This window comes from Burkholderia sp. 9777_1386 (genome assembly GCF_015712265.1).
Classification (GTDB): Bacteria; Pseudomonadota; Gammaproteobacteria; order Burkholderiales; family Burkholderiaceae; genus Burkholderia; species Burkholderia cenocepacia.
Genome location: NZ_JACCQB010000021.1, coordinates 56,189 through 105,136 on the forward strand (window position 1 = coordinate 56,189; position 48,948 = coordinate 105,136).

A 48,948-nucleotide genomic window follows, 5' to 3' on the forward strand; every position below is an offset into this window, starting at 1 on the left:
GCTGTCGACCCGACGCCCGAATCGCTGACCGCCGCGCGCTACGTGCGTACGCTGCTGAGCCCCGGCATGCGATTGCGCATCATTTGCGCGATCGACAATCCGCGCCTCGTGTTGCCCGACATTCCGCGCATCGATGCGCTGCTGACGTCCGCGCGCGAGGACATGACGCGCGAAGCGCACGCCACCTGCGAGCGGATCGCGGCGCTGTTCGCCGACAACGGCATCGACGTCGAACAGACGGTCGTCGATACGTCGGTCACCGGCGGCTCGGTGGCGGACGCACTGGTGAACGATACGTCGACGTGGCATGCGGACGTGCTGGTGATCGGCGCGAATCCGCATCACGGGCTGTTGCGGCTCGTCGAAGGCGCGATGTCGGACACGCTGACGAAACGCGCGCGCTGCGCGCTGCTGATCGTGCCGGGCACCTATGCGCGGCCGTCGGACGGCGCGCTGCAGCGGCTGATGTTCGCGGTCGACGGCAGCGAACCGTCGCTGCACGCGGTGCGCGTCGGGCTCGGCTTCGCGGCGCCGACGACGTTGCTGTATGCGGCGTACGTGATCGATCGCGCGGTTCGTCTGACCGATGTCGTGCCGGTGCGCGCGCTCGAGGATGCGTACCGCGCGGAGGGCGAGGATGCGCTCGCGAAGATCGGCCCGCTGTTCCATGCGACCGGCAATCCGACCAAGCGCGGCATCGTCGAAACGCGCCCGACCAGCGACGACGTGGCCCATGCGCTGATGCGCGATGCCGTGCACTGGCGCGCGGAGTTGCTGGTGGTCGGCACGCATGGCCGTCGCGGCATCGCCGCCTGGCTGATCGGCAGCGTCGCGCGGCGCGTCGCGCATCTCGCGCAGGTGCCCGTGTTGCTGGTGCGTGGCGCGGACTGAATCGCGCGTCATCGCGACCGAAGCGGGTTTGGATTGACCTGCATCAGAAACGCGACGCACATCGCGTGAGACAGTGATGGAACATCCGGAGACGCGGCGGGTTGGTCGTGCAGTCGCGACGGCAACCGCGCCGGTATGCGAGTGACGATCACCGTCGCACGCGCCGCCGTCACATCATTTTCGGGAGCCGCGCCACGTGTTCGTCCGGCGCGTCATCCGACCGGGAACTCTCTGGCACGAGGGTAGGCAACCGACGGTTGCCTTGGAGGACGGGCGGGGTGCAAGTCACCCCGTCCGCTTTCCGCCTGGCCCCGTCGAATTCACTTTCCCGCAGGAATGGTTTTGAACGCGGCCGCGTCGAGCGGCGCGTCATCGCGCGGTCGCTTCGGCACGGACCACGGCGAACCTGGAAGCCTGCACGGCAGCGCGCGGGCATGGCAGTCGCCTCGTGCCGTGCGTCGGTGACGCGCTCAGATCAGAGGATACGAAGAACCGATCGCAGGTCGTGCCGGCGGCCCGCGCCGCGCCGTACCCGCGAATGCGGATGAGCGACACGGAGCGGCGCGCATGCGCTGCACGTGCGGCTGCGCAGACGATTCGCATGCGGCCAGCCCGGGCGCGCCTTGCGACGCGGCTCGGACACGGCCGGCGCGTCGGCTTCGGTTCGCGCGCTGAGCGCCGCGGCGAACCGCTGCAACGCGAGAACCGACCCCACGACGCTCTGATACTTTTCGCGGCCGATCTGCCCGTCGAGCGTGACGAGCAACCCGGCCTCGCGGGCGAGCGCGAGCAGGGTGTCGAGATCGTCGGACGGACGGTTGCCGGCCGACGCGGCCCGGGCGGGCAGGGCGCGCGCGTTGCCCGACGCGCGCCGCTGGCCGTCCCGGCCCGGCAAGTTGCGATGTGCCATGATTGGTCTCCTGCGCGGAACCCCGCGTGCCGGCTCGATGGCCAGCTGAGCGATGTTCCGGTATGAACGCCTGGTTCATGTGATCAGTATCGTGCGGCGACGGTGCGCTGCCAAGCGGCGCGCGCTGAAGTCGCTGTCAGGAAATTGCGCGACGCGTATCGGAATCCGCTGACACGCGCGGCAGTCGACCGGCCGGGCCGGCAGGTTCGTTCGACGAATGGACGGCACACGCGGGGCGCCGCTTGACGCATGATTTCGGCCGGTCTAAGTTCGCGTCTGCATCGGCGTCGCGCGTGCGTTTCACCTGCCGCCCGTCGTCAGTGCCGCGCCCCGGGGTGGCGTGGCAGGGCTTCCAGTCTCGTTCGCGGGCCACGTGCACCGCGAACCCCGCGCGGGGTCGGTTCGGAAACGGATCGGCGCGGCGGCACGCAACGTGCCGTTGATCGCGCGCAAACACGTGCCGGCGCATCGTACGCCGCGTATCTGTCTAGTCTTTAAGCTTCCGGTACCGTCATCTTTTCGTTCCTCGTCCGTCAGGAGTCCGTCGATGTCCAAGGACAATTTGCTCGATTCACTCAAGGAAGCCGCCGAACAGCGTGCGATCGGCGCGGATCAGCTGCGCGCGATGCTCGACGACGAAGTGCGCGCGCTGTCGTCCGGTGCGCGCGTGCACGACTACATCCACGTGTTCGCGATCCGCAACCTGCGCGAGCGGATGCGCCAGAAGGACGAGTTCGACCGCGACACCCGCGCCGACGCGGCGCCCGCGGACGCCGGTCCGCGCCCGAGCCATCGGCTGTAACGCGCGGCGGCCGGGCGCCGTACCGGCATGCCGCATGCCCGTCGGCGCCGGCCATCCTGACGATCCGCCGACAGTCGCCGGCGGCTTTCGTCATACGTTTCACTGAATTGTCACAACGACCTCAAGTAAGCGGCGCGATTGCCGTTTACCCGGTGAATTCGTCCACCGGGCGTTCGCGCTCCCTTACCGAGTCGTTGCCATGTTCTCGTCCATTCGCGCCCGCATTCTCGCCGCGTGCGTCGCCATCGTCGTATTCGCGCTCGTCGCCACGACCCTGATCAACTATTTCATCGCACGCTCGTACAACGACGACGCGATCGACCGCAACCTGACCTCCGTCGCCAGCGGTCACGTGGTCGGGATCGCCGACTGGGTCGCGACCCGCAGCCGGATGATCGCGTCGCTGCAGGATGCCGCGCTGACCCCCGATCCGCTGCCGGTGTTCAAGCAGATGGCCGCGGCCGGCGGCTTCACCAACGTCTACGCCGGCTACGCCGACAAGGCGTTCCACTTCTCCGATCCGACCGGCATCCCGCCCGACTACGACCCGACCGGCCGCCCGTGGTACAAGCAGGCCGCGCAGGCCGGCAAGCCGGTCGTCACGCCGCCGTACGTCGATGCCGGCACCGGCAACCTCGTCGTCACGTTCGCGGTGCCGATCCTGCGCGACGGCGCGCTGAAGGGCGTCGTCGCCGCGGACGTGTCGATGGACAGCGTGATCGCCAACGTCAAGTCGATCCGCCCGACGCCGGCGAGCTTCGGGATGCTGATCGACAGCAGCGGCCACGTGGTCGCGCACCCGGACGCGAAGCTCACGCTGAAGCCGGTCGCCGACGTCTCGCCCGAACTCGGCTCGCTGGGCGTGGCGTCGATCGCGGCGGCGAATGCGCCGGTCGAGGTCGGCGTCGGCGGCGACGCGAAGCTGGTGCGCGCGAAACCGGTGCCGGGCACCGACTGGTACGCGCTGGTGCTGCTCGACAAGACCGAAGCGACGGCCGGGATGCGTTCGCTGCTGACCGCGTCGCTGATCACGCTGATCGTGATCGTCGGCGTGGCGTCGCTGATCATCGGCGCGATCACCGCGACCGCGTTCCGCCGCCTGTCGCAGGTGCGCCAGGCGATGGCCGCGATCGGCTCGGGCGCCGGCGACCTGACGCAGCGCCTGCCGGCCGACGGCCGCGACGAAGTCGCCGACATCGCGCGCTCGTTCAACAGCTTCGTCGACAAGCTGAACCACGTGATGCGCCAGATCCGCGACGCCAGCGAATCGGTGCGCACGGCCGCGAACGAGATCGCGGCGGGCAACCAGGACCTGTCGTCGCGGACCGAATCGGCGGCGGCAAGCCTCGAGCAAACCGCCGCGTCGATGGAAGAGATCACCGCGACCGTCGGTCAGTCGGCGGCGGCCGCGAGCCAGGCCGACGAACGCGCGGCGGCCGCGTCGCGGATCGCGTCGCACGGCGGCGTGGTCGTGTCGGACGTGGTCGCGACGATGGGGAAGATCGAGGAGGCGTCGGGCCGGATCGGCGACATCATCGGCGTGATCGACGGGATCGCGTTCCAGACCAACATCCTCGCGCTGAACGCGGCCGTCGAAGCGGCCCGCGCGGGCGAACAGGGCCGCGGCTTCGCGGTCGTCGCACAGGAAGTGCGCAGCCTCGCGCAACGCAGCGCGCAAGCCGCGCGCGAAGTGAAGGTGCTGGTCGAATCGACGGTCGCGAGCGTGTCGGCCGGGTCCGGCCAGGTACGCCAGGCCGGCGACACGATGCGCGAGATCGTGTCCAACGTGTCGAACGTGACGACCATCATCTCCGAGATCACGCACGCGGCGAACGAGCAGACGCGCGGCATCCAGGAAGTGAACCGCGCGGTCACGCAGCTCGACGAAATGGTGCAGCAGAACGCGGCGCTCGTCGAACAGTCGACCGCGGCGGCGACCGCGCTGCAGTCGCAGGCGAACGCGCTGGCGACGACGGTCGGCCAGTTCAAGGTCGCCTGACGCAGCGGCGGCTCGCGGGCCGCGCCGCTCACGAACCGTCCTGGTCGCGCATCAGCGCGAGCCGGTTGTAGAGCGTCTTCAGGCTGATGCCGAGGGCCTTGGCCGCGCGCGGCTTGTTGCCGTCGAAGTGACGCAGCGTCGCCGCAATGAAGTGTTGCTGCGCGTGGTGCAGCGTCGCGCCGAGCGGCAGCGCCATCGCGCCTTCCGACGTGCTGTCGACGGCCGGCACCGGCTGCTTCGGCAGCGCGACCTCGATGCCTTCGTCCGACAGGATGTACGCGCGCTCGATCGTGTTGTGCAGCTCGCGCACGTTGCCGGGCCACGAATACGCGCGCAACGCGGCGATCGCCGCGTCGGTCAGCCGCTTGTGCGAGCGATGCCGCGCGTTCAGCGTGTCGACGAATTCCTGCGCGATCGTCTCGACGTCGCCGTCGCGCTGGCGCAGCGGCGGCACGTAGATCGCGAACGCGGCGAGCCGGTAGAACAGGTCCTCGCGCAGCCGGCCGTCGCGCACGGCGTCGGCCGGATTGTGGCGGGTGGCCGACACGAACCGCACGTCGAGCGGAATCGATTCGGTGCCGCCCACCCGCACGATCGTGTTCGACTCGATCGCCCGCAGCAGCTTCACCTGCAGCGCCGCGGGCATCTCCGCGATCTCGTCGAGCAGCAGCGTGCCGCCGCGCGCGGCTTCGAAGAACCCTTCACGCTGCGTGACCGCGCCGGTAAAGCTGCCTTTCTCGTGCCCGAACAATTGCGCCTCGGCCAGGTCAGGCGGAATCGCGCCGCAGTTCATCGGCACGAACGGGCCGTCGCGCCGGGCGCTCAGATCGTGCAGCCGGCGCGCGACGATATCCTTGCCGACCCCGCTTTCGCCGGCAATCATCACGCTCGCGCGGGTCGGCGCGATTTTCTCGATACGGCCGAGCAGCGTGCGCATCGCGGCGGACCGGCCGGACAGCCGGCGGTCGTCTGCGCGCTGCTTCGTCCGGTTGGCGGATTCACCCATAGGCGTTCGCGGGCCGTTTTGAAAAACGGCATCACGCATCCCGTTGATTGCAATATTTATCATCGACAGCAAAACGACCACGAAGGTGCCGCTGAATAGGAATTTCCAATGCGGGCGAGCGGAACGAAAGGAATCGCCCATCGGCTTTCCGCGCATTCGGCGCGCGACGCTCCATCCGGTCGCTACCGGCGCTTTTTTACAGGAAGTCGATGAAAAAAGTGGCCGGCCGCACGGTGCGCCCGCGCGCGCCGTGCGATCGGCGACGACCTGATCGGCCGCGGCCCCGTGCGGGTGCACGGTCCGCCTGCCGTTGCCGCGAACCCGACTGCCTGCCCCGGCCAGGCACGCCGTTTGCTGACGCGTTCACGCTCGCCCGGCGCGTTCGACGGCATGCCGGATGGCCGACTGGCGGCATGCCCCGCACGACGGCAGCCGGTGCGATGCAAGGATGCAATGAGGACTCTGACCCGTGAGGTGTTGCGGCAGGGTGCATGGGTCGTGCTGGCCGTCGGGCTGGCGTCCGCGCTGCAGGCGTGGGCGATTCGGGCTGTCGGCCAGCACGCGCCCTTTGCGCCGCTGCCTTTCTACGCAGGCGTGGCGGCTGCCGCATGGCTGACGTCGTTCGCCGGCGGACTCGTCGCGACCGCCGCGAGCGTCGGCGTGATCGGCGCATTGTGGTGGCGCGACGCGCCGCTGGCGACGCTGCTGGCGCAAGCCGGCGCGTTCGTCGCGATCAGTTTCGTCGAATGCGTGCTGGTGACGGCCGTGAAGCCGCTGCTCGCGAACGATCGTCTGCGCGAGATCGATGACGACGACGGCGGCTCGTACCCGCCGCACCTCGAGCCGTCGTCCGTCGCGGCTGCGCCCGACGACGGGCTGCTGCGCCGCGTGGTCGACGCGTCGCCCGATGCCATCGTCGGGACCGACGCCGCGCGCCGGATCACCAGCTGGAATCCGGCCGCGGCAAGCATCTTCGGCATCGATACGGCCCAGGCGAACGGACGGGACATCGTCACGATGATCGCGCCGCGCTGGTTGCGCCGGCATCCGGTGCCCGCATCGTTCGCGGACCTGCGCGCGCCGGTCGGGCCGCTCGACGTACTGTGCGTGCGCCCTGACGGCGGCCGTTTTCGCGCTACGTTCGCCGCGTCGCCGATCGTCGACGCGCAGGGCAACTGCACGGGCCTGTCATTGACGCTGCGCGAAGCGGGCGAACGCCGCCGCGACGAACGCCACCACCTTCGTTCGTTGCGCGGCGCCCGCGACGCGCGCGTACAGGCCGACGCGTCGAACCGGCTGAAGGACGAGCTGCTGGCGACGGTGTCGCACGAACTGCGCACGCCGCTGAACGTGATCTACGGCTGGGTCGAGGTACTGCGCAATGCCGACGGGCCGGGTTTCGTGCAGCAGGCGGTCGCCGCGATCGATCGCAGCGCACGGTCGTTGTCGCACATGGTCGCCGACCTGCTCGACGCATCGTCGCTCGCGACCGGCCGGCTGCGCCTCGAGCGCGTGCCGGTCGATCTCGTGCGGATCGTGCGCGACGCGGCGCGTGAACTCGACGCGACCGCGCAGGCGAACGGGCTCGTGCTGTCGACGGAATACGCGATGCCCGCCTGCGTGATTCCGGCGGACGGCGAACGCCTGCGTCAGGTCCTGTCCAACCTGCTGTCGAATGCGATCAAGTTCACGCCGCCGGGCGGCCGCATCAACGTTTCGCTGACGCGCGCGGGCGAACGCGTGCGGCTGTCGGTCTCCGACACCGGACAAGGCATTGCACCGGAACGCCTGCCGCATCTGTTCGAGACGTTCAGCCGGCCGGAAGGCGCGTTCACGTCGCCCAAGCGCGGCCTCGGGCTCGGCCTGTCGATCGTGCGCAATATCGCGCAGCTGCACGGCGGCGAGGTCGTCGCGACGAGCGCGGGCGCCGGGCGCGGAACGACCGTCACGGTGACGCTGCCGGCCGGCTGGGACGCCGACGATCCGGTGGGGCAGACGTCGCGCGCGCGAGGCGCTCCCGATACGGTCGCGCTCGACGGCCAGCGCGTGCTGGTGGTCGACGACGACGCAACGTCGCGGACCAGCCTCGCGGCGGCGCTCAAGACGATGGGCGCACAGGTATCGACCGCGCGTTCGGGGCACGACGCGCTCGCGGCGGTGGAGCGGCAGCAGCCGAGCGTCGTGCTGTCGGATCTCGCGATGCCGGACGGCGACGGCTACTGGCTGCTCGACCAGATCCGGCATTTGCCGAACGGCGGCGGGCATCTGCCGGTCGTGGCGGTGACCGCGCACGCCGGCACGGCCGACCGGCGCCGCGTGATGGCCGCCGGGTTCGATGCGTATCTGTGCAAGCCGGTCGACATGCCGACGCTCGCGAGCGTGATCGTCGACGTCGTACCGGACGACGCCGGCGACGGGAAGCCGCGCGACCGATAGCGGCGCGCACGCGGCCCGGCGGGCCGGCCCCCTGGCCACTCGGCCGCATACGAAAAGGAGACGCGATGGACGCAACGGAAAGCATGCGGCGCGACGGCGGCTGCCGCCGGCCTGCACGCAGCCGACGCAGGACGCCGGTCGTGCCGATCGCGAGCATACTGATGCTGTCGTGTGCATGGATCGCGACACCCCGCCACGCAGCCGCCGAGGAGGGCACGCGTGCGAAGCTCGCGAGCCAGGCGTCGGCCGTCGGGGGCCAGATCCGCGATGCGACGCTCGCGTCCCGCGTCCGGGCCGCGCTCGTCGCCGAACGCGGGCTGGCTTCCGCGGACATCGACGTGCAGGTTCACGATCGCGTGGTCGAACTGACGGGCAACGTGCCCGACGAGCGGCAACGCGCGACCGCGATCCGCGTCGCGCACGACGTCGACGGCGTGAGCGGCGTGCGCGACAAGCTGCAGATCCGCCGGAAGTAACGTGATGCGCGGGCCAGCGCCGGGCCGACCGGGCGTCGCACGTCCGCGGCCCTGCGCGTCACCGGGCAGGAGGTTCGACATGGACACCATCATCGCGGGCCGTTTCTCGCGGCTCGAACAGGCGGAACGCTGCGCGGAACAGTTGCGCGGCCACGCCATGCATCGGGACGACGTGAAGGTCTTCTTTCTCAATCCGCCCGGACAGCACGCGCTGTTCTGGCTCGGCGGCGACGTCTATGCGGACTCCGCCGCGCGGCCGGGCGGCCTCGGCGCGCTGGAAGGCGTGGCCATCGGTGCGATCGTCGGGCTCGCCGGGGCCGCGCTGCTCTATCTGGTCGGGCTTCATTCGCCGCTCGCGTGGATCGGCGTGCCGCTCGTCGGCGGCTATGTCGGCGCGTTGTGCGGCGCGCTCGGCCGGATGCGCGGCGATGCGCCGGAGGGGCATGGCGCGCTCAAGCAATGCGAGAACGGCGTCGTGCTGGCCGCGCACGTGACGCGGCGCACGATCACGTTCGCCGAGCGGACGATGCTCGCGGCCGGCGCGCTGTCGGTCGAGCGTACCGAGGGCGCGTGGCACAACGGCGCGTGGACCGATTTCTTCACGTCGGCCCATCGTCCCGCGTGACGGCAAACCGGGCGGCCGGCCCGCTCCGTCGCCCGACACGGAGGCCCGGATGACGACAATCCACCGAATGAAACCCGGCACGCGGCGGCCGATGGCCATCGTGCTGGCGGCCGCCGTCAGTATCCTGGCGTCCGCGCTGTCGCACGCGCAGGCGCGGCCCGCGTCATCCGCGCAGGTCGCGCCCGGCGTCATCCGCCCCGGCCCGACCGCCGACGAGGCTGGCCTGACCCAACGACCGATCGGTATCGATGCCGAATTCGTCGACAAGGCGGGCATGATCGGCAAGGTGGAACGGCAGGCCGGCCAGCTCGCGCTCGACCGCTCGTCGAACGCGGACGTGAAGGCGTTCGCCCGCAAGATGGTCGACGATCACGCGCGTATCGCGGACGAATTGCGGCATATCGGTGCGCAAAAGGGCGTGCCGGTGCAGACGCGCATGCTCGTCGATCCAGAGGTAACGGCATTGCGGGCGAAGGACGGGCGCGCGTTCGATGCTGCGTACGTGGCGCTGGCCGGGCCCCGCGCGCACGAAGCGGCGGTCCGGCTTTACGAAACCGAAGCGAAAGAGGGCCGCGACCCGCAGCTTCGCGCATTCGCGGCCCGCACGCTGCCGATGCTGAACGCGCACCTAAGCGCCGCGCGGCAACTCGCGAAGACGGTGGCCGCCGCGCAGTGATCGGCTTTCCGGCGGGCAGGTGTCAGTGCTGCCGCGTGCCGTCCTCGGGGCCGCCCGGCGACGCCTCGTACGGCGGCGAATCGAGCGCCGTTTCGCCTTCCTCGATCAGCCAGTACGGCGAGCGGCCGTAGTACGCATGCAGTGCTTCGGCCCATTCGGGGTCCGCCATCGCGGGCCACCGGCTCTTGTCGAAACCGGGCGCCTCGCGCACACGTTCGGTGTTGACCGGCAGCACGAAACACTCGCGCTCGGCATCGAGGACGAGCGCGTTCCACGGCACCGCGAGCAGCTTGTCGCCGAACCCGAGCAGGCCGCCCGACGACACGACCGCATACGCGACCCGCCCGGCGCGCACGTCGAGCATGATGTGGGTGAGCTTGCCGACGTCGTCGCCGTCCATCGTCAGCACGCGATCGCCTTCGAACGTGCGGGCGGCCATCACGTCGGGCCCCGGCCCGCCGGCGGCCGTGCGCGGACGGGTGCCGACGATGCGCGCGGGGTCGCGCGACGGTTTGTCCGTTGTCATCGAAAACCTCCTGGTCGTAGCGGCAACCCGGTGCGCATGCGAATTCGCTCCGCGGGCAATGCGCCGGGAGAACGGGCCGCGAGGTGATGAGGGACGCCGATCAACGGCGGCGCGGCAGCGATACGTCCTCGAGCGTATTGGCCAGCTCGTCGCGCGCCGGACCGCCGGCGCGCGTCGCGATGTCGCCGAGCGACACCATGCCGACCAGCTTCAGGCTGCGGTCGAGCACCGGCAACCGGTGCAACTGCACGTCGGCCATCCGCTGCTGGACGTCGCCGACGCCATCGTCCTCGACGCACCACTGCACGGGTCGGGACGCGACCGCCTGCACCGGCGTATCGGGCGAATGACCGTGCGACAGCGCCCGCACCGCGAGGTCGCGGTCGGTCACGATCGCGACGAGTTCGGTGCCGTCGCACACGGGCAGCACGCCGATATCGAAGCGCTGCATCAATTCGGCCGCATGGCGGATCGTGTCGGTCGGCGCGACGCACACTACGTCGCGCGACATGATCTCGTTGACGCGATACATGAACGCCTCCTTCGTGATCGGAACGATACGGGAGCAGGCCGCGTGCCGCGCGCGCGGCGCGCACGCCGGGCCTGGGCGGCCGGGCGACGGAGAAATTTGCCACCGCGCTTGTACATCTTCCACGGCGGCGCCGCGGCCGGTCGGTGCGGGACGTCAGTGACCGATACCCGTCACCGTGACGATTGCCAGCACCACCGCGCTTTCGATCGCGGCGAGCGCCGCGACGCCGGCCGCGCCGCTGATTTCATGCCATCTGCGTTCAAGGACTTTCATCGGATCGCTCCTGATTTCGCCGGCGCGCCGCTGCTGCCATGCACCGCGCGCCGGGTGCCGCCGTCAGCCGTGATCGCGGGGCGGGGAAGGGACGTGCGGCGCGCGACGTTCGTGCTCGCCGGACGGCTTGGCGGGGTCGATACGCGTCGCACCGCCGACGGCGGGCGGATCGCTGGCCGGGAACGTCTCCTCGAGCCCTTCGTCGATGCGCTCCTCCGTCTTGTCTTCGGACGGCGGGCGCGACGTGGCGAGCCGGAGCAGTCCGGCAGCCGGTGACACGGCGTCGCGGCGGCCGGGGGCGTGAACGGTCATGGTCAACCTCCTTGTCGATGAGAAGGCGCAAGCGCCGTACCCGCGGTGTCCGCGGCACGGCGCTTGCAAGCCGGCGAGGGCCGGGCATGCGGATACGACGCGCACGCGTCCGGCATGGACGAGAGGACATCGTGATGAATGCAGCCAGGGAAAGGATACGTTACGACGCGAACGTCTGCGGCGGCGACTTCGGCCACGTGCGCGAACGCTTCGCGACGTGGAAACGCGAATCGCTGGTCTATCGGCCGGAGCGCCGCATGTTCGACGGCAAGGACGAGGTACGCGCACTGAACGACACCGTCTACGACGGCCCGGAGCGCGCGCAGCAGGCGCTCATCGCGCGATGCGAGCCGTCCGATCCGTTCGCGCTCGCCGTGCAACTGAGCGCCGAGGGGCGCACGATGTGGCTCGTCATGGCGGCTTACGACGAATGACCGATGAACCAAACGCCCGATGGCCGCGGCGCGAGAGCAGGCACGGTGCTTGCGCGCTCGCCTCGCCATCGAGATGCGCGCGCCGTCGCGCGGGAGTGACATGAACACGCCATCCATGCTGCATCGCCCCGAACCGACGACACCCGACGTCGATCCGGATCCGCCACCGCCCGGACACGACGACCCGGTCGATCCGCCCGTGCCCGACGGGCTGCCGCAGGGCGATCCGCCGTCGAACCCGCCGCCGATGCGGATGCCGGGCGGAGGCCATGCGCCGCGAGCGGCCGCGCGAACCTTGAAAAGGAGGACCGACATGGACATTCACGTGCAATCGCCAGACAAGCGCGCGATCGCTCAGGTACTGGGCCGCTATTTCGAATCGCGTTCGCTGCACTATCACATCGAGGAACTGCCGGGCGGCGTGCTGCAGATCGGCTTTCGCGCCAGCGGCCGCCCGGTCGCCGTCACCGTTTCGTTCGACGATGCCGCGTATGACACCTACACGCACTGGGACGCGAGCCAGAAGCAACTCGCGCTCGGCCGGCTCGCCGACGGCTTCTCGCGGATGATGTCGACGCGCAGTCCGGCCGCGCTCGCCGGCGACTATCACGTCGAGCGTTTCTGATTCCGCAATCATTCGCCGGCTCGTGCCGGATTTCGGCAAAGTGCCCGTGCACAACGGGCGCTTTGCGTCTGCGCGCGTGTCGCGTAGGATGTCCGTTAATTCAGCGCACGCTACGTTCGCGCGGCAGGCCGCCGGCTGTTGCGGCCGATGAAGCGCGACGCGCTTTCCTTCAGGTTCGTTTCGCGCAACCGACGGAGACCGCCTTGACCCCTGTTGCTCGCCTGTTGCTGTCCCCCGGCGCACGCCGGTTCGTATCCGGCCTGTTGGCCTTCGCCGCGCTCGCCGCCGCCGGCACCCGCGACGCGTCGGCCCAGACGCCTTCGCCGCTCGGCGAATGGCAGTACACGGCGGGCGTACCGCTCCAGAAACTCTTCGATCCGAATATCCCCACCTGGCAAGTGAGCGTCGGCGCCGCGATGACGCTGCAGCCGCGCTATGCGGGCTCCGACCGCTATCGCGTGATGGGCGGCCCGAACTTCGACATCCGCTATCGCGACCTGTTCTTCCTGTCGACCGGCGAGGGGCTCGGCGCGAACGTGTTGCGCGGGCCGAACTGGCGCGTGAGCCTGTCGGTCGGCTATGACCTCGGACGCCGTTCGGCCGATGATCTCGGCCACCTGAACGGTCTCGACAACATCAACGCGGCGCCCGTGATGAAGCTCGCGGCCGACTACGTGGTGTCGAAGGATTTCCCGCTCGTGCTGCGCGCGGACGTCCGGCGCAGCATCGGCGGGTCGAACGGCTGGACCGGCGATTTCTCCGCGTACATGCCGATGCCGGGCAGCAACGAACACTTCTTCTGGTTCGCGGGGCCGACCGTGACGTTCGCCGATTCCCGCTACATGAACAGCTGGTTCGGCGTGAACCCGGGCGCGGCCGCGCGCTCGGGGTTGCCGACCTATTCGTCGGGGGCGGGGATCAAGTCGGCCGGCCTCGGCGTGACGATGGTGTGGTTCGTGAACAAGCACTGGTTCGTGACGATGGACGGCGCGATCGAGCAGCTCGTCGGCCGCGCGGCGCGCAGCCCGATCACGCAGCAGTCGACCAACGGCGTGTTCGACATGTCGGTGAATTACCAGTTCTGACCCGTGGCGGGCAGCGAAAGGGCGATGCCGCATGCGGCATCGTCCGTCACATTTGATATGATTGCGACCTGTACAAATGTACAGTGATCGATCCCCGTGACGCCTGCCTCGCCCACGCCCCCGGCGTTTTACTACCTGACCAATTTCGAACGCGCGCTGACCTGGCTCGGCGAGCGTTACGACGACCTGTTCGATGCGCACGAGCACGCGTTCGTCCGGCAGTTCGCGACGCTGCCGCAGGCGTCGCGCGCGCTGCTCGTGCGGATGCTGATGCGCAACGGGTCCGATTTCCGCGCGAGCAAGCTCGTGTACGACGAGATCGGCTGCCCGCTCGACGCCGCTGCGCCGCTCGTCGCGCTCGGCTGGGTCGATCCGGCGCCGGCGCTCACGCTCGACGAACTGTTCGCGCTGTCGACCAAGGCCGATCTGCTGCGCATCTTTCCGTCGCTCGCCGCGCATGCGGGCGAGCGCAAGTCCGACTGGCTCGACCGGCTGCGGCCCGCGCACGACGTCGCGCAACCGCTCGACGCGTGGTGCGCGCAGTGCGACGACCGCGTGCTGCGCGTGACGGTCGGCGCGCTGTGCGACCGGCTGCGGCTGATGTTCTTCGGCAATCTGCATCAGGACTGGAGTGAATTCGTGCTCGCCGATCTCGGCGTGTTCCAGTACGAAAGCGTGCCGATCGCGCCGTCGTCGCGCGCGTTCCAGCAGCGCGGCGACGTCGACGCGTATCTCGCGCTGCAGATGTGCCGCGACGCGCTCGACGCGTGGCCCGACGATCTGCCGTTCGACGACCTGATCCGCGCGCTGGACGCAGTCGACTGCGCGCAACCGTGGCTCGCGACGCGCCGCGCGAAGCTGCTGTTCGCGCTCGGCCAGGCGTGCGAACGCCGTGCCGACTGGGACGCCGCGCTCGACGCGTACACGCGCAGCGCGTGGCCCGGCAGCCGGCACCGGCGCATCCGCGTGCTCGAACGCTGCGGGCGCGACGACGACGCGCTTGCGCTGGCGCTCGACGCGCGCGGCGGCTTCGAGAGTGACGAGGAGCGGCAGCGCGTCGAGCGCATGCTGCCGCGCCTGCAGCGTCGCGCCGGCCAGCGTGTCGAACGCGCGGCCGCTGCGGCCGACGTGCCGCGCGAGACGCTCGTGCTCGCGCGTCCCGACGCGTTCGTCAGCGTCGAGTTCGCGGTGCGCGACCACCTCGCGCAGCCGGCGTCGCCGGTCCACTACGTCGAAAACACGCTGATCAATTCGCTGTTCGGGCTGCTGTGCTGGGAGCCCGTGTTCGCGGCCGTGCCCGGCGCGTTCTTTCACCCGTTCCAGCGCGGCCCGGCCGACCTGCATGCGCCCGATTTCGCCGTGCGCCGCGCGGCGGCCTTCGATGCCTGCTTCGCGCAGCTCGATTCGGGCGCGTACCGCGACACGATCCGCCGGCATTTCGCGACGAAGGCCGGGCTGCAATCGCCGTTCGTGTTCTGGGGCGTGCTGACGGACGCACTGCTCGACGAAGCGCTCGCCTGCCTGCCGCCCGAACACCTGCGGCTGTGGTTCACGCGCCTGCTCGCGGATATCCGCAGCAACCGGTCCGGCTTGCCCGATCTCGTCCGCTTCTGGCCCGCCGAACGCCGCTACGAGCTGATCGAGGTGAAGGGCCCGGGCGACCGGCTGCAGGACAACCAGACGCGCTGGCTCGCGTACTGCATCGCCCACCGCATGCCGGTGCGCGTGGTCGACGTCGAGTGGGCCGGCGAGGGCGTTGCGCACGCCGAGGCGGCGGGGTTGTCCGCATGAGCTACGTCGTCGCGGTGCGGGCGATGTGCGAGTTCACCGCGCGGCGCGGCGATCTCGACCTGCGCTTCACGCCCGCGCCGACCGCGCTCGAAGGCATTGCCGGGCACGGCACGGTCACGTCGAAGCGCGGCGCGCGCTACGAAACCGAAATCGCGCTGACCGGCACGTGGGGCACGCTCACCGTGCGCGGCCGCGCGGACGGCTACGATCCCGTGGCGAACCGGCTCGAGGAAATCAAGACCTATCGCGGCAGCCTCGACGCGATGCCGGCCAACCATCGCGCGCTGCACTGGGCGCAGGCGAAGGTCTATGCGCACCTGATGTGCGTCGCGCGCGATCTCGCGGAAATCGACGTCGCGCTCGTGTATTTCGACATCGTGTCCGAGCGCGAGACCGTGCTGACGGAAACGCTCGATGCCGCCACGCTCGCGACGTTCTTCGCCGAGCAGTGCGCGTGCTTCGTCGGCTGGGCCGAACGCGAGACGGCCCATCGCGCCGCGCGCGACGCGGCGCTGCGTGCGCTCGCGTTTCCGCACGGACAGTTCCGCAGCGGCCAGCGCGAACTGGCGGTGGCCGTCTATCGCGCGGCACGCGACGAGCAGTGCCTGATGGCGCAAGCGCCGACCGGCATCGGCAAGACGCTCGGCACCGTGTTCCCGCTGCTGAAGGCATGCGGCGAGGGCGAGCTCGACCACGTGTTTTTCCTGACCGCGAAAACACCCGGCCGCGCGCTCGCGCTCGAAGCGGCAACGACGCTCGGCGCCAGCACGTCCGCGCTGCCGCTGCGCGTGCTGGAACTCGTCGCGCGCGACAAGGCGTGCGAGCATCCGGACAACGCGTGTCACGGCGAATCGTGCCCCCTCGCGAAAGGCTTCTACGACCGGCTGCCGGCCGCGCGCGATGCGGCGATCGAGGCCGGACTGCTCGATCGCGATACGGTGCGCACCGCGGCGCTCGCGCACGACGTCTGTCCGTACTACCTGGCGCAGGAACTCGCGCGCTGGTCGGACATGGTGATCGGCGACTACAACTACTACTACGACGGCAGCGCGATGCTGCACACGCTCGCGCAGCAGAACCAGTGGCGCGTCGGCGTGCTCGTCGACGAAGCGCACAACCTGCTCGATCGCGCCCGCAAGATGTACAGCGCGTCGCTCGATCCGTTCGCGTTCGCGGCCGCGCGGGAAGCCGCGCCCGCCGCGTTGCGCAAGGCGTTCGACCGGCTCGCCCGCGCGTGGGGCACGCTCAATCGTGCGCAGGCCGAGCGCTATGCGGCCTATCCCGACGTGCCGGGCCCGATCGTGTCGGCCGTGCAGAACCTCGTCGCGGCGATCGGCGAACACCTGACCGACGCGCCGCGCGCGAACGGCGACGCGCTGCTGCGCTTTCACTTCGAAGCAATCCAGTTCGGCGTGCTGGCCGAAGCGTTCGACAGCGCGTCGATCTTCGACGCGACGCTGCACGGCGAACCGATGCCGCGCCAGCCCGTGCTCGACGGCGTCGCGGCGGCCGGCCGCCGGCGCCGCGTCCAGTCGACGCTGTGCGTGCGCAACGTGATCCCGGCCGGTTTCCTGGCGCCGCGCTACGCCGCCGCGCGCGCGACCGTGCTGTTCTCCGGCACGCTGAGCCCGTTCCATTTCTACCGCGACACGCTGGGGCTGCCCGGCGATACGGGCTGGCTCGACGTCGATGGGCCGTTCCGCGCCGAGCAACTGACGGTGCGCGTGGCGAGCCACGTGTCGACCCGCTGGCGCGACCGCGATCGCTCGCTCGAACCGATCGCCGACCTGATCGCCGCGCAATATGCGACGCGCCCCGGCAACTATCTCGGCTTCCTGAGCAGCTTCGATTACCTCGGGCGCGTGGTCGCGCTGATGCAGACGCGCCATCCGGACGTCCCCGTGTGGGCGCAGGCGCCCGGCATGGCCGAAAGCGAGCGCGATGCGTTTCTCGCGCGCTTCGACGCGGGCGGACGCGGCGTCGGTTTCGCGGTGCTGGGCGGGGCGTTCTCGGAAGGCGTCGACCTGGTCGGCGAGCGGCTGATCGGCGCGTTCATCGCGACGCTCGGGCTGCCGCAGGTCAACGACGTCAACGAGCAGATGCGGCGCGCGATGGACGCGCGCTTCGGCAACGGCTACGACTACATGTACCTGTATCCGGGGCTGCAGAAGGTCGTGCAGGCGGCCGGGCGCGTGATCCGCACCGAGCACGACGAGGGCGTCGTGCATCTGATCGACGACCGTTACCGGCGACGCGAAGTGCGCAATCTGCTGCCGCGGTGGTGGCGGATCGGGTGACGGCGTTGCCGGTCGTCGCTACAGCACGTTGAGCATCGCGAGCGCGGCTTCCTGAAGGTGCGGCAGCACGCGCCGCACGGCCGCGTCGGTCGTTTCCGCGCCGATCGGCATGTTGGTGCTCAGCGCGGCGACGACTTCGCCGTGACGGTTCTTCAGCGGCACCGCGATGCCGCGCACGCCCACCTGCAATTGCTGCTCGATCGCCGCGTAGCCGGCGTCGCGCGCCTGGTCGACCTGTTCGAGCAACCGCGCCTTGTTGGTGATCGTGTGCGGCGTGAACGGCGGCAGCTCGGTCTCGTCGAGCCACGCGCGCACGGCTTCGCGATCGGGATGATGGGCGAGCAGCACGACACCGGGCGACGTCAACGGCGCCGGCACGCGCGCGCCGAGCACGAAGCCGGTCGTCATCACGCGCGACACGCCGTTGCGGGCGATGAACACGAGTTCCCAGCCGTCGAGCACGCTGACGTACGCCGATTCGTTCAGCGACGCGCTCAGCTGCTGCAGATAAGGCTGGACCGTGCGCGGCAGCCGCGCCGAATCGAAGTACGACCAGCCGACCCGAAGCACGCGCGGCGTAAGGCCGTACAGCTTGCCGTCGGTGTACACGTAGCCGAGCGATTCGAGCGTCAGCAGGTAGCGCCGCGCGGCCGTGCGCGTGAGGCCGGTGCGGGCGGCGGCCTGCGTGGGCGTCATGCGCGCGTGCTGGCTGTCGAAGGCCTCCAGGATCATCAGGCCTTTTTCGAGGCCGGCAATCCAGTCGCGTCGGTCGAGGTCGGGCTTTTTCGTCATGGGCGGCGCGCGGGGAGATGCGCGGTGTTCGCGCAGGAGTGGTCGATTATCGCGCGAGTGGTCGGGTAACGGGAAATCGGTCGATCCACCATCCTTGTCCGCTGGATAGCGGCAGATATAGAGTCGACGACATCTATTCAAGGAGGTCGTATGCGGGTTGCGAAGTGGGGGAATAGTCTGGCCGTGCGCCTTCCGGCCGGTCTGGTCGATGAGTGGGGGCTGCGTGAAGGCGACGAAGTCGAAATCGTCGTTTACCGTGCAGGTGCTTTGGCTGAGAGCCGCAACGCGAGCCCGAAGCAATTCTCCTGCCGTTGAGGCGTTTCAGAGGCAAGCTGCCAGGCGATTTCAGGTTCAGGCGGAACGACGCAAACGAGTCGGATTGAGTCGACTCATTCAAGCGCCGGGACGCAGCCGCGGCGCGGTCCAGCTTACTTGTGTTCGTGGCGGAGCGAGGCAATGCGCCATCGCGCGTCGATCACGCACCACTGCTCGACGAAATCGAAGCGGGAATCGATTGCCTGGTTGATTCGTACCGTCCCGATGCCCGTTATCGTCGCCCGTTGTCCGCGCGTAACGATTTGCATGGTTTCGTCCCGATATGCGATACCCGATCTGTTCGATGCACGTTCGGCCGCTACGACGCGCATTCGCGCAAGAAATTGCGCTTTCGTGCGAATGTGAGCTTCGTGCAGGACGAAGAAGTTCGGGCTTGCGACGAAATCGAGCTGTTCGACATCGGCGTGACGATACGCGTCGATCCAGACGTCGCGCATCTGCGCCAGGGTGAATCGGGGTTCCATAGGCGGTGCATTGTCCTGCTGGAGCGCGGGTGCGCGGTTTTTTGGCGCTATCCGCCGGGGTCAGGAAGGCAGCCTATGGCCGGGCTCATGCTTGGGCAATTGGACAGGTCTGAATCTGGTTGTGCCGTGAGCGGGAAAATGCCGGCAGGGCGCGGGAGTAGACGCCCCGATGACGCATTGTCGGGCTGGCGCTGACTGCGGGAAAGAGGCGTGAAGCAGCACGCAGTGTGCTGCCGTAAACAGATGGCAACCGATGGCAGAACGCTGCGCGGCCGCGCATGGAAGCGGCCGATACGGCATGAAAAGCCGAGGAACCGGATGCGACGCGACTATTCCGCGCGCCGCATCCGTCATGCCCTTACTCGCTGCTCGTCCACTCGACGTTCGCGCCCACCGAACGCAGGTTCTCGACGAAATGCGGATGCGCGCGGCGGATCGGCAGCGCGTTCATGATTTCCGAGCGACCTTCGATGCTCGCGGCCACCATCAGCAGCGCGATCGCGACGCGAATGATGTACGGGCTCTCGACACGCGCCGGCGTCAGTTGCAGCCCGCCGAACGTGATCAGCCGGTGCGGATCGGACAACAGCACGTGCGCGCCGAACTTCGACAGTTCGCCGGACCAGCCGAGCGCGCCGTCGTAGACCTTGTTCCAGAACATCGCACTGCCTTCCGCGCGCACGCCGAGCGCGATGAAGATCGGCAGCAGGTCGACCGGCAGGTACGGCCACGGCGCGGCTTCGACCTTGGTCAGGATGTTCTGCGTGAACGGCCGGCGCACGCGCAGCGGGCCGTCGCGTTCCGCGCGGGACCAGCCGTCGCGGTGCGTGACGGTGACGCCGAACTTCGCGAACGTGCGGTCGATCAGCGGGAAATGCTCGGGCGACGAGTTGCGCACCGTGATGTCGCCGCCCGTGATTGCGCCGAGCGCGAGGAACGTCGCGATCTCGTGGAAATCCTCGGCGAAGCGGAACTCGCCGCCGCCGAGCTTGCCGCCGCCCGTCACGCAGAGCCGCGACGTGCCGATGCCTTCGATCGCGACGCCGATCATCGCGAGGAACTGGCAGAACTCCTGCACGTGCGGTTCGGACGCCGCGTTCATCAGCGTCGACGTGCCGCTGGCGGCCGTCGCGCACAGCGCGAAGTTCTCGGTGGTCGTCACCGATGCGTAGTCGAGCCAGTGATCGTTGGCCGTCAGCGGGCCGTCGGTACGGACGATCAGCGAATCGGGCGTGCGCTCGATGTGCGCCCCGAATCGCTCGAACACCTCGACGTGCGGATCGATCTCGCGCACGCCGAGCGTGCAGCCCTTCACGTCGTTTTCGAGCCGCGCGACGCCGAAGCGCGCGAGCAGCGGCGGAATCAGCATGATCGACGAACGCATCGCCTCGGGCAGCCGGTGGACCGCCGGATCGAACTTCGTGTCGCGATGGTGGAGTTCGAGCAGACCCGTCGTGAAATCGACCGACACGTCGCTGCCGAGCGTGCGGAAGATGTCGAGGATCTTGCGCACGTCGGTGATGTCCGGCACGCCGACGAGACGCAGCGGCTGATCGGTCAACAGGGTGGCGCACAGAATCGGCAGGACGGCGTTCTTGTTCGCGGACGGCTTGATGTCCCCGCGCAGCGGAGTGCCGCCGTGGACGATGAGATTCGACATGATATGGGGGCGTATCGGTGACTGACGTAGGCCCATATGATGCCATTGGTCGGCACGCGGCGTGGAATGTTCAGAGGGGAAAAGGGGGAATCGGCGCGCTTAACTGACAGTGTTTGACGTCGCGCCCGAGATACGGCAGGCCGAATGCCGTCCGGCCCGACGCAATGGCCGGCCGCGCGTCGGGCCGGCCATCCGCTCACACCGTCATTGCGCCGCCCGCATCCGCGCCGCGACCACCAGCGAGATCAGGCAGCCGACCGCGAGATAGCCGGCGACGAGGTGCCACGAACCGCCGGCCACGCTGACGAGGCCGACCGCGATGAACGGCGTGAACCCGCCGCCGACGACGCTCGCGAACTGGTAGCCGACGCCCGCGCCGCTGTAGCGGTATTCGGCGCCGAACAGCTCGGTAAACAGCGGCTGCTGGACGCTCACGACCATGTCGTGCGCCGCGTTCGCCAGCAGGATCGAGAAGATGACGATCCATGCGATCGACCGCGCTTCCAGTGCGACGAAGAACGGTACCGCCGACGCAAGACCGATCAGCGCGCCGATCAGGTAGATGCGGCGCAGGCCGTAGCGGTCGGCGAGCCACGCGAAGCACGGGATCGTCACGCAGCTCACCGCGCCGACCAGCAGGCCGATGTTCAGGAACAGGTCGCGCGACATGCCGAGGTTCGTCGTCGAATAGCTGAGCGCGAACGCGGTGACGATATACATCGTGAACAGTTCGGCGAGCCGCAGCGCGACGATCAGCAGGAACGCCTTCGGGTGGCGCGTCAGCGCTTCCAGCACCGGCAGGCGCAGCTTGCGGTTGCCATGCTCGACCTTCTCGACGAACTCCTGCGATTCGTCCATGTTCTTGCGCACCCACAGCCCGATCAGCACCAGCACGATGCTGAACACGAACGGCAGGCGCCAGCCCCACGACTTGAACGCGGCCTCGCCGAGCGTATGGCTCAGGATCGAGACGATGCCGGTGGCCAGCACGAGCCCGACGCCGTAGCCGACCTGCACGCCGCTGCTGTAGAACGCCTTCTTTTGCTTCGGCGCGCTCTCGACGGCCATCAGCGCCGCGCCGCCCCATTCGCCGCCGACGGCGAACCCCTGGATCGCGCGCATCAGCACCAGCAGCACGGGCGCCCACCAGCCGATCGTCGAGAACGCCGGCAGCAGGCCGATCGCGACCGTCGACAGCCCCATCAGCATCACGGTCAGCACGAGCATCCGCTTGCGGCCGAGCCGGTCGCCGTAGTGGCCGAACACGATGCCGCCGAGCGGCCGGAACAGGAAGCCGACGCCGAAGGTGGCGAACGCCGCGAGCGTGCCCATCGTCGGACTGACTTTCGGGAAGAACTCCGAATTGAACACCAGCGCGGCGACGATCCCGTACAGCAGGAAGTCGTACCAGTCGACGACGGCGCCGACGAAGCTGCCGATCGCGGCCTTGCGGGCCTGGCTGCGCGCACGGGCGCCGGCCGCGGCGTCGAGGGTGTCGAAGGTGGGGGTCATGGCAATGTCTCCTGGCACGGCGCATCGTGGAATCGTGGCGGCGCCGCGTCCGATGCTGCATTGAAGTCGAAGGGTGAACGGAGAATAGGGCGCGCGCCACACGGCGGCAATTGGCCAAACGGGCAATGTGCGCGATTATCGTTCAAGTCCGTGCGATTATCGAACGCTTTCCGGGTTTGCACTAGGCGGCGCAACGATATCCCGTTCGGCCGGGGTGTGCCGCCGTGAACGATCTGGTTAAAATCTGCAGCATCGACAACTCGCCCGTTCGGGGCGGATGCGCCGCCGTCACCTCGGCCGCGCATGCCGCACGCGACAGGCACGAATCCCCATCGACCGCATGCCCCCGGAGACTGGAATGCCCGGCACTTCCCACCCATTGTCCAGCGATACGCCGCCCGTCGCCGATCCGGCCGCCAATCCGCTCGGGATGGCCGGCCTCGAATTCGTCGAATTCGCGGCGCCCGTGCCGGAAGCGCTCGCGCAACGCTTCGAGCAATTCGGGTTCAAGGCGATCGCGCGGCACGTCAGCAAGAACGTCACGCTGTACCGGCAAGGGCAGATGCATTTCCTGATCAATGCCGAGCCCGATTCGTTCGCCGCGCGCTATGCGGAGGAGTACGGAATGGGCGTCTGCGCGATCGGGTTGCGCGTGGCGAACGCCCGGCGTGCGTTCGAGCGCGCGATCCAGCTCGGCGCATGGGCGTTCGAAGGCGAAAAGGTCGGGGTCGGCGAGCTGAAGATCCCGGCGATCCAGGGGATCGGCGATTCGCACCTGTATTTCGTCGACCGCTGGCGCGGGCGGGACGGCCAGCGCGGCGGCGTCGGCGACATCTCGATCTTCGACATCGATTTCCGGCCGATCGACATCGCGACCGCGCATACCGATCTCGATTGCGCGGGCGTCGGCCTGCAGCAGGTCGATCACTTCACGCAAACCGTCGGCGCGGGCCGCATGCAGGAGTGGCTGGATTTCTACCACGACCTGCTGCACTTTCGCGAGATCCATCAGATCGACGCGCACTGGCATGTGTCGGAGGAATCGCGCGTGATGGTGTCGCCGTGCGGCGCGGTGCGGATTCCGGTCTACGAGGAAGGCACGCGCCGCACCGAGCTGATGCATGCGTACCTGCCCGATCATCCGGGCGAGGGCGTGCAGCACGTCGCGCTGGCCACCGACGACATCCTGTCGTGCGTCGATGCGCTGCGTGCGAACGGCGTCGAGTTCATCGAGCCGCCCGCGCGCTATTACGACGACGTCGACGCGCGGCTGCCGGCGCATGGCGTCGACCTCGACGCGCTGCGCCGCCGCGCGGTGCTGGTCGATGGCGAGATCGGCAGCGACGGTGTGCCGAGGCTGTTCTTCCAGACCTTCGTCAAGCGCCGCCCCGGCGAGATCTTCTTCGAGATCGTGCAGCGCAAGGGGCACCACGGGTTCGGCGAGGGCAACCTCGCGGCGCTTGCCCGCGCGCGCGACGCCGGCTGAACGATCAGGCGCCGGCGGCCGGCACGCGGTTCGGCGCGGGGTCGTTCGGCTCGCGCAGCACGCATGCGGTGCCACCGGGCGTGTACATCGACACCACACAGCGGTTGCACGACGTACAGCCCGACTGCGCGAGCCGGCCGTCGCGCAGCCCGTTTACGAAACCCGGCTCGAACACGAGCGCCCGTGCCAGCGCGACCGCGTCGAACCCTTCGCGCATCGCCCGCGCGACGTTGTCGCGCGAGCGCACGCCGCCGAGGTAGGCAAGCGGCATCCGGACGGCCGCGCGCACCTGCTTCGAATGCTCCAGGAAATACATCTCCCGGAACGCGCCCATCTTCGGCTCGGTGAGTGTCTGCAGCGCCATCGCGGCCCGCACGATCGCATTGTCGGCATTCGCGCGCGCATCGCCCGGCAGCGGGCTGCCGAACAACTGCCATACCGATTCGACGTTCATCCCGCCGCTCAGCACGAGCAGGTGCGCGCCTTCGGCTTCGAGCCGCCGCGCGATCTCGCACGCGTCGTCGGCCGTGCCGCCGCCACGCACGCCTTCCGTCACGCCGATCTTGCAGACCACGGCGAGATCGCGGCCCACCGCGTCGAGCACGCGGCGCAGCACGTCGACCGGAAAGGCCGCCCGACGCGCGGCGTCGCCGCCATACGCGTCGCGGCGGCGGTTGTACAGCGGCGACAGGAACTGGCTCAGCAGATAGCCGTGCCCCATGTGAATCTCGACCGCATCGAAGCCGGCGTCGCGCGCATGCCGCGCCGCCTGCGCGAACTCGTCGGCGATCGCCGACATCTGCTCGCGCGTCATCGCCTGCTTCAGGAAGCGGCCGCTCATCACGCCGACCTTGTTGAAGCCGCCCGACGCGCTCAATGGCCGTTTCGTCGACAGCGACGGCAGGAACGTGAAGCAGCCGCCGTGCGTGATCTGCGCGGAGGCCGCCGCGCCGTGACGGTGGACGGCATCGGTCAGCACGCGGAATTGCCGGACCGTCGGTGCGTCGAGCCGGGCCTGGTCGACGAACGTGCGACCGTCGTCGCTGATCGCGCAGTATGCGACGGTCGTCAACGCGGCGCCGCCCTCGGCGATGCGCTCGTGAAAGCGGACAAGCGCTCGCGACGGCACGCCGTTCGGCGTCATCCCTTCGTTGGTGGCGGACTTGATCAGGCGGTTGCGCAGCGTCAACGGGCCGATCTGCAGCGGGCTGAACGCGGTGGTGAGGTCAGCTGATTCCATGGGGCGGACGAAAGGATGGGCACGGCGACCATTGTGCGGCGGCGGGACGGGCGCGCATCGTCCGCGTGGATGAGCCGCGGTGCCGCGCGGCGGCCCGCCGCGATCCCGTCGAGCACGCACGGTGGCTGGCAGGCATCGACGAAACACCCCTCCACGGCACCGAACGGCAGCGTGCCGCGCCCCGGCTACCCGCGCCGACCCTCACGCCGCCCGCAATGAATTCGCCGGCATCGCCCGCGCGCCTTCCGGATCGTCGTCGCCGAGCGGAATGAACGCCATGATCTCCAGGTCGTGCCCCGACAACGCCGGCAGCCGGAACGGGCTCGACAGCACGTTCAGCCGCCGCACGCCGACGTCGCGCAGGATCTGCGACCCGATTCCCGTCACGCGTCCGTCGCGGCGCGCCGTACCGGCCGGCATCCGCGGCGCGTCGCCACGCAGGTCGCAATCGAGCAGCACCGCCACGCCGCAGCCGGCCGCATCGATGCGCTGCAGCGCGGCGTGCAGCGGCCACGAATGCGCGGAGGGCTCCGCGTCGAGCAGGTCGAGCAGCGAATGGCATTCGTGCACGCGCGCCAGCACGGGCGTCGCCGGATCGGGTTCGCCCCGCACGAGCGCCAGATGCGGCGCGTCGTGCACGGCGTCGCGATACTCGATCGCACGGAACCGTCCCCACGGCGTATGCAGCGGTCGCTCGCCGACGCGTTCGACGAGCGACTCATGCTCGCGGCGGTAATGGATCAGGTCGGCGATCGTGCCGATCTTCAGCCCGTGATGCGCGGCGAACGCCTTCAGCTCCGGCAGCCGCGCCATCGTGCCGTCGTCGTTCATCACCTCGCAGATCACCGACGCGGGCGTGAGCCCGGCCAGCGCCGCGAGATCGCAACCGGCCTCGGTGTGCCCGGCGCGCACGAGCACGCCGCCCGGCCGCGCGGCGATCGGAAACACGTGGCCGGGCTGCACGAGATCGTCGGGGCGTGCGCCCGAACGCACGGCCACGCGGATCGTATGTGCGCGATCGGCGGCCGAAATGCCGGTCGTCACGCCTTCGGCCGCCTCGATGCTGACGGTGAACGCGGTGCCGAACGGCGCGCCGTTGTGGTCGGCCATCGGCGGCAACCGCAGTTGCGCGCAGCGTTCGGCGGTCAGCGTCAGGCAGATCAGCCCGCGCCCGAAGCGCGCCATGAAATTGATCGCGTCGGGTGTCACGTGATCGGCGGCGATCACCAGGTCGCCTTCGTTCTCGCGATCCTCTTCATCGACGAGCAGGACCATGCGGCCCGCGCGCAGCTCGTCGACGATCTCCAGCGTGCCGGCGAGCGTCATGACGCCTCCGTCGCGTCGAAGGCGCGGCGCAGCGCGTCGGCGCCGAACGTCAGCACGCGCTCGGCCGCGTCGACCGCGCCGAGCATGCTCGCGAAACCGTGCAACTGGCCCGGCCAGCGCACGAGCGTCACCGGCGTGCCGGCCCGCGCGAGACGCAGCGCATACGCTTCGGCCTCGTCGCGCAGCGGATCGAATTCGGCGCTGACGATCGTCGCCGGCGCGACGCCCGCGACATCCGGCGCAGCGAGCGGGCTCGCGAGCGGCGACGCGCGATCGGCGCCGTCGTCGAAGTAGTGGCCCTTGAACCAGCGCATCATGTCGGCCGTCAGGAAATAGCCGCTGCCGAGCGATTCGTACGACGGATGCTCGGTCGCGCAATCGACGACCGGATACAGCAGCAACTGGTGCGCGATGGCGATGCCCGAGCCGCGCAACTGCAGCGCGGCGACCGCCGCGAGATTGCCGCCCGCGCTGTCGCCGGCGACCGCCACCGCGCCGGCGCGGGCGCCGAGATCGCGTGCACTGGCCGCCGCCCAGCGCACGGCGTCGCACGCATCGTGCGCGGCGGCCGGGAAGCGCGCCTCGGGCGCGAGCCGGTAGTCGACCGACAGCACGAGCGTGCGCGCCCGATGCGCGAGGCTGCGGCACAGGTTCGCGTGCGAGTCGATGCCGCACGACACGAAGCCGCCGCCGTGGAAAAACACGGTCAGCGGCAACGGCCCGTCGACGGCGGGCCGATACAGCCGCGCCGGCAATCGACGGCCCGCTGCCGGGATTTGCCAGTCCGCTTCGGCGGCGACGGCATCGCCGGGCGCGAACGCGCCGCCGGCGGCGAGGCTCGCGCGGTACGCGGGAACGGTGAGCTGCGCGAAATCGATCGCGGGGGCGTGGGCGAATGCGGCGAGCAGCGCCTGCGCCTGAGGGTCGAGCGGCATGGGAACTCCTGTCTGAATCGGATGCGGTCTGAATCAGGTAAACCCGTGTCGCGGTTTTCCCTGAGTCCGCGCCGGACGCTTGCCGGCACGGCCTGACGGGCATTCCAGCGCAGCGGGCAGGGCGCCACATCATCCGATCGGACGATGGTTTGCCCGCCCGGATGGCCAATTCTCGCCATTCAGTGAATCTCCCGATGACGCCGGAATTTAGACGCGTCTTAAATCATGGCGGCGCGGCTCGGTCGCACCGCAAACATGTCGTATGGAGGATGGAGCGTGCTGATGGAGACGAGATGGGCTCCGCAAGAGAGCCAGGCAACCAGTGACGAGGCCGACATCGGCGTCGCGGATTTCAGCGAGCTGATGGCGCGCATCTACCAGGGTCCGCTGGAGACGCCGCCGTGGGCCGGCGCGCTCGAGCTCGTCCGTCGCTGGCTGCACGCGAACTACGTGACGCTGATCCTGCGCGCGGCCGCGAGCGATCGCCGCGCGCCGCTGTCCGTGCACGCGTCGGAATTCGGCCCGGTCGTTCCGGGCGACGGCGAGGCGTCGTACAACAACTACTACTATTCGCTCGACCCGTTCGTCGGCCTGCCGGCCGATCGCGTCGTCACGGTCGACGACGTGTTCGGCGACACGGGCTGGCTGTCGAGCGAGCTGTACAAGCAGTTCCTGAAGCCGCAGGACGTGCGCTATATCCTCGGCGCGGACCTGCGCACGCCGTCGGGCGTCGAGTGCCGGTTCCGCGTGTGCCGCAACCATGCGTCGAAGCAGTTCTCCGCGCGCGACAAGGCGGTCTGCGCGCTGCTGCTGCCGCACCTGAAGCGCGCGGTGGAACTGCATTCGCGGCTCGATTCGGCGGAGGTCGAGCGCTCGATCTACGCGAACGCGATCGACCGCATGCAGGTCGGCACGATCGCGCTCGACGAGAACGGCACGATCATCGACATGAACAGCGTCGCCGACGAGATCCTCAAGCAGAACAACGGGCTGACGATCGCGCGCGGCACGATCGAGGCGACCGACGCGCAGGAGAACCGCACGCTGAAGCGGCTGATCCGCCACGCGGTGATGGGGCATCACGGCACAGCCGCGGCAACCGTCGAGGCGATGCCGATCACGCGCAGCTTCGACAAGCCGCGCCTCGGGCTGCTGGTGCGCACGGTGCTGCTGTCCGACTGGTCGGAGGACAACCGGCGACGGCCGGCCGTCACGCTGTTCCTGCGCGATCCCGATCGCAAGCCGCAGGGCGCGCAGGAAATCATCCGCAAGCTGTTCGACCTGACGCCGGCCGAGACATCGCTCGCGCTGCTGCTCACCAACGGGCTGACGCTCGAGGAAGCCGCGGACGAATCGGGAATCAGCAAGAACACCGCGCGTACGCACCTGCGCGCGATTTTCTCGAAGACGGGCGTCACGCGTCAGGCGACGCTGGTGCGGATTCTGCTCGGGAGTGTCGTGCCGCTCGGGTGAATGGTGTAGTCGATGCCGACCGAGCGGCAACGGATGCGTTCGCCCGGCAATACATCGGCATCGATCGATACGTCACCGGCGTCGCGACGATGGCGACTTGACGCAAAAGAGGCTCGCACCGCGCGAGCCTCTTTTGCGTCCCGTGCCGTCGCTCATGCGTATCGATTGGGCGACGGGTCGTGCGGCTACCCGAGTTCACGACCCGCGCGTCGAGCGATTCGCCCAATCGGCCCATGCCGGCCATTGCGCGCAGCCGCGCCGGATGAAGGCGACGCCGGTGCGGATCACGAGCGCGCCGATCGCGAGCGCGGCCAGGTCGTCCAGACGGCCGAAGCCAATCAGCGCCGCACTCATCGCGAGCGCCGCGAGCAACGACGACAGCGCATCGGTCCGCACGTGCCAGCCGCTCGCCTCGAGCAGCGCGGAACCGGTCTCGCGCGCCTTGCGCAGCATCCAGCAGGACAGCACGGCCTTGCCCGCGAGCGTGACCGCAACCAGCGCGAGCGCGGTCGCGCCCGGCTGCACGACCGGCGGCGTATCGAACCGGGTCAGCGCATGCCAGATCATTTGCGCGCCGGTGATGGCCAGCAACGCGCCGAGGCCCGCGAGCGCGAGCGGCTCGTAGGTCGGGCGACGCTGCGGCGGCAGGCGCGCGTCGAGCCGGCAGGCGACGAGGATCAGCGCATCGGCCGCAAGGTCGATCGCCGCATGCGCGACGTCCGCGAGCAGCCCCGACGAATGCGCGGACCATGCCGCCGCCGTCTCGACGGCGAGCAGCAGCAGGTTGATCGCGAGGCTGACGGCGAGGGCGCGAGACGTGGCTGCGTAGACGTGGGGCGTGGCGCGCGACGGGCGCTGCATGGCGGATCGCTTGTCGGAATCGGGGACGGCTTCGAACGTTACCGGCCTACGGTGGCACGCGAATGACAAGACGAAACGAGGGCGCGGCGCGAGGATTCGGCGCATGGCGATCCGCTGACCGGTCACCCGTCGCGCTCACCGCTTTCGATTGCGCTGAAAAAATTACAGCGCGCGTTCATTTGGTAGCGGATTCGCTGGCATCGGATGACGCTGCCGCGCCGTCGCCGCAGGCCGCCCGATGGAGCGCCGAAGCGCGATGAGCGACGCGGCCGGCTTGCGAGCAGGATCGCGGTTTGCTTTCGCGACAGCCCGGCAGGTTCGCCCGGACCGCGTATCCGAGGTTTTCCCGGCCGCCACCGGCAGCTGCCGGGCGACGAAATTCACCGCCCACTCCCGTGAGCGCCTCAATGCACGACAGCCAGCACCTTCACCCACCCGACACGATGCGTGAGTCCAGCACGATCGTCGTCGGTCGCGTCGTTCATCCGGGACGGGAAAGGCAATTCGATCGCTGGGCGCGCGAGATCGACGCGGCGGCGCGGCGTTACCCGGGGCACCTCGGAAACGTTCGCCTGAGCGATTCCAGCGGCATCAACTACCTGATTTATCGGTTCGACTCGCCGGCGCACCTGCATGCGTGGGAGGCCTCCGCGGAGCGACGAAAGCTGGTGGCGAAGGGCGACACGATATCGGACGAGCATCGCGATGCCGCGGTCGGCATGGATGCGTGGTTCGCGATCGCCGGCAAGCCCGCTACACCGAAGTGGAAAACGTTTCTCGTGACGTGGCTGGCCGTTTATCCGGCCCTGCTGTCGATCACGTACCTACTGAACGCGCTCCTGCCAGCGTCGGAGCGTCCTGTCCAACTCGCGCTCAGCTCCGCGCTGCTGACCGCATCGCTGACCTGGATCATCATGCCGCTCCTCACGAGGCAACTTCGGCCATGGCTGCTCCGGGGCGTGAAGCAGGTCGACAGGCTGGGCGACCGACACAGCAACGGATGACGACCCATGCAGAACGAACGATCCGAACAATCGATGCCAGGGATGCCGGCGCCGGGCCTGCCGGCCGGTTTCGAGCGGCGCTTCAGCCGACGCTACGCGCAGCTCGACGACGTCCGACTCCATTACGTGACCGGCGGCCCGAACGACGGCGAGATGGTGGTCCTGCTGCACGGCTGGCCGCAAACCTGGTACACGTGGCGTCACGTGATGCCGGCACTCGCCGAAGACGGGTATCGGGTCGTCGCGGTCGATTACCGCGGCGCGGGCGAATCCGACAAGCCGCTCGGCGGCTACGACAAGGCGTCGATGGCGGGCGACATCCGCGCCCTCGTTCACCAGCTCGGCGCGACGCGCATCCACCTCGTCGGCCGCGACATCGGCGTGATGGTGGCCTATGCGTACGCCGCGCAATGGCCGACCGAGATCGTGAAACTTGCGATGCTCGACGTTCCGGTGCCGGGCACGCGTATCTGGGACGAAGCGAAGGCCAGCGCCGATCCGCAGATCTGGCATTTCGGACTGCATCAGCAGCGCGATATCGCGGAAATGCTGATTGCGGGCAAGGAGCGCGCGTACATCCTCGATTTCTACAAGAAGCGAACCCACGTCGCGCTGTCGAACGACGATATCGCCGTCTACGCCGACGCTTACGCGGCGCCGGGCGCGCTACGCGCCGGGTTCGAACTCTATCGCGCGTTTCCGCAGGACGAGACGCGGTTCAAGGCGTTCATGAAGCACAAGCTCCCGATGCCGGTGCTGGCGCTCGCGGGCGACAAGAGCAACGGCGCCAAGGAACTCGACATGGCGAGGGAGCTGGCGCTGGACGTTCGCGGAGCCGTTGCGCCGAATACGGGCCATTGGCTGCCGGACGAGAATCCGGCCTTCCTGACACGCCAGTTGCTCGATTTCCTCAGGGAAGCCGCGTCGGGCCGTTAAAGGCCCGCGCCGTGATGCGTCGCGCTTCGGGCCGCCCTCGCGCGCGGTGGTTGGGTCGGTCGCGCATGGTGCGCCGGGTCCGGTGCGACAGCGCGGCTTCGCCGGCAAGCGCCGCGGCGCGCAACACGGCGCGGCCGTAACCCGAGTCCGACGCATCGTCCGGAATCACGTCGAATTCCGCGTCGGGCCGGATTCCGCGTGCTTCGTATGACACGCCGGCTGCATCGCGCGTCACATGATTCGCGATGCCCATCATCCAGCCGTTCGGCAACCCTTTGCCGAAGCCGCCGGACAGCGCACCCTGCGTGGTCTGGCCGGCCTGGATCGCGTGCGGCAGCGTGCGCATCATCAGCGTCAGGTATTCGCCGGCGCTGACGGTCACGTCGCTCGTCAGCACGACGACGGGCTTCGCATAGCGCACGGCGCCGCCCGGTTCGACATGGAATCGCTGCGGCGCGATGCCGGCCGCCTGCGGGAGCGCACGCGTATAGGCGAGCCGCTTGCGGTCGGCGAAGCGCGCGGCGATGTCGTGCGCGATCTGCGCCGCGCCGCCCTGGTTGAACGCGAGGTCGAGCACGAGCGCATGCGTCTGCCCGAGCCGCTGGAGCACGACATCGAGCGTGGCGGCGAGCCGGGCACGGTCCTGCTCGATGTCGGCGATCGGGCCGCCCGCAAAGCCGCCCATCCGGTCGATCGCGAGATAGCCAATATTGCCGTCGAGCACGCCCCAGACCAGGCTGCCGTCGAATTCGATGCCGCGCGCATCGGCGCGCAGGAGGCCGAGCCGCGCCTGCGTTTGCCGCGCGTGCCACACGCCGAGCCAGGCCGGAAACGACGTAGCGGGCGCCTCTTGCATCCACGCATGCCGCAACCGGCGGAAGGTCTGCTGCGGTGCGTTTTCGTCGCGCCAGCCGAGCGTGAACGAATCGTTTTCGTCGCTGATGCTGGTATGCGCATCGACCGGTGCGCCGAGCAGCGCATCGAGCACGGGCCCGAGCGCCGCGTCGCTGCCGGCGGCGGCGGCCTGCGGGCGCAGTCGCGCGATACGCGCCGCCCAGTCGATGCCGTAGTTGGCCGCGAACGAATGGAAGTCGAGCAGCAGGGCGGCGACCGCGTCATACGTCGCGAGCGGCGACGGCGCGCCGTTGCCCGTCATGCGACACGCGTCGGGCAGCGCAGCCAGCGGGCGCGCATGCAGCTGCATGCCGTCCGGCGAGTCGGTGAAGACCATGCCGCCGCGCCAGCGTGCATACATCCCGATCAGGCCGGCGACGGCCGCCGTGCTCGCGTTGTACGCGGGATCGCGCCAGCACAGGTTGCCGGTGCGCGTCGTGTTGTAGATGACCGCGCCGTGCGGCCCGATCTCGGCGATCGCGCCGGTGCCGGCAAGCGTCCAGATACCGTGTGTCTGCGGCACGAACGCGCCGTCCTGCCACGCGGCGCGCAGCATCTCGGGCGGCGCGGACGGCAGCCCGCCCGGCACGACGGGCTCGTTGCCGTCGCCGCCGCAGCCGGGCAGCCAGCCGGAGATACCGAGGCTCCATATCAGGGTGGCGAAGGCACGCATCGTCACGCCCCGGCGCCCGGGCAGCGATACACGCTGCCGGTCAGCGTGACGCCGGTCTGCCGCAGGTAGCCGCCGTCGGTACCGTCGAAACTGCCGCTTTGCACGCCGCGCTGCGTGAGCAGCACCACGACGTTGCCGCCGAGCGCGGCCGCGCGGGTCTTCAGGTCGTTGCGCGCCCCGGTCTCGAGCGTCGCATCGGGGATGAAGCCGCCGATCAGGAAGTTGCCGCGGCTGCCGGTCACGTCGCCGAGGTGGCGGCAGGTGCCGCCGGGGTCGCTCGTGACGATGCGCACGTCGCGCCCCGCGGCGGAAGGTTCGAGCGGCGCGCATGCCGCCAGCGCGACAGGAAGGCACAACAGCCAGGCAGGTCTCATGTTTTCGCCGTAACGAATGCGCGGAATCGCGCGACAGCGCCACTTTAGGGACGCCGGCCGCGCCGCGCATCGGGCGAAGGTCGCGCGCTGGCGACGGAAAGGATCCGACGAAAGTCGTAGATACGGGGAAGCGCGGTCGACGCGCGGCCGGCACTGGCCGCTCGGCGACGTCAGGTTTTCGGCGCCATCAATCCTTCGCGCCACGCGAGCGCGACGGCCTGCGTGCGGTCGGACAGATGCAGTTTCGACATCACGTTGCCGAGATGCGTCTTGACCGTCTTTTCCGTGATGCCGAGCGTCGCGGCGATGCGCGCGTTGCTGCCGCCCTCGGCCAGGCAGCGCAGCACTTCGAGCTCGCGCGCGGTCAATGCGGCGAACGGGTTGCGCGGCGGCTTGCGCAACGCACCGATCATGCGCTGCGCGATGCCGGGGTGCAGCGTCGGTTCGCCGTGGACGGCCGCATGGATCGCCTGCAGCAAACGCTCGCCGCGCATCGATTTCAGCAGGAACGAATCGGCGCCGGCGTCGATCGCGGCCAGTGCCAGCGCATCGTCGTCGGACGACGTCAGCACCATGATGTGCGTGTCGCCGCTCGCCGCCCGAATCGCACGAATCACCGCCGGCACGCCGGCGTGGCCCATGCCGGGCATCATCAGGTCGAGCAACAGCACGTCGGGACGATGCACGCGTACCTGCTCGACCGTGGACGCGCCGTCGTCCGTTTCCGCGACGATCTCGAACGACGCATCGAGCCGCAACAGGCCACGGATGCCTTCGCGCACGACCGCGTGATCGTCGGCAACGAGGATGGTGGTCATGTGGTCTCCATCGGATTGAAATGGACGGTCACGCGCGTGCCGTCCGCGCCCGACACGATGTCGAGCCTGCCGCCGGGCAGCGCGTCCGCGCGCCAGCGCAAATTGCCGAGCCCCATGCCGACGGGCACGGCGGCCGGGTCGAAACCGGCGCCGTCGTCGCGCACGCTCCATCGCCAGTGTGCCGGCGGACGGGCGGCCGATGCGTGACCCGCGTCGCCCGGTTCGCACGCGATGTCGATGCGGCGACAGCCGCTATGGCGCAGCGCATTCGCGACCGCCTCGTGCGTGATCATCAGCAACTCGTGCGCGGCCGCCGGATCGGCATCGAGCGTGCGCGCCGCGGCATCCGGCAGGTCGAGCGACCACGCGATGCCCGAGCCGGCCAGCAAGTCGCGCACCGCGTGCGAAACGGCCGCACGCAGGCCGTCCTCGGCAATCGCGGGCAGGCTGAAGCCGGTCACCACGTTGTCGAGATCCTGCTGCAGGTGATCGGCCAGACGCCGCGCCGCGCCGACGGTCGGCAACAGGTCGGGGTGACGCTGCGCCTCGTATTCCAGCTCGGTCAGCTTGAGGCCGAGCACGAAGCTGCGCTGCTTCGCGGTGTCGTGCAGGTCGCGGGCGATGCGCGTGCGCTCGACCGATACCGCGAGCGCCTTCTGCATGCCGAACGCCCGCGCGAGCGCATCGGCCATCCGGTTGAAATGCGCGGCCAGCGCGCCGAGTTCGTCGCGCGACGCATCGGCGATCCGCGCCGACAAGTCGCCGGCCGCCCAGCGGTCGGCCGCCGCCGTCATCCGCCGCACGCGCCGCACCAGCAACCAGACGAGCAAGCCCGCGAAGCTCGCGCCCATCGCACCGAGATACAGCACGGTGCGGATCAGGTCGTAGGCCGAGGCGTCGTCCGCGATCTCGTAGTGGAGTTGCCAGCCCGGCCAGTAATGGACGCCGATCCGCGCGATCGCGCCGCCGGCCAGCGCGATGCGCGTGACGATGGCCCAGTCGCCGTCACGATGCAGCATCGTGTCGGGCGCCGCCGGGTCGGCCGGTGTCGCCGCGAACGCATCGGACAGCAGCGGCGACGCGACCGGCGACGTTTCGCATCCCGCGCCATCCGGCTGCGCGATGCGCACCTGCAACCGGCCGGCGCCGAAGAAGCCCATCATCGGCGCGAAATCCATCACGTCGCGCGCGCCGATTCGTGCGATCTGCCAGAACATCGCGTCGGCCGCGGCGCGGCAGGCGACCGGGTCGCGCAAGTCGACGGCGCCGGTCGCGGCGGCCAGTGCAGGGCGATCGAGATTGCCGAGAAAACGGCGAATGTCGCTTTCCGCATGCGTGCGCCACAACACGCTCGTCAGCACCGACGACAGCACCATCGCGACGAACCCCACGACGATGAACGTCGGTACGAGCTTGACGAACAAGCCGCGAAAGCCGATCCGGAATGTGCGCAACGCGGGCTCCTCGTTCTTCTGTCTTTTACCGTTGCCCCGGCAAAGCAGGGCGGCCAGCCTTCAATCGCGCCATGTTGACGTTTTTTCGAGGCGGTTGCAGCGGCGTTTTTGCCGGGCAACCACGTTGGGGTGAAGGCGAGGCCGCCAACAGCTTCCGCGATGGCACATGCGAGGCCATGAACCATCGCACTCGACATTATAGAAATAATGTCAAAACTCAATTGGCGAATGATTGGATATATAACGGTTTACGTTATATTATTTATCAAGTTCCCGACGAAACTCCGCCATGTCCGATCTCGCCGCCGACGAACCCCGCCTGACCGCCGAAATCGAGCGCCTCAAGGCCGACTTCCCGAAAACCCGCGAGCTGTATCGCGAAGCCTGCGCGTTGCTGTTCTTCCGCTTCGGCATCACGCCGACGGCGAACCGCCTGTACCAGCTCGTCCGCAAGGGCAGCATGAGCACGCCGACGGCCGTCCTGGCCGAGTTCTGGGCCGAGCTGCGGGAAAAGAGCCGCGTGCGCATCGAGCACCCGGACCTGCCGGCCGATCTGCAGGCCGCGGCAGGCGAACTGGTCGCGGCGCTGTGGAACCGGTCGAGTACCGACGCGGCCGCCGCACTCGACTCGCTGCGCGCGGAAGTCGAAGCCCAGCGGGCCGCGGCGCAAGCGGAAGTCGCGACGTTGCAGGCCGAACTGGCCCGCACCGAAACCGCGCTGGAGCAACGCACGACCGCGCTGCTGGCCGCGCAGGTCCGCATTCAGGAACTGGAGCAGGCGAGGGCGGCGGACGATGCATCGCGGCAAGCGCTGCAAGCGGATATCGAACGCCTGACAGCCGACAACGCGGAGGCCGATCGCGCACTCGCCGAAGCCCGCGCGGATTTCACCACCCAGCTCGACCGGTTGCGCGACGACGCGGGCCGCGCCGAGGCGCGCCTGCGCGCATCGGAGAAGCGGGCCCTTCAGGAAATCGATCGCGAGCGGCTCACGGCCGCACGATTGCAAAAGGAACTCGACGCAGCGACATCGCGCGCGGAACAGCGCGATGCGCAGCAGCGGAAGGACATGGCCGCGCTACAGGCGCAACTCGGCGACGCGTTGCATCGCTGCGGCGTGCTTCAGGGGCAGCTCGACGGCGCCCTGGCGACCGATGCGGCGCGCAGCAACGAGCTCGACGCGCTGAGGCGCGAGATGGCGGCGCTCGTGCGCCGGCCGCCGTTGCGCGGCGTCAAGGCCGTCCCGGCCGCCGAACGGAGCGAGCGGCGGGCACGCATGAGAAAGCGCGCCGACGAAGCGCCGCGCTGACTGCAGGGCCGATCGGCGCCGCATGCGCGAAGCGACGTGGCGCGAGCGGCCGGCCCGACCGACCGCCGGCCGCTGCGCCCCGCTCAACTCCCCACATACCGCGACGGCAGCGGCGGCGCGTCCGCCGGAATCGTCACGAGCGACGTGTTCAGCCAGCCTTGCGGCGTGCCGTTCGACTGCGCATACGCGCCGACGTACGGCATCATCCGCGTCGTCTGATAGACCTGCGGCGTCCAGCCGGCGGGCGCGAGGAAGATCGACGTCGCGCGCTTCTCGCTGTACGCGGATGCGCCGTACGTCGAGATGTTCCACAACGTCTGCTGATACGTCGCGTAGTCGGCGTTGTGACGCGAGCCGCCGGCCTGCCAGCCTTCGAGCTGGATGAACGTGTTGTACGTGCCGGCGCCTGCGAGCAGGTTGTTCACCGTGCGCCCGTACAGAAACGACAGGATCAGCCCGCAATTCGCCGGCGCGAAATCGTTGCCGACGCTCAGGTAATAGCGGCCCGTCGTGTTCACGACCGATGCGTAGTGCGAATTGCCGATATCCGTCGACGTCGCCAGCCCGCTCGCCCCCATGAAACTGTCGAAGGCCTGCATCGTGACGCCCGCCGGCAGGTCGCTGGTCGCGCTGATCGCGACGAGGTGCGAACCGGCCGCCAGCAGCGTCAGGAACGCGGACAGCGTGGCCGCGTTCCAGTTGCCTTGCGCGTCGACGAACGGGAACGCGCGATAGCCGGTCAGCGAGAAAACCGCCGGGTCGGAGCCGGCCTGCCACGCGATCTGCGGCACCCACATCGTCAGCGGGCCCGCGTTCGACGCGCTCGACACGTACTGCTTCAGCGCATCGATCAATTGCGCATCGGCGCCGGGCAGCACGGTGTACGACGCGCCGTCCTGCCAGCGTCGCACCCATTGCGCGACGAAGCCCGCGAGCTGGCCGCCGGTGAAGTCGGCGGGCGGCACGTAGCCGAGCGAGCCCGTGCCCTGATACGCGGACCGGATCGCCGCGGCCGTGCGCACGTTGCTGCCGAACATGCTGTTCGCGAAATCCTGGCAGTTGTTGGCCGGCGGCGTCGCGAGTTGCGCGAGCGGGACGACCCATGCGCCGTTCGCGGTCGCGACGCCGCGATACAGGTTGAGATTCGCGACCGAGTCGTGGCCGGGAAACGTCGCGGCGTCGGCGCCCGACACGTAGCCGGCCGACGGCGTGACGCTGACGGTGGTCGGCTGCGACCCGAACGGATGCGTGTACGCGATCGCGAACGATGCATCGCCGCCGGCGAGGCTGAACGATCCCGTGCAATCGCCCCAGCTGTTCGACGCGCTGACGGCGGTCGATTGCCCGGTCGCGATCAAACTCTGCGACGCCTGCGGCGTCGAGCCGCTCTGGCTCGCCGCATTGCCGAACGCGAGCGTGGTCGACGGAATCGCGTTGACGACGTTGATCGTGATCGAGCGATCGGCGATGCCGTAGCTGCGGGCGGACGTATCGGCGGCGCCGGTGGCGGCGAACGACGACGCGGCGGCCGGGCTGCCGTCGCCGCCACAGGCAGCCAGCGAGCCGACGAGCGGCGACAGGGTCAGCGCGGCGCCACGCTGAATGAAGCGCCGGCGGTTCGGCGCGGTCGGGCGGACGGGTTTCGAAGCGGTCATGGGGCGTTCCTGGTCACGGGTTCGAGAGGCGGTAACGGTCCGGCGCATTGCACACGTGTGCAATGCCGGCTGCGTCCTCGCGGTCGCCGGCACATGCGCCGCGCGTATTTATGCGGGAGATCGATGAAATGCCTGCGACGAAACCGAGTCGCCGATGTGACGCGCCGCGCGCGGACGGCCCGGGCGGGTGAGGGGGGCGCCGGCCAGGCATTGGGTGCGCGACGGGGATCGGGTAAAGTGCCGCTCAACATGCCGGTTCGACGTTACTAGACGACCGGTCTAATCGTTGCTACCATACGCCATCATGAATGCATCTTCAGGCGCCGAAGTCCGCCAGCACATCCTGAACATCGCGAAGCCGATCATGCTCCACAAGGGGTTTTCGGCGGTCGGTCTGAACGAGATTCTCGCCGCGGCGGGCATCCCGAAGGGCTCGTTCTACCATTACTTCGGCTCGAAAGAGGCATTCGGCGAAGCGCTGCTCGAATCGTATTTCGAAGGCTATCTCGCGCATCTCGACAACCTGCTCAAGCACCAGGCCGGCACGGGCGCCGAGCGCCTGATGACGTACTGGGGCAACTGGCTGCACACGCAATGCGCGGACGATCCGGAAGGCAAGTGCCTCGCGGTGAAGCTCGGCGCGGAAGTGTCGGATCTGTCGGAAGCGATGCGCGCGGTATTGCGGCGCGGCACCAGCCAGATCATCGAGCGGCTCGCGGGCGGCATCGAAGGCGGGCTCGCCGACGGGTCGCTGAGCGGCGTCGACGATCCGTCGTACACGGCCGCGATCCTGTACGAGCTGTGGCTGGGCGCGACGCTGCTGGAAAAGATTCACCGCAACCGCAAACCGCTCGAAAGGGCGATGGCCGAAACGCGGCGCATGCTGAACCTGCCGCCGGCCGCGCACGACGGAGCGCAGTCGTAATCCGGGCGCGCCTGGGCGCGCCTTGTTTTTGCCCTGATTCTAGACGACTGGTCTACTCAATCCTTCATGACGAACGCTTCACGCTGCGTTACGCTGTCCCGATCGTTCCCACCGCCTGCCTGCGAGCGCACCGGCCCGACCGCCGATGCCGCCACGGGCGTGCACTTCCTGCTGGTCCATCCCTGATCCGATCGTGCCCACGAAGCACGTTCATTCCTGTTGACGGAGGCTCACATGCCGCAAAGCAAGACCGCAAACCGCCAGATCATCCTGAATTCGCGCCCGGTCGGCGCACCGACGCCGGACAACTTCCGCGCCGAAACGAGTGACGTGCCGGTGCCCGGCCCCGGTCAGGTGCTGCTGCGCACCGTCTGGTTGTCGCTCGACCCGTACATGCGCGGCCGGATGAGCGACGCGCCGTCGTATGCGCCGCCGGCCGAACTGGGCCAGCCGATGGTCGGCGGCACGGTCAGCCGCGTGGTGTCGTCGAACCTGCCGGCGTTTCGCGAAGGCGATCTGGTCGTCGCCGGAGCCGGCTGGCAGGACTACGCGCTGTCCGACGGACGCGACCTGATCCCGCTCGGCCGCGACTTCGCGCATCCGTCGTACGCGCTCGGCGTGCTCGGCATGCCGGGCTTCACCGCGTACACGGGGCTGCTGAAGATCGGCGAACCGAAGGCCGGCGAAACCGTGGTCGTCGCGGCCGCGAGCGGCGCGGTCGGCGCCGTGGTCGGCCAGATCGCGAAGCTGAAGGGTTGCCGCGTGGTCGGCGTCGCGGGCGGCGCCGACAAGTGCGCGTACGTGACCGGCACGCTCGGCTTCGACGCATGCGTCGACCACCACGATCCGGCGTTTGCCGCGAAGCTGAAGGACGCGTGCCCGAACGGCATCGACGTCTATTTCGAGAACGTTGGCGGCGCGGTGTTCGATGCGGTGTGGCCGTTGCTGAACGACCATGCGCGCGTGCCCGTCTGCGGGATCATCGCGCATTACAACGACGCGGCCTACGACGACAAGGCGCTGTCGACCGGCCGTGATCGGGTGCCGGCGCTGATGGGGGCGATCCTGCGCAAGCGCATCCGCGTGCAGGGTTTCATCATCCTCGATCACTATGCGAGCGGCTATGCGCCGTTCCTGAAGGACATGAGCGAATGGGTCGCGCAGGGCAAGGTGAAGACGCTCGAGGACGTCGTCCCCGATCTCGCCGACGCGCCGCAAGCGCTGATCGGCTTGCTCGCCGGCAAGAATTTCGGCAAGGTCGTCGTGCGTGTGGGCCCGGACGAGCTGGCCTGATCCCTCCGCTCGACCACCTACCACCGTTGCACGCTGGCGTCGCTCGACGCCGGCTTGTGGCATGCTCGTTTCCGTTTGCAAAGGAGTGAAAAAATGGCGCTTCACGTGATTGCTTCGCTGTTCCTGAAACCCGAACACGCGCAGGCCGCCGAGGCCGAGCTGCGCAGCATGGTCGCCAAGACGCGCACCGAACCGGGCAACCGGCGCTACGACCTGTTCCGCGAACAGGACGGTTCGCCGAACCTGCATCTGTACGAGATCTACGACGATCAGGCGGCATTCGACGCACACCTCGCGAGCCCGTATTTCGGCGAATTCCGCACGAAGTCGGCCGACTGGTTCACCGCACCGCCGGTCATCAAGGTGCTGTCGGGCATCGACGTGGCCGAGTAACGACGCAGCACGCAACACCACCGCCGCGGCCCGCCCGCACCCGGACCGCGCGGCACCCGTTGCGCACGACGCAACGGCGATGACGACGACCACACGGCGCAGCGCGCCTCGTTCGCGCCGCTTCCCCAATACAACGGCCCCGGAGGCTGAATGATCACCCTCAACATCAACGGCGAAAACCGCTCGGTCGACGCCCCCGACGACATGCCCTTGCTCTGGGTGCTGCGCGACGTCGTCGGCCTCACCGGCACCAAGTTCGGCTGCGGGATCGCGCAATGCGGCGCGTGTACCGTGCATCTCGACGGTGTCGCCGCGCGTTCGTGCGTGCTGCCGGTCGCCGCGGTCGCGGGCCGCAAGATCACGACGATCGAAGCCGTCGGCGCGACACCGGCCGGCCACAAGGTCCAGCAGGCCTGGCGCGAGCTCGACGTCGTCCAGTGCGGCTACTGCCAGTCGGGGCAGGTGATGGCCGCTACCGCGCTGATCGCATCGAACCCGAACCCGAGCGACGCCGACATCGACGCGGCCATGGCCGGCAACATCTGCCGCTGCGGCACGTACAACCGGATTCGCGCCGCGGTCAAGCAAGCCGCGAAGGAGGCCTGACATGTCGCGAGGACTCCTCGAAGCAGGCCGGGCCGGCGCGGGCGTGTCGCGCCGCGGGTTTCTGAAACTCGGCATGTCGCTCGGTGCCGCGGCCGGCGGCGGCTTGCTGCTCGGCTTCAGCCTGCCGGCCGCGGGCGACGATGCACGCCGTTCGGTGATCGGCGGCGACGCGGCCGAACCCGCGGCGCCCGGCGTGTTCGCGCCGAACGCCTTCGTGCAGATCGACCGCGCCGGCAAGGTCACGCTGGTGATGCCGAAGGTCGAGATGGGGCAGGGCGTCTACACGGCGCTGCCGATGCTGATCGCGGAAGAACTCGAAGTGCCGCTGTCGAGCGTGACGCTCGATCATGCGCCGCCGAACGAGAAACTGTTCCTCGATCCGTTGCTCGGCGGCCAGCTCACCGGCGGCTCGACGTCGGTGCGCTACGCGTGGGAACCGATGCGCCGCGCGGGCGCCACCGCGCGCACGCTGCTGGTCACGGCCGCCGCGAAACAATGGAACGTCGATCCCGCCACTTGCCGCGCGGCGAACGGCGAGGTGCAGCATCCGCCGAGCGGCCGGCGCGCATCGTACGGCCAGCTGGCCGACGCCGCGGCGAAGCTGCCGGTGCCGAAGGACGTCGCGCTGAAGCAGCCGGCGGATTTCAAGCTGATCGGCACGCCCGCGAAGCGCCTCGATTCGCCGGAGAAAGTCGACGGCACCGCGCAGTTCGGGCTCGACGTGCGCCTGCCCGGCATGCTGTATGCGGTGATCGTGAACAGCCCGGTGTTCGGCGGCACGGTCGCGAGCGTCGACGACACGGCCGCGAGGAAGATCCCCGGCGTGCGCCAGGTCGTGCGCGTCGACAACGCGGTCGCGGTGGTCGGCGATCACACGTGGGCCGCGAAGCGCGGTGCGGCGGCGCTCGTCGTGAAGTGGAACGAAGGCGCGGGCGCGAAGGTGTCGACGAAGGATCTGTTCGCGGATCTCGCGCAGGCGGCGGCGAACGGCAAGGGCGCGGTCGCACGCAAGGAGGGTGACGTCGGCAAGGCGTTCGCGAACGCGAAGACGCGCGTCGACGCCGTCTACGAACAGCCGCTGCTCGCCCACGCGACGATGGAGCCCGTGAACTGCACGGTGCACGTGCGCGGCGACGGCTGCGAGATCTGGGTCGGCACGCAGGTGCCGACCCGCGCACGCGACACGGCGCAGCAACTGACCGGGCTGCCGCCGGACAAGATCGTCGTGCACAACCACCTGCTCGGCGGCGGGTTCGGCCGACGGCTCGAAACCGACATGGTCGGCCAGGCCGTGAAGGTCGGCAAACAGGTCAACGCGCCGGTGAAGGTGATCTGGACGCGCGAGGAAGACGTGCAGCACGACATGTACCGGCCGTGCTACTACGACAAGATCTCCGCCGGCCTCGACGCGAACGGCAAGCCGGTCGCGTGGCAGCACCGGATCGTCGGCTCGTCGATCATGGCGCGCTTCGCGCCGCCCGCGTTCAAGGACGGCGTCGATCCCGACGCGGTCGAGGTTGCGGCCGAACTGCCGTACGACCTGCCGAACCAGCTCGTCGACTACGTGCGCCAGGAGCCGCGCCACGTGCCCACCGCGTTCTGGCGCGGCGTCGGGCCGACGCGCGGCACGTTCGTCGTCGAGAGCTTCATCGACGAACTGGCCGCGCAGACCAAGACCGACCCGGTGCAATACCGCCGCGCGTTGCTCGACAAGACGCCGCGCGCCCGCAACGTGCTCGACGTCGCGACGAAGGCGGCCGGCTGGGGCGCGCCGCTGCCGAAGGGGCAAGGGCGCGGCGTCTCGGTGATGCACGCGTTCGGCAGCTTCTTCTCGATCGTCATCGACGTCGCGGTGGACGGCGGCGAGGTGCAGGTCAAGCGCGCCGTGTGCGCGGTCGATTGCGGGATGTTCGTCAATCCGAACACGATCGAGGCGCAGGTGCAGGGCGGCATCATCTTCGGGATCACGGGCGCGCTGTACGGCGAGATCACGATCGAGGACGGCCGCGTCGTGCAGACCAACTTCACCGACTACCGGATGATGCGCATCAACGAGGTGCCACCAATCGAAGTCCATCTGGTGAAGAGCGGCGAAGCGCCGGGCGGAATCGGCGAGCCGGGCACGGCCGCGACCGCGGCGGCGCTGTCGAACGCGATCTTCGCGGCCACCGGCACGCGGCTGCGCAAGCTGCCGGTCGGCAACCAGCTGAAAACGGCCTGAGGGGAGGGGAACATCATGCGACATCTCACCCTGAACCTGAACACGCTCCGCGCGTCGTTGCTCGCGCTGTCCGCACTGGTGGGGGGCACGGCCGCGCATGCCGCGCAGCCGGCGCCCGCCGACAGCGCACTCGTCGCGCGCGGCGCGTATCTCGCGAAAGCCGGCGACTGCGTCGCGTGCCATACCGCGCCGCGCGGCACGCCGTTCGCGGGCGGCCTGAAGATGGTCACGCCGATGGGCGCGATCTACACGACCAACATCACGCCCGACCCGGAGACAGGTATCGGCGGCTATACCGAAGCGGATTTCGCCGGCGCGTTGCGCAAGGGCGTCGCGAAGGACGGTCACAACCTGTACCCGGCGATGCCGTACCCGTCGTACGCGAAGCTGAAGGACGACGACGTGAAGGCGCTGTATGCGTACTTCATGCACGGCGTCGAACCGGTGAAGCAGGCGAACCGGCCGTCCGACATCCCGTGGCCGCTCAACATGCGCTGGCCGCTCGCGTTGTGGAACGCGGTGTTCCTCGACACGACGCCGTACGCGGACAAGCCGGCCAAGGACGCGATGTGGAACCGCGGCGCGTATCTCGTGCAGGGGCTCGGGCACTGCGGGTCGTGCCACACGCCGCGCGGTGTCGGCTTCCAGGAGAAGGCGCTCGACGAAAGCGGCGCGGCGTTCCTGTCCGGCGCGTCGATCGACAACTGGTTCGCGTCGAACCTGACCGGCGAGCACAACACCGGGCTCGGCCGCTGGAACGAGGCCGACGTCGCGCAGTTCCTGAAGACCGGCGCGAACCAGCACGCGACCGCGTTCGGCTCGATGGTGAGCGTGATCAACCACAGCACGCAGGAACTGACCGACGACGATCTGGCTTCCATCTCGCGCTACCTGAAATCGCTGCCGGCGGCAGGCGGCACGGGCGCGCCGCCGTACCGCTATGATCCGAAGGCGACGCAGGTCGCGCTGGGCCGGCCGGCAGCCGATCCGGGCGCGAAGGTGTATAACGCTTACTGCCTGCATTGCCACGGGGCGGACGGGCGCGGCTATGCACCGTTGCTCGCGCCGCTCGCCGGCAATCCGAACGTGCTCGAGGCCGATGCATCGTCGCTGATCAACGTGACGCTGAACGGCAGCGACACGCTCGTGATCGGTGGCGTGCCGTCCGCGTATCCGATGCCGGCGTTCTCGAACCAGTTGAACGACCAGCAGGTCGCCGACGTGCTGACGTTCATGCGCGCCGGCTGGAACAACGGCGCGCCGGCCGTGCAGGCGGCGGACGTCGCGAAACTCCGCAAGGCGACGGCGGCCGCGCACTGAGCGCGGCGCGCCGCGAAACGAGGGCAGGCCGGCGTGCCTGCCGTCGATGCCGCCGGGTGCGTGCCTGCCCCGGCGGCTCGGCTTTTTCTGTCAACCGGCGCGTGGCCGTTCGCGGCAGCGCGCGTTTTATCGACGCAATGTAGGGGTGTCTGGATGGCTAACGTGACTTATACGGATACGCAACTGCTGATCGACGGTGAGTGGGTCGACGCCGCGAGCGGCAAGACGATCGACGTCGTGAACCCGGCGACCGGCAAGCCGATCGGCAAGGTGGCCCACGCGGGCATCGCCGATCTCGACCGCGCGCTCGCCGCCGCGCAGCGCGGCTTCGAGGCATGGCGCAAGGTGCCCGCGCACGAGCGCGCGGCGACGATGCGCAAGGCGGCCGCGCTGGTGCGCGAACGCGCGGACACGATTGCACAGCTGATGACGCAGGAGCAGGGCAAGCCGCTCACCGAAGCACGCGTCGAAGTGCTGTCGGCGGCCGACATCATCGAATGGTTCGCGGACGAAGGCCGCCGCGTGTACGGCCGGATCGTGCCGCCGCGCAACCTCGGCGCGCAGCAGACGGTCGTGAAGGAGCCGGTCGGCCCGGTCGCGGCGTTCACGCCGTGGAATTTCCCGGTCAACCAGGTCGTGCGCAAGCTGAGCGCCGCGCTCGCGACCGGCTGTTCGTTCCTCGTGAAGGCGCCGGAAGAAACCCCGGCATCGCCGGCCGCGCTGCTGCGCGCGTTCGTCGATGCGGGCGTGCCGGCGGGCGTGATCGGCCTCGTGTACGGCGATCCGGCTGAAATCTCGTCGTACCTGATTCCGCACCCGGTGATCCGCAAGGTCACGTTCACGGGTTCGACGCCGGTCGGCAAGCAACTGGCCGCGCTCGCGGGCCAGCACATGAAGCGCGCGACGATGGAACTGGGCGGCCATGCGCCGGTGATCGTCGCCGAGGACGCGGACGTCGCGCTCGCGGTGAAGGCCGCCGGCGGGGCGAAGTTCCGTAACGCCGGGCAGGTGTGCATTTCGCCGACGCGCTTCCTCGTGCACAACAGCATCCGCGACGAATTCACGCGCGCGCTGGTCAAGCACGCCGAAGGTCTGAAGGTCGGCAACGGCCTCGAGGAAGGCACGACGCTCGGCGCGCTCGCGAACCCGCGGCGCCTGACCGCGATGGCGTCGGTCGTCGACAACGCGCGCAAGGTCGGCGCGAGCATCGAAACCGGCGGCGAGCGGATCGGCGCGGAAGGCAACTTCTTCGCACCGACCGTGATCGCGAACGTGCCGCTCGAAGCGGACGTGTTCAACAACGAGCCGTTCGGCCCCGTTGCGGCGATTCGCGGTTTCGACAAGCTGGAGGAGGCGATCGCCGAGGCGAACCGTCTGCCGTTCGGCCTGGCCGGCTACGCGTTCACGCGTTCGTTCGCGAACGTGCATCTGCTCACGCAGCGCCTCGAAGTCGGGATGCTGTGGATCAACCAGCCGGCGACGCCGTGGCCGGAAATGCCGTTCGGCGGCGTGAAGGATTCCGGCTACGGGTCGGAAGGCGGGCCGGAAGCGCTGGAGCCGTATCTCGTCACGAAGTCGGTGACGGTGATGGCCGTCTGACGGTCGGTTGAGTGTGGGCGCGCCGTGATGCGTGCGGCGCGCCCGCTTTGCGGATGTCTCGATGCCAGTTGGTCGCCGTTCATGGGCGACGGTCGGCGCCTCGATGCCGGTCCAGCGTGGGCGGGGCCGGCTCGATGATCGCCCGGACTGGCGACGGCGCGCCGACGCGCCGGGTGCCGTCGCTTTCAATCGCAGGTCTCAAGCGTCAATCGTTTTTCGCTCGTCAAGCGTTATCGGACTCGACGGACGGTGCTTCTTGGCGTACGCGCGTGCCGCTATACGATCGACCTTCCGGTGATATTTGGCTTTCAGCCGTTGTACGAGCGTGCGGGCGTCTGAGCGATCGAGGATCGTGGTCGGCGCGCCGGTGTCCTGGACGAATTGCGGCTCAGTGACAAACATCCGCTGCTCGTGTTCCCAATTGCGATCGAACGCGATATCGATGGCGTGCAAAATCCTGGACGTGTAATCGAGCATGGCTTCGGCTGCTTCGCGCGTGATCATGTAGCACTGCAAACCGACCGGGCTTTCCATCCACATCAGCTTTGTACCGCTCGACAGGTGTGCGTATTCGGTTTGCTCGCGCCTGTTGAGCCACATCAATCGCACCATGTCCCAGTGCTCGCGCGTGGCGTACAGTTCTTCGGTCGCGGATTTGAAGCCATCCAGTAACGCCACGTCGTCCTCCATGATGCAGCACGCGTTGCTCCCCGACTCCACAAGTTGTCGCCAGACAGCGCGATGACTGAGATAGCAACCGAGCTCGCCCGGTGATAGCAGCCAGCCGTAACGGCGAAGGCGGGCGCCGGTGTCGTACCCGGGGATACCGTGACCGCAGCCTTTGAGTTCGAAGGCGTCGAAGAAGCGCGCATTGATATTTTGTTTCGCGAATTCCTCAACCATTCCTGCGCGGCGATCGTGTGCGCGCGCGAGTGAAATGCAGACGTATGACAGACCCCGTGTCATGCGAAATAACCCCGTAATAATTGAAAGAGTTTGGTCGGAAGATATCACACGCGTTACAACGCCCGAACTTCCTGCGTCGGCAGTTCAAATATCGACTGAATGGTTCGGCGGTATCTGCGGGTGGATCGATGCAGGTCCAGGGCGGCCCAGAATGCCATGCGCGCGGTAGAGCCAGCGCGAGCGCGCCACTTGGCGAGCACGGTCGCGAACGTGTCCATGAACACCGACTCATGGCAGCATTTCATCGAGCGGAACGTCCAGCGCGGATGTTCGCGCGTAGCAGCGACGGCGGGTTGACGCGCGTGCAGGCTGCCGCCGATTCATGGGCTGTGCTGTGCGCTTCGAGCGCCAGCAGGCGCAGGACTTCGAGGCGATGCCGCGGAATCGGCGAGCGGCCGGCGACGTAGTTCCGCACGGTGCGAATGCAGCAGCGGAGTGTTTGGGCGCTTCGAGCGATAGACAGGCCATCGGTGAGCGCGAGCAAATCGGCTTGCGCGCCGTGACGGCAGGCGGCGGCATTCATAGGCGTTGCGGGCGGTGAACTACCGGTTTTCGCTAGCGACTCAATTTTACATAACGTGAATTATCGACAAATTGGGGTGTAGTAGCTTTTTAGAAATGTCGTGTTCTAGCCATTTAGAAATGTCGCATTTGGACCTCGGTAAGCTTGCCGGTTCCCCGTCAGATCATGGAGCCGACGATGCACCGAACAGCTCTGGTGACATTG

The 48,948-nt window shown here is 68.9% G+C and carries 44 protein-coding genes and 1 pseudogene (1 of these 45 running past the window's edge); 25 read left to right on the forward strand and 20 right to left on the reverse strand.

Annotation, left to right across the window (positions count from 1 at the left end; translation table 11 throughout):
- On the forward strand, positions 1-891 hold the 3' portion of the coding sequence (locus H0X91_RS17705; RefSeq protein ID WP_006485822.1) for a universal stress protein. The gene continues 45 nt to the left of window position 1, outside the view; the window shows 891 of its 936 coding nt (coding positions 46-936); its start codon lies off the left edge, out of view; the stop codon is at positions 889-891.
- Between the two features lie 475 nt (positions 892-1,366).
- Here the strand turns inward: H0X91_RS17705 and H0X91_RS17710 are convergent, their stop codons facing one another.
- Positions 1,367-1,801, reverse strand: a complete 435-nt coding sequence (locus H0X91_RS17710) for a hypothetical protein (protein WP_006492218.1) — start codon at positions 1,799-1,801, stop codon at positions 1,367-1,369.
- A 547-nt stretch (positions 1,802-2,348) separates the two neighbouring features.
- On the opposite strand from H0X91_RS17710, the gene H0X91_RS17715 reads away from it, so the two are divergent.
- Together H0X91_RS17715 and H0X91_RS17720 are read left to right on the forward strand one after the other, a co-directional pair.
- The gene (locus tag H0X91_RS17715; protein ID WP_058903109.1) at positions 2,349-2,603 is read left to right on the forward strand and encodes a DUF3562 domain-containing protein; all 255 of its coding nucleotides are present in this window, start codon (positions 2,349-2,351) and stop codon (positions 2,601-2,603) included.
- A gap of 199 nt (positions 2,604-2,802) precedes the next feature.
- Positions 2,803-4,602 carry a methyl-accepting chemotaxis protein gene (locus H0X91_RS17720; protein ID WP_006491225.1) on the forward strand — a complete coding sequence of 600 codons (1,800 nt, stop codon included), beginning with the start codon at positions 2,803-2,805 and terminating at the stop codon, positions 4,600-4,602.
- Positions 4,603-4,630: 28 nt separating this feature from the next.
- Here the strand turns inward: H0X91_RS17720 and H0X91_RS17725 are convergent, their stop codons facing one another.
- Positions 4,631-5,671 carry a sigma-54 interaction domain-containing protein gene (locus H0X91_RS17725; protein ID WP_034203347.1) on the reverse strand — a complete coding sequence of 347 codons (1,041 nt, stop codon included), beginning with the start codon at positions 5,669-5,671 and terminating at the stop codon, positions 4,631-4,633.
- Between the two features lie 390 nt (positions 5,672-6,061).
- Here H0X91_RS17725 and H0X91_RS17730 point away from each other — a divergent pair, with 390 nt between their 5' ends.
- From H0X91_RS17730 to H0X91_RS17745, 4 genes are all read left to right on the forward strand, one after another.
- Positions 6,062-8,044 carry a hybrid sensor histidine kinase/response regulator gene (locus H0X91_RS17730; protein ID WP_062885512.1) on the forward strand — a complete coding sequence of 661 codons (1,983 nt, stop codon included), beginning with the start codon at positions 6,062-6,064 and terminating at the stop codon, positions 8,042-8,044.
- Positions 8,045-8,109: 65 nt separating this feature from the next.
- Positions 8,110-8,520, forward strand: a complete 411-nt coding sequence (locus H0X91_RS17735) for a BON domain-containing protein (RefSeq protein ID WP_034202354.1) — start codon at positions 8,110-8,112, stop codon at positions 8,518-8,520.
- Between the two features lie 79 nt (positions 8,521-8,599).
- Positions 8,600-9,145: a hypothetical protein gene (locus H0X91_RS17740; protein WP_058903111.1), complete on the forward strand. Its 546-nt coding sequence runs from the start codon at positions 8,600-8,602 to the stop codon at positions 9,143-9,145.
- A 49-nt stretch (positions 9,146-9,194) separates the two neighbouring features.
- Positions 9,195-9,821 carry a DUF4142 domain-containing protein gene (locus tag H0X91_RS17745; RefSeq protein WP_058903112.1) on the forward strand — a complete coding sequence of 209 codons (627 nt, stop codon included), beginning with the start codon at positions 9,195-9,197 and terminating at the stop codon, positions 9,819-9,821.
- Positions 9,822-9,843: 22 nt separating this feature from the next.
- On the opposite strand, the gene H0X91_RS17750 is transcribed toward H0X91_RS17745, so the two are convergent.
- The 3 genes from H0X91_RS17750 to H0X91_RS17760 form a co-directional block, all read right to left on the reverse strand.
- Positions 9,844-10,347, reverse strand: coding sequence for a PRC-barrel domain-containing protein (locus H0X91_RS17750; protein WP_058903113.1), 504 nt, complete (start codon positions 10,345-10,347; stop codon positions 9,844-9,846).
- A gap of 100 nt (positions 10,348-10,447) precedes the next feature.
- Positions 10,448-10,879 (reverse strand): CBS domain-containing protein, encoded by a 432-nt coding sequence (locus H0X91_RS17755; RefSeq protein WP_006491217.1) that lies wholly within the window; start codon positions 10,877-10,879, stop codon positions 10,448-10,450.
- Between the two features lie 336 nt (positions 10,880-11,215).
- Positions 11,216-11,464: a hypothetical protein gene (locus H0X91_RS17760; protein WP_006491222.1), complete on the reverse strand. Its 249-nt coding sequence runs from the start codon at positions 11,462-11,464 to the stop codon at positions 11,216-11,218.
- Between the two features lie 134 nt (positions 11,465-11,598).
- On the opposite strand from H0X91_RS17760, the gene H0X91_RS17765 reads away from it, so the two are divergent.
- The 5 genes from H0X91_RS17765 to H0X91_RS17785 all read left to right on the forward strand — a co-directional run bounded on the left by H0X91_RS17765 (position 11,599) and on the right by H0X91_RS17785 (position 17,696).
- Positions 11,599-11,898 carry a hypothetical protein gene (locus H0X91_RS17765; protein WP_012493330.1) on the forward strand — a complete coding sequence of 100 codons (300 nt, stop codon included), beginning with the start codon at positions 11,599-11,601 and terminating at the stop codon, positions 11,896-11,898.
- 313 nt (positions 11,899-12,211) lie between these two features.
- Entirely contained in the window at positions 12,212-12,523 is a 312-nt protein-coding gene (locus H0X91_RS17770) for a hypothetical protein (protein WP_006479035.1), read from the forward strand.
- A gap of 203 nt (positions 12,524-12,726) precedes the next feature.
- Positions 12,727-13,608 (forward strand): MipA/OmpV family protein, encoded by an 882-nt coding sequence (locus tag H0X91_RS17775; RefSeq protein ID WP_058903114.1) that lies wholly within the window; start codon positions 12,727-12,729, stop codon positions 13,606-13,608.
- A 96-nt stretch (positions 13,609-13,704) separates the two neighbouring features.
- On the forward strand, positions 13,705-15,399 hold the full coding sequence (locus tag H0X91_RS17780) for a VRR-NUC domain-containing protein (RefSeq protein ID WP_062885514.1): 1,695 nt from the start codon (positions 13,705-13,707) through the stop codon (positions 15,397-15,399).
- Complete coding sequence (locus tag H0X91_RS17785) at positions 15,396-17,696, forward strand: ATP-dependent DNA helicase (RefSeq protein WP_058903116.1); 2,301 nt, start codon at positions 15,396-15,398, stop codon at positions 17,694-17,696. Before H0X91_RS17780 ends, H0X91_RS17785 begins: the two co-directional genes overlap by 4 nt.
- An 18-nt stretch (positions 17,697-17,714) precedes the next feature.
- Here H0X91_RS17785 and H0X91_RS17790 read toward each other — a convergent pair whose 3' ends face one another.
- A complete protein-coding gene (locus H0X91_RS17790; RefSeq protein ID WP_006485222.1) occupies positions 17,715-18,488 on the reverse strand; it encodes an IclR family transcriptional regulator domain-containing protein in 774 nt (257 codons plus the stop codon).
- Positions 18,489-18,638: 150 nt separating this feature from the next.
- On the opposite strand from H0X91_RS17790, the pseudogene H0X91_RS17795 reads away from it, so the two are divergent.
- Positions 18,639-18,871: pseudogene (locus H0X91_RS17795) on the forward strand (AbrB/MazE/SpoVT family DNA-binding domain-containing protein).
- 45 nt (positions 18,872-18,916) lie between these two features.
- On the opposite strand, the gene H0X91_RS17800 reads toward H0X91_RS17795, so the two are convergent.
- The 3 genes from H0X91_RS17800 to shiA all read right to left on the reverse strand — a co-directional run bounded on the left by H0X91_RS17800 (position 18,917) and on the right by shiA (position 22,460).
- Positions 18,917-19,288 carry a DUF4440 domain-containing protein gene (locus tag H0X91_RS17800; protein ID WP_012493332.1) on the reverse strand — a complete coding sequence of 124 codons (372 nt, stop codon included), beginning with the start codon at positions 19,286-19,288 and terminating at the stop codon, positions 18,917-18,919.
- A 358-nt stretch (positions 19,289-19,646) separates the two neighbouring features.
- Positions 19,647-20,948: a UDP-N-acetylglucosamine 1-carboxyvinyltransferase gene (locus tag H0X91_RS17805; protein WP_006485223.1), complete on the reverse strand. Its 1,302-nt coding sequence runs from the start codon at positions 20,946-20,948 to the stop codon at positions 19,647-19,649.
- 204 nt (positions 20,949-21,152) lie between these two features.
- Positions 21,153-22,460 carry a shikimate transporter gene (gene shiA, locus H0X91_RS17810; protein ID WP_058903117.1) on the reverse strand — a complete coding sequence of 436 codons (1,308 nt, stop codon included), beginning with the start codon at positions 22,458-22,460 and terminating at the stop codon, positions 21,153-21,155.
- 358 nt (positions 22,461-22,818) lie between these two features.
- Here shiA and H0X91_RS17815 point away from each other — a divergent pair, with 358 nt between their 5' ends.
- The gene (locus H0X91_RS17815) at positions 22,819-23,946 is read left to right on the forward strand and encodes a 4-hydroxyphenylpyruvate dioxygenase family protein (RefSeq protein ID WP_006485220.1); all 1,128 of its coding nucleotides are present in this window, start codon (positions 22,819-22,821) and stop codon (positions 23,944-23,946) included.
- Positions 23,947-23,950: 4 nt separating this feature from the next.
- Here H0X91_RS17815 and H0X91_RS17820 read toward each other — a convergent pair whose 3' ends face one another.
- From H0X91_RS17820 to H0X91_RS17830, 3 genes are all read right to left on the reverse strand, one after another.
- On the reverse strand, positions 23,951-25,186 hold the full coding sequence (locus tag H0X91_RS17820) for an NADH:flavin oxidoreductase (protein ID WP_006485217.1): 1,236 nt from the start codon (positions 25,184-25,186) through the stop codon (positions 23,951-23,953).
- Between the two features lie 201 nt (positions 25,187-25,387).
- Positions 25,388-26,512 (reverse strand): bifunctional 3,4-dihydroxy-2-butanone-4-phosphate synthase/GTP cyclohydrolase II, encoded by a 1,125-nt coding sequence (ribBA, locus tag H0X91_RS17825; protein ID WP_058903118.1) that lies wholly within the window; start codon positions 26,510-26,512, stop codon positions 25,388-25,390.
- A complete protein-coding gene (locus H0X91_RS17830) occupies positions 26,509-27,447 on the reverse strand; it encodes an alpha/beta hydrolase (protein ID WP_012493334.1) in 939 nt (312 codons plus the stop codon). The genes ribBA and H0X91_RS17830 overlap by 4 nt, the downstream gene beginning before the upstream one ends.
- Positions 27,448-27,729: 282 nt before the next feature.
- On the opposite strand from H0X91_RS17830, the gene H0X91_RS17835 reads away from it, so the two are divergent.
- Positions 27,730-28,920 carry a helix-turn-helix transcriptional regulator gene (locus H0X91_RS17835; RefSeq protein ID WP_012493335.1) on the forward strand — a complete coding sequence of 397 codons (1,191 nt, stop codon included), beginning with the start codon at positions 27,730-27,732 and terminating at the stop codon, positions 28,918-28,920.
- A gap of 195 nt (positions 28,921-29,115) precedes the next feature.
- Here H0X91_RS17835 and H0X91_RS17840 read toward each other — a convergent pair whose 3' ends face one another.
- Complete coding sequence (locus H0X91_RS17840) at positions 29,116-29,781, reverse strand: cation diffusion facilitator family transporter (RefSeq protein ID WP_006490641.1); 666 nt, start codon at positions 29,779-29,781, stop codon at positions 29,116-29,118.
- A 407-nt stretch (positions 29,782-30,188) separates the two neighbouring features.
- On the opposite strand from H0X91_RS17840, the gene H0X91_RS17845 reads away from it, so the two are divergent.
- A complete protein-coding gene (locus tag H0X91_RS17845) occupies positions 30,189-30,785 on the forward strand; it encodes a hypothetical protein (RefSeq protein ID WP_006490642.1) in 597 nt (198 codons plus the stop codon).
- Between the two features lie 6 nt (positions 30,786-30,791).
- A complete protein-coding gene (locus H0X91_RS17850; protein WP_196433171.1) occupies positions 30,792-31,721 on the forward strand; it encodes an alpha/beta fold hydrolase in 930 nt (309 codons plus the stop codon).
- On the opposite strand, the gene H0X91_RS17855 is transcribed toward H0X91_RS17850, so the two are convergent.
- From H0X91_RS17855 to H0X91_RS17870, 4 genes are all read right to left on the reverse strand, one after another.
- Positions 31,696-33,288: a S41 family peptidase gene (locus H0X91_RS17855; protein ID WP_230391263.1), complete on the reverse strand. Its 1,593-nt coding sequence runs from the start codon at positions 33,286-33,288 to the stop codon at positions 31,696-31,698. The genes H0X91_RS17850 and H0X91_RS17855 overlap by 26 nt on opposite strands.
- Before the next feature lie 2 nt (positions 33,289-33,290).
- Positions 33,291-33,662, reverse strand: a complete 372-nt coding sequence (locus H0X91_RS17860) for a DUF4156 domain-containing protein (protein ID WP_034202340.1) — start codon at positions 33,660-33,662, stop codon at positions 33,291-33,293.
- 170 nt (positions 33,663-33,832) lie between these two features.
- Entirely contained in the window at positions 33,833-34,480 is a 648-nt protein-coding gene (locus H0X91_RS17865; protein ID WP_006490644.1) for a response regulator, read from the reverse strand.
- Complete coding sequence (locus H0X91_RS17870) at positions 34,477-35,934, reverse strand: sensor histidine kinase (protein ID WP_034202338.1); 1,458 nt, start codon at positions 35,932-35,934, stop codon at positions 34,477-34,479. Before H0X91_RS17870 ends, H0X91_RS17865 begins: the two co-directional genes overlap by 4 nt.
- A gap of 289 nt (positions 35,935-36,223) precedes the next feature.
- Here H0X91_RS17870 and H0X91_RS17875 point away from each other — a divergent pair, with 289 nt between their 5' ends.
- Positions 36,224-37,243 carry a DNA-binding protein gene (locus tag H0X91_RS17875; protein WP_062910470.1) on the forward strand — a complete coding sequence of 340 codons (1,020 nt, stop codon included), beginning with the start codon at positions 36,224-36,226 and terminating at the stop codon, positions 37,241-37,243.
- An 83-nt stretch (positions 37,244-37,326) separates the two neighbouring features.
- Here the strand turns inward: H0X91_RS17875 and H0X91_RS17880 are convergent, their stop codons facing one another.
- Positions 37,327-38,898 carry a hypothetical protein gene (locus tag H0X91_RS17880; RefSeq protein WP_062910469.1) on the reverse strand — a complete coding sequence of 524 codons (1,572 nt, stop codon included), beginning with the start codon at positions 38,896-38,898 and terminating at the stop codon, positions 37,327-37,329.
- Between the two features lie 304 nt (positions 38,899-39,202).
- Here H0X91_RS17880 and H0X91_RS17885 point away from each other — a divergent pair, with 304 nt between their 5' ends.
- The 7 genes from H0X91_RS17885 (at position 39,203) to H0X91_RS17915 (ending at position 47,255) form a co-directional block, all read left to right on the forward strand.
- A complete protein-coding gene (locus H0X91_RS17885) occupies positions 39,203-39,823 on the forward strand; it encodes a TetR/AcrR family transcriptional regulator (protein WP_006482787.1) in 621 nt (206 codons plus the stop codon).
- A gap of 234 nt (positions 39,824-40,057) precedes the next feature.
- On the forward strand, positions 40,058-41,116 hold the full coding sequence (locus H0X91_RS17890; protein WP_006482783.1) for an NADP-dependent oxidoreductase: 1,059 nt from the start codon (positions 40,058-40,060) through the stop codon (positions 41,114-41,116).
- A 93-nt stretch (positions 41,117-41,209) separates the two neighbouring features.
- Positions 41,210-41,509: a putative quinol monooxygenase gene (locus H0X91_RS17895; RefSeq protein WP_006482784.1), complete on the forward strand. Its 300-nt coding sequence runs from the start codon at positions 41,210-41,212 to the stop codon at positions 41,507-41,509.
- Between the two features lie 150 nt (positions 41,510-41,659).
- The gene (locus H0X91_RS17900) at positions 41,660-42,115 is read left to right on the forward strand and encodes a (2Fe-2S)-binding protein (RefSeq protein WP_006494852.1); all 456 of its coding nucleotides are present in this window, start codon (positions 41,660-41,662) and stop codon (positions 42,113-42,115) included.
- Between the two features lies 1 nt (position 42,116).
- Positions 42,117-44,336, forward strand: a complete 2,220-nt coding sequence (locus H0X91_RS17905; RefSeq protein WP_058903122.1) for a xanthine dehydrogenase family protein molybdopterin-binding subunit — start codon at positions 42,117-42,119, stop codon at positions 44,334-44,336.
- Between the two features lie 15 nt (positions 44,337-44,351).
- A complete protein-coding gene (locus H0X91_RS17910; protein WP_006482794.1) occupies positions 44,352-45,656 on the forward strand; it encodes a c-type cytochrome in 1,305 nt (434 codons plus the stop codon).
- 153 nt (positions 45,657-45,809) lie between these two features.
- Positions 45,810-47,255 carry an NAD-dependent succinate-semialdehyde dehydrogenase gene (locus H0X91_RS17915; RefSeq protein ID WP_006482793.1) on the forward strand — a complete coding sequence of 482 codons (1,446 nt, stop codon included), beginning with the start codon at positions 45,810-45,812 and terminating at the stop codon, positions 47,253-47,255.
- A gap of 198 nt (positions 47,256-47,453) precedes the next feature.
- Here the strand turns inward: H0X91_RS17915 and H0X91_RS17920 are convergent, their stop codons facing one another.
- Positions 47,454-48,221 carry a glycosyltransferase family 25 protein gene (locus H0X91_RS17920; protein WP_012493339.1) on the reverse strand — a complete coding sequence of 256 codons (768 nt, stop codon included), beginning with the start codon at positions 48,219-48,221 and terminating at the stop codon, positions 47,454-47,456.
- A 241-nt stretch (positions 48,222-48,462) separates the two neighbouring features.
- On the reverse strand, positions 48,463-48,744 hold the full coding sequence (locus H0X91_RS17925; RefSeq protein WP_049006475.1) for a hypothetical protein: 282 nt from the start codon (positions 48,742-48,744) through the stop codon (positions 48,463-48,465).
- Positions 48,745-48,948 lie beyond the last annotated feature (204 nt).

Bases quoted from the DNA above. Each gene is read 5' to 3' on its own strand.
- H0X91_RS17710 (WP_006492218.1), bottom strand. From the start codon at position 1,801: ATGGCACATCGCAACTTGCCGGGCCGGGACGGCCAGCGGCGCGCGTCG.
- H0X91_RS17715 (WP_058903109.1), top strand. From the start codon at position 2,349: ATGTCCAAGGACAATTTGCTCGATTCACTCAAGGAAGCCGCCGAACAG.
- H0X91_RS17720 (WP_006491225.1), top strand. From the start codon at position 2,803: ATGTTCTCGTCCATTCGCGCCCGCATTCTCGCCGCGTGCGTCGCCATC.
- H0X91_RS17725 (WP_034203347.1), bottom strand. From the start codon at position 5,671: ATGATAAATATTGCAATCAACGGGATGCGTGATGCCGTTTTTCAAAAC.
- H0X91_RS17730 (WP_062885512.1), top strand. From the start codon at position 6,062: ATGAGGACTCTGACCCGTGAGGTGTTGCGGCAGGGTGCATGGGTCGTG.
- H0X91_RS17735 (WP_034202354.1), top strand. From the start codon at position 8,110: ATGGACGCAACGGAAAGCATGCGGCGCGACGGCGGCTGCCGCCGGCCT.
- H0X91_RS17740 (WP_058903111.1), top strand. From the start codon at position 8,600: ATGGACACCATCATCGCGGGCCGTTTCTCGCGGCTCGAACAGGCGGAA.
- H0X91_RS17745 (WP_058903112.1), top strand. From the start codon at position 9,195: ATGACGACAATCCACCGAATGAAACCCGGCACGCGGCGGCCGATGGCC.
- H0X91_RS17750 (WP_058903113.1), bottom strand. From the start codon at position 10,347: ATGACAACGGACAAACCGTCGCGCGACCCCGCGCGCATCGTCGGCACC.
- H0X91_RS17755 (WP_006491217.1), bottom strand. From the start codon at position 10,879: ATGTATCGCGTCAACGAGATCATGTCGCGCGACGTAGTGTGCGTCGCG.
- H0X91_RS17760 (WP_006491222.1), bottom strand. From the start codon at position 11,464: ATGACCGTTCACGCCCCCGGCCGCCGCGACGCCGTGTCACCGGCTGCC.
- H0X91_RS17765 (WP_012493330.1), top strand. From the start codon at position 11,599: ATGAATGCAGCCAGGGAAAGGATACGTTACGACGCGAACGTCTGCGGC.
- H0X91_RS17770 (WP_006479035.1), top strand. From the start codon at position 12,212: ATGGACATTCACGTGCAATCGCCAGACAAGCGCGCGATCGCTCAGGTA.
- H0X91_RS17785 (WP_058903116.1), top strand. From the start codon at position 15,396: ATGAGCTACGTCGTCGCGGTGCGGGCGATGTGCGAGTTCACCGCGCGG.
- H0X91_RS17790 (WP_006485222.1), bottom strand. From the start codon at position 18,488: ATGACGAAAAAGCCCGACCTCGACCGACGCGACTGGATTGCCGGCCTC.
- H0X91_RS17800 (WP_012493332.1), bottom strand. From the start codon at position 19,288: ATGGAACCCCGATTCACCCTGGCGCAGATGCGCGACGTCTGGATCGAC.
- H0X91_RS17805 (WP_006485223.1), bottom strand. From the start codon at position 20,948: ATGTCGAATCTCATCGTCCACGGCGGCACTCCGCTGCGCGGGGACATC.
- shiA (WP_058903117.1), bottom strand. From the start codon at position 22,460: ATGACCCCCACCTTCGACACCCTCGACGCCGCGGCCGGCGCCCGTGCG.
- H0X91_RS17815 (WP_006485220.1), top strand. From the start codon at position 22,819: ATGCCCGGCACTTCCCACCCATTGTCCAGCGATACGCCGCCCGTCGCC.
- H0X91_RS17820 (WP_006485217.1), bottom strand. From the start codon at position 25,186: ATGGAATCAGCTGACCTCACCACCGCGTTCAGCCCGCTGCAGATCGGC.
- ribBA (WP_058903118.1), bottom strand. From the start codon at position 26,512: ATGACGCTCGCCGGCACGCTGGAGATCGTCGACGAGCTGCGCGCGGGC.
- H0X91_RS17830 (WP_012493334.1), bottom strand. From the start codon at position 27,447: ATGCCGCTCGACCCTCAGGCGCAGGCGCTGCTCGCCGCATTCGCCCAC.
- H0X91_RS17835 (WP_012493335.1), top strand. From the start codon at position 27,730: ATGGAGACGAGATGGGCTCCGCAAGAGAGCCAGGCAACCAGTGACGAG.
- H0X91_RS17840 (WP_006490641.1), bottom strand. From the start codon at position 29,781: ATGCAGCGCCCGTCGCGCGCCACGCCCCACGTCTACGCAGCCACGTCT.
- H0X91_RS17845 (WP_006490642.1), top strand. From the start codon at position 30,189: ATGCACGACAGCCAGCACCTTCACCCACCCGACACGATGCGTGAGTCC.
- H0X91_RS17850 (WP_196433171.1), top strand. From the start codon at position 30,792: ATGCAGAACGAACGATCCGAACAATCGATGCCAGGGATGCCGGCGCCG.
- H0X91_RS17855 (WP_230391263.1), bottom strand. From the start codon at position 33,288: ATGCGTGCCTTCGCCACCCTGATATGGAGCCTCGGTATCTCCGGCTGG.
- H0X91_RS17860 (WP_034202340.1), bottom strand. From the start codon at position 33,662: ATGAGACCTGCCTGGCTGTTGTGCCTTCCTGTCGCGCTGGCGGCATGC.
- H0X91_RS17865 (WP_006490644.1), bottom strand. From the start codon at position 34,480: ATGACCACCATCCTCGTTGCCGACGATCACGCGGTCGTGCGCGAAGGC.
- H0X91_RS17875 (WP_062910470.1), top strand. From the start codon at position 36,224: ATGTCCGATCTCGCCGCCGACGAACCCCGCCTGACCGCCGAAATCGAG.
- H0X91_RS17880 (WP_062910469.1), bottom strand. From the start codon at position 38,898: ATGACCGCTTCGAAACCCGTCCGCCCGACCGCGCCGAACCGCCGGCGC.
- H0X91_RS17885 (WP_006482787.1), top strand. From the start codon at position 39,203: ATGAATGCATCTTCAGGCGCCGAAGTCCGCCAGCACATCCTGAACATC.
- H0X91_RS17890 (WP_006482783.1), top strand. From the start codon at position 40,058: ATGCCGCAAAGCAAGACCGCAAACCGCCAGATCATCCTGAATTCGCGC.
- H0X91_RS17895 (WP_006482784.1), top strand. From the start codon at position 41,210: ATGGCGCTTCACGTGATTGCTTCGCTGTTCCTGAAACCCGAACACGCG.
- H0X91_RS17900 (WP_006494852.1), top strand. From the start codon at position 41,660: ATGATCACCCTCAACATCAACGGCGAAAACCGCTCGGTCGACGCCCCC.
- H0X91_RS17905 (WP_058903122.1), top strand. From the start codon at position 42,117: ATGTCGCGAGGACTCCTCGAAGCAGGCCGGGCCGGCGCGGGCGTGTCG.
- H0X91_RS17910 (WP_006482794.1), top strand. From the start codon at position 44,352: ATGCGACATCTCACCCTGAACCTGAACACGCTCCGCGCGTCGTTGCTC.
- H0X91_RS17915 (WP_006482793.1), top strand. From the start codon at position 45,810: ATGGCTAACGTGACTTATACGGATACGCAACTGCTGATCGACGGTGAG.
- H0X91_RS17920 (WP_012493339.1), bottom strand. From the start codon at position 48,221: ATGACACGGGGTCTGTCATACGTCTGCATTTCACTCGCGCGCGCACAC.
- H0X91_RS17925 (WP_049006475.1), bottom strand. From the start codon at position 48,744: ATGAATGCCGCCGCCTGCCGTCACGGCGCGCAAGCCGATTTGCTCGCG.